We start from the raw sequence: 57368 nt of genomic DNA, 5'->3' as shown, positions 1-57368 counted from the left end.
GCTGCACGGCGGCGCGCCGGTCGGCCGCACCGTCGCGCTCGGCGCCGCGTCGGCCGGGGTCATCGCGGTCTGGTTCTGGCGGCCGACGACGATCGCGCACGGACTCGGCCAGCCGTCGGCGCTGTGGGGGCCGGTCGCGGCCGTCGCCGCCGCGACCACGGTCATCGCACCCGGGCTCGCCCCGTGGGCGCGCACCACGCTGACCGCCGCCACGTTCGCCAAGCCGCAGGCCGGGATCGCGCTGACCGTCACGCTCGTCGCGGCCCGGCGGTGGCGCGACCTGCTGTGGGCGCTCGTCGTGACCGCGGTGCTGAGCCTGGCCGTCGGCGGGTGGATCGCCGGGACCGGTGTCGCGGGCTGGGTGCTGGGCCTTCCCGCGGCCGTCGGCGGCCGGCACTCGCGCTACGACCAGAACCACACCGACGGCATCCCGTGGATCGACCTGCCGGCGACGGTGTACCGGTACGGGCTGCCCGAGCTGCTCACGCCGGTGCTCGTGGTCGTCGCGCTGGCCGGCGGGATCTGGGCCGGACGGCGGCTGCACCGCACCGGGCTGCCCGCGCTCGGTGCGTTCGCCGCGACGACCGGCGGTGTGCTCGTCGGCCCGCACTGCTCCTACGACCTGCTGTTGCTGTTCCCGGTGATGGTGCTGGCCGCGGCCGAGCAGCTGCGCACCCCCGCGGCCGGGGCGGCGCGGGTCGCCGCGATCACCGCGATGGTGACGCTGGTCGCCGCCGGTCTGCTGCCGCTCGCCGGGTCCGGAGGGTGGCGCCCGGAGGGCGGGCAGGCGGTGCTGACCGCGCTCGCGTTCGTCGCGCTGCTGGTCGCCGCGGCCGCGCACCGGCACGAGAGGTCCGCGGCATGACGCGGCTGCGTGCGCTGCTCGTCGCGGTCGTCGTGCTGGTCGCCGCGGCGGTCGCGGTGACCGCGGTCGCCGTGGCGTCACCGTCCCGGCCTCCCGGGCCCGGACCGGCCGGCCCGGACCCGGCCACCGGCACGGCCCGCGCCGCCGGGGCCCGCCCCGCCCCGCTGCAGCTCGGGGTGACCGTGCTGGCGCTGTGGCGGGACTGGGACGACCGTGAGCACCTGCTCGACACCGCCCGCGACAACGGCGCCTCCTGGATCCGGGTCGACTCCGGCTGGTGCAGCCTCGAGGAACAGGGCCCCGGACAGGTGTCGTCCTGGTACCAGGACCGGATGGACACCGTCGTACGCGACGCCCGGGCCCGCGGCCTGCAGGTGCTGATGATGGTCGGCTGCCCGCCCGCCTGGGCCGGCGGCGCGGACGCCCAGTACAACGGCTACCCCGACGACGACGCCGAGTTCACCCGCGTCATGACCTACCTGGCCGGGCGCTACCGCGGGCAGGTCGCGGCCTGGCAGATCGCCAACGAGCCGGACTGCTTCGGCGGCTGTGGCAACGGCGACCCCGAGCGCTACGTGCCGTTCCTGCAGGCCGGGTACCGCGGGGTGAAGGCCGGTTCACCGGACGCGCTGGTCGTCACCGCCGGGACCAGCGGCGTCGACGTCGACTGGTACCGGCGCCTCTACGACACCGGCGCCGCGGGCTGGTTCGACGCCGTCGCCGTGCACCCCTACCTGGACCCGGCCACCGCGCCGCCCGACGCGCCGCCCGAAGGACGCCGGTACCGGCTGACGTCGCTGCCCGACCTGCGCCGGCTCATGGTCGAGCGCGGCGACGCGGCCAAACCGATCTGGTTCACCGAGTTCGGCTGGACGACCGCGGACACCGGCGACCGCCCCGGCGTCGACCCCGGCACCCAGGCCCGCTACCTGAGCGAGGCCGTGCAGCAGGTGCAGCAGCGGTACCCGTACGTCTCGCACGCGTTCTGGTTCACCCTCGTCGACCGCGACGACTCGACGCCGTACGAGAACGAGTTCGGGCTGCTCAACCGGGACGGCTCGCCGAAACCGGCGCTGGGCGCGTTCCGGCAGAGCCAGGAGTGGCTGCGCGGCCGGTGATCACACCAGCTGGTCGCGCACCCCGGTGAGGAACCCGGCGGCGAGCACCACCGCTCCGGCGGCGGTCCCGGCCACGGCACCGAACGGGCTGGGGTCGGCGAGGGTCCACAGCAGGCTCGTCACGACCCCGGTCGCCGACGCGGCCCCGGCGACGGCGGCGATCCGCCGCACCCGGCCGAGCGCGAGCAGCAGCGTCCAGCACACGTAGGCGACGAGCATCGGCAGCGCGATCACCGCGATCATGCGGACGGCGTCGACGGCACCGGCCCAGCGGTCGCCGAACAGGCCCGTCGTCAGCGGGCCTGCCAGCGCGACCCCGGCCACCCCGACGACGACGCCGACCCCGGCGGCGCCGAGCACCAGGCGCCGGGCCTCGCGGCGGAACGCGGCCCGGTCGTCGCCGGCGGCCAGCCCGGACATGCCGGGGACCAGCCCGAACCCGGCGGTGTGCGCGACGGTGACGCCGGCGTCGAGGAAGCGGGAGGCGACGACGTAGGCGGCCAGCGCCGCGACCGGCGCGGTCGCACCGACGACGACGGTGCCCTGGCGCCACAGCAGGATGATCCCGATCCCGCCCGCGGCCAGCCACAGGCTCTGCCCCAGCAGCGCCCGGCTCCGGACGACGCCGAGGTCGCGGCGCGGGCGCACCAGCGCCACCAGCACCACCAGCAGCGCCGTCTCCTTCGCCAGCACCACCGCCAGCAGCGCGACCGCGTCCCCGCCGGAGACGACGACGGCGATCCCGGAGCCGACGAGCAGCACCGCGGACCCGACCTGCAGCACCGCCTCGGCCACGACACGCCCGGAGGCCCGCAGCAGCTCCGACCACAGGTTCACGAACCCGGCGACGACGACGAACAGCGACGTCAGCAGCAGCGCCGCAGGCGGCACCCCGGCCGGGCCGGCGAGCAGGGTCAGCGTCACGGTCACCGCGACCGCGCCGGCGATCGACACCGCCTGGGGCAGCAGCGCCGCGTACAGCGCCGGGCCGGCGGGCAGCCGTCCGGCGGCGACCTCGCGCCCGGCAATCCCGGCGACGCCGAGGTCGGTGAGCGTCGCGACGAGGGTGGCGGTGCCGAGCAGGTAGCCGTAGACCGCGACGGTCTCCGGGGCGGCCTCGCGGGCGAGCAGCACCACCAGCAGCACCCCGACCAGCCGGCCGAGCACCCGCGACACCATCGCCGCGGCCAGCCCGACCCGGGCGAGCCGTCCGGCGTCGCGCGTCTGCTCCTGGACGGTCATCGGACGGTCTCCCCCGCGTCGAGCTCGGTGTGCCGGTCGTGCTCTGCGGTCGCCGCGGCCAGCAGCACCCCGAGCACGTAGAGGGTCAGGAAGCCGGTGGTGTAGCTCGACAGCGACGAGCGGCCCACCCAGTCGACGGCGCTCGCCGCGAGCACGGTCGTCCCCGCCCAGGCCGCCGGGGCACCCCAGCGGCCGCCGGTGCGGGCGGTGCACAGCAGGAACCGGCCGGTGGCCGCGATCCACACGAGCAGCGCGACGGTGCCGGGCAGCCCGACGTCGGACTGGACCTGGGCGTAGGCGGAGTCGAGGAACGCCGAGCTGCCTGCGATCTCGGCCTCCGGCTCGACCTCCGGGTCGTACTCCGGCGGCGCGGAGATCAGCGTGGCCGCCCGGTCGGAGCCGGTCCCGACCTCGCCGACGCCGTTGCCCGCCACCGCCGACCAGGGCCCGGTGACGGCCTGGGACCAGGCCGTCGAGCGGCCGTTGAGACCGAACAGCAGCGGGGTCTCCGGAGCGCCCGGGTAGAGCGCGGTGGTCGTCGTCGCCAGCAGGTACAGCACCGCGGCGACGGCCGGGACGGCCAGCACGGCGGCCTGGCGCGCCCAGCCGCGGCGCACCATCCACACCAGCGCGGCGATCGCGACCTGCAGCGCCGCGGTGCGCACCGACGTCGCCGCCAGTACCGCGGCCGCGCTCACCAGCAGGATCACGGCCTGGGTGCGCGAGGCCAGGAACAGCGCGACGGCGGTGCCGAGCACCGCCAGCGCGGCCAGCTGGAACGGGTCCTCGAACGCGCCGGTGGTACGCAGCCCGCCGTCGGAGGTGACCCGCACCTGGGCACCCCACTGGTAGCCCCAGCTGTGCATCAGCGCGTCGGCCCCGGCGGCCTGCTGGGCCCAGGCGAGTGCGGCCTGCACGGGCAGCACGACGGTCAGCGCCCGCACGAGGTGGGCGGTGGTGCGTTCGGGCTGCGCGCACAGCAGCCCGATCATGAGCAGGAGCAGCCCCTCCAGCAGCATCCGCGACCCGAACACCCAGGACAGCCCCCACTGCCCGGCCGGGTCGAGCAGGTACAGCGCGACGAGCAGGCCCAGGGCCCCCAGCGGGAACGCGTGGGTGCGCAGCCGGGCCAGTGCACGGCCGTCGCCGAGCAGCTGCGCGGCGAGGACCACCACGAGCAGGGCGACGAGCAGGTCCTTCGCCGCACCGACCGGGCCACCGAGGCGCACACGCAGCTCGGCCGTGGTCGAGAACAGCAGGATCACGCCCCACGGCGCCAGCCACGGCCGCCGGTACAGCAGCAGTGCCGCACCCAGGGCGGCGACCAGGCCGGCCACGGCGCCGGCCGCGAGCAGCGGACCGCCCGCCGGGTCCCGCACGGTGAGCACGGCGGTGAGCAGCACCGCGACGGCCGCCACCGGCGCGACGACGAGCGCGAGCGGCACCCGTCGCGCGGGCCGAGCGGAGACCCGTCCAGGAGCGGTATCGATGCCGGGGTCGGTGCCGGGACCAGCGCCGATGTCGGGGCGGGTCACCGGCGCACGCTCACGGCTGCGCGGCCACGCACGGCAGCACGCCCGGTCACGCCGTCACGACGACCACGTCGGCGGCCCGCCACGGCCGCAGCAGCCGCAGCGCGTCGCGCAGCTGCTCCCGGCTGGTCCCGGCGGGGACGACGAGGGCGAGCGCGAGCACCGCGTTCGACAGCGGCCGCGGCCGCAGCACCGCCGCGGTCGGCTCGGGCAGCAGGACCGGGGCGGCGCTGCCGTAGCCCCGCTCGTGCACCCACTCGACGACCGCCGAAGCGTCCTTGTCGGCGGCCGGGACGATCGGCATGACGTGCAGGGCGCCGCGCCGTCCGTCGTCGACCAGGGTGCCGAGCATCCGGGCGAGCTCCTCGCCCGCGTCGACCCCGGAGCGCGCCGGGTCGAAGTCGACGCCGGGCAGCGCCCCCGCGCGCTGGGCGTCGCGCCCGGTGCCGAGGGCGGGCCGCAGCGTGGTCAGCGCCAGCACGACCAGCGCCCCCACGCCGAGTCCGACGATCGCGGCCGAGGCGGGCAGCGTGACCCCGGGCGAGGTCTGCTCCGGCACCGCGGTGCGGAACACCTCCAGCGGGCGGGTGGCCCCGATCAGCAGCTGCGACCGCAGCCGCACGTCGGCGCTGGTCGCCCCGGCCGGGGTCCGCACGAGCCCGGCCGCGGCCGCGTCGAGCTGCTCCTTGCGCAGGTCGGCGAAGGCGGCGGCGACGGCGTCGGCGCGGGCGGCGGCGGTGCGCTCGTCGGTGCCGGTGGCGGTGATCCGGACCAGGTGCGAGCTGGGTACCGGTTCGGCGGTCACGGTCGTCGTGAGCTCGTGCCAGTCCATCCCGGCGCCCAGCGTGGCCGCGGCGCGGGTCAGGACGGGCTCGGAGACCGCGACGGTCGCGGCGTCGGCCTGGTCGGCGGTGGTCAGCTCGGCGGGCTGCCCGGTGAGCAGCAGCGAGTCGGTCGACCAGGTCCGCACGAGCACGTCGGTGCCCGCCTTCCAGGACGCGGGCCGCAGCTGGTCGACGACCAGCCCGGCCAGCAGGCCGACCAGGAACAACGTGCCCATCAGGACGGCGGCACGGCGCACGGTCATCACGGGCCACCGGCGGGTGCTGCTCAACACGGTGCGGACACTCCTCGTTCGGTCGTGCGTTCGGTCGTCACGGTCTGTGGCCCTCCGCGGAGGAGGTCGGTACGGCGGCAGGCGGCGTTATCGCCCCGGGCTCGGCCCGGCGCACGTCACACCCGCCGTCCGGCGCAGCGCCGGGCGGATCACCGTGCTCCGTGCGGCCGGGAGTCCCGGCGACCGTCTGCAGCAGCGCGTCGGCGCGGGCAGCCCAGCCGTCGTACGGGAACACCGTCGCGGCACGGGCGTGCCCGGCTGCGCCCCAGCCGTCGGCGGCCGGGGACAGCGACTCGACCAGCGCGGCGGCGAGGGCGTCCGGGTCGTGCGGCGGGACGAGCCGGCCGGTGACGCCGTCGTCGACCATCTCGGGCAGGCCCGCGACGTCGGTGGAGACCACGGCGCGGGCGGCGGCCATCGCCTCCAGCACGGCGTAGGGGAAGCACTCGACGGCGTAGGAGGCCAGGACCAGGGCGCGGCTGCCTGCCAGCAGGTCCTCGACGTCGTCGCGGACGCCGAGGAACTCCACCGAGCCCGTGATCCCGAGCTCGGCGGCGCGGCGCTCCAGGTCGGCCCGGCACGGCCCGTCCCCGGCCAGGCACAGCCGGGCCTCCGGCACGGCACGCAGCACCGCGGGCCAGGCGCGCAGCACGAGGTCGTGGTCCTTGTCCGCGCGCATCGCGGCCGCCATGAGCACGGTCGTCGCCGCGTCGCCGGTGGCGGGCGCGGGAGGGGTTTCCGGGACGGGCACGGCGTTGGGCAGCACCGAGATCCGGCGCGGGTCGAGACCCAGCTCGCCGGTCAGGTAGCGGACCTGGGTGTGGCAGACCGCACCGTAGCGGGTCACCGCCCCGCCGGTGGCCTTCTCGATCATCCGCTCGCGCAGCCCGCGGTGCCCGATGTGGCCGTAGGTGTGCTTGAAGCACAGGTAGGGCACGCCGGTCCCGGCCAGCGCGGCGCGCACCGGCAGGTCGGCGCGCAGGTGCTGGGCGAGCACGACCGCGGGACGGACGGCGTCGACCTCGGCGCGGACCGCGTCCCGGGTGGCGCGCAGCCCGCGCGGTCCGCCGGGCACCGGGACGACGCGGACGCCGATCCCGGCCGCCTCCAGCTCGGCGCGCAGCGGGCCGTCGTCGAGGACGAGCACGTGCGGGGCCCAGCGGGCCCGGTCCAGGGCGGTGACCAGCCGGACGCCGTGCCGCTCCGCCCCGCCGTGCCCCAGCGACGGCATCACGAGCAGCACCGGGCGCGGAGTTCCCGGGCGCGGGCTCACCGGGGCCCCTGCAGGCCGAGCCGGCGACGGGCGACGCGCCCGGCGCCCTGCAGCGCCCCGGCGAGCTTGCCGAGGTCCTTGGTCGCCAGCGCCACCGGGACCAGCGCGGCCGCGGCGGGGCCGGCCCCGGCGCGGTACGCGCGGCGCAGCGGCAGCGACAGGTATGCCGCCGCCCCGGCGGCGAGCGCGACCCGCCCGGCCCGGTGCCGGGCCAGCAGCGGCGCCACCAGGTAGGCGCTGCCGCGCAACGCGTCGCGCACGAGCATCCCGCCGCCACCGCCGTCGGTGCTGGCCCGGCCGTAGCCGCGGTACATCCGCCAGGTGGCGGCGACGCCGTCGCGCTGGACCCAGTCGACCCGCGCACCCGGCACCTGCACCCGGTCCCCGCCCGCCGCGGCGACCGCGACGCCGAACGCGACGTCCTCGCCGGTGGGCAGGTGCTCGGGGAACCCCCCGGCGTCCTGCCAGGCCTCGCGGGTGAACGCGACGCAGCGGCCCACGCACAGCGTCGGGTCGTGGCCGGTGCCGAACACCCGGGTGTAGGCGCGCACGAACGCGTCCGGGTCGACCGCCTCGTCGGGCTGCGGGTAGCAGGCCGCGGCCTGGGCACGTTCCAGGGCGTTGCGGGCGAGCACGCCGTAGACCCCGGCGGCCAGCGCGGGCGGGACCGGGCGGTCGAACGCGGTGCGGAAGGCGTCGACGAACCCGGGATCGGGCACGCAGCCGGCGTCGGTGCAGACCAGGACGTCGTGCTTGGCGACGTCGATCGCGATGTTGCGCCCGGCCGAGATGCCGGCGCCGGGCACGACCTCCAGCCGGACCCGCGGGTCCTGGCGGGCGGCGAGCCGCTCCGGGCTGCCGTCGGTGGAGCCGCCGTCGCAGACGACGAGCTCGTCGTCCGGGCGCAGCTGGGCCAGCAGCGCATCGGCGACCCGGTCGAGTGCCTCGCCCTCGTCGAGCACGGTGAGCACGACGCTGACCTCCGGGCCCGCCCCCGGGACGGGTGCGGCAGTGGGGACGGCGTCGCGTACGACGTCGTCGAGAACGGCCTGCCAGCCGTCGAGGGTGCCGCGCAGGTCGCGCAGCCGCGTCACGCGCTCGCGGGCGGCGGCGCCGTCGCGGGCGGCGCGGGCCGGGTCGGCGAGCCGGTCGGCCAGCGCGCGGGCCAGGCCGTCGACGTCGCCGGGGCGCAGGGCCGCACCGGTCTCCCCGACCGAGTCGGCGAGCCCACCGACGTCGAAGCCGACGACGGGGCGGCCGGCGGCCATCGCCTCCAGCGAGACCAGTGAGGCGCCCTCCCACCGCGACGGGGCGGCGACGACGTCGGCGGTGGCGAGCCAGCGGGCGACGTCGGTGCGGGCGCCGAGCAGGTGCACCCCGGAGGTGCGGGCGGCCGCGAGCTCGATGTCGGCGCGCAGCGGCCCGTCGCCGACGAGCAGCAGCTGCGCGTCCGGGCCCCGGTCGAGCACCGCGGGCCAGGCGTCCAGCAGCAGGTCGTGGCCCTTCTGCTCGGCGAATCGGCCCACGCACACCACGGTCGGCCGGTCGGCGACGCCCAGCTCGGCGCGGGCGGCGGCCCGGTCGGCAGGGGCGAACCGGTCGGTGTCGACGCCGTTGGGGACCACGGTGAAGGGCCCGTCGATGCCGGCGTCGACGCCGCGGGCGCGTTCCTCCTCCGACACGCAGACGGTGCGGTCGGTCCAGCGGGCCAGCGCCCGCTCCCCCGCCAGCACCGCCGCCGCCACCGCGCCGTGCACCGCCTCGAACGACCAGGCGTGCGGGGCGAGCACGGTGGGGATACGGCCGCGCACCGCGATCCGCCCGGCGAGCCCGGCCTTGGCCGAGTGCAGCACGACGACGTCGGGATCGACGTCGCGCACGATCCGGCCGAGCCGGGCGGCCTCGTCGGCGACCCACGGCCCCGGGGCGCGGCGCGCCGCCCAGGCGTGGTGGGTCGCGCCCGCGGCGGCCGCCGTGTCGGCGAGCCCGGGGCCGGGCGGGCACGCGACGTGCACGTCGTGGCCGCGGGCACGCTCGTCGGCGGCGAGGGCCAGGACGACGCCCGGCACCCCGGTCTCGACCGGCTGGCTGACGTGCAGGACCTTCATGACGACCTTCCGGTTCGGCGGGCGCGGTGCTGCGGGGCGGGCATCAGTGCTGGCCCCGGCGCAGCAGCTCCCGGGTGGTCATGAGGACGATCCGCAGGTCGAGCCACAGCGACCAGTTCGCGATGTAGTAGTTGTCGTAGCGGGCGCGGTCGGCGATCGAGGTGTCCCCGCGCAGCCCGTTGACCTGCGCGAGCCCGGTCAACCCGGTGGGTACGCGGTGCCGGGCCCAGTAGCGGGTGTGCTCGGCGGAGAACTGCCGGACGAAGCCGGGGCGCTCGGGTCGCGGGCCGACCAGGCTCATGTCGCCGCGCAGCACGTTCCACAGCTGGGGCAGCTCGTCGAGCGAGGTCCGGCGCAGGAACCGGCCGACCGGGCCGACCCGGGGGTCGCCCGCGATGTTCCAGCGGGTCCGGGACTCGGCATCGGTCGCCGGGCGCATGCTGCGGAACTTCATGAGCTCGAACAGCCGGCCGTCGAGCCCGACGCGCTCCTGCCGGAAGAGCACCGGGAAGCCGCTCTCGGCCACCACGGCGACCCCGACGGCGAGCAGCAGCGGCGCGAGCAGCAGCAGGGCCAGCCCGGCGAGGATCTTGTCCAGCGCCAGCTTGATCCACCAGGTGGGGCGGGCGGTGGGCGTCAGTGCCAGGCGCACCAGCGGGTAGGAGCGGAGCCGCTCGACGCTGGCGACGTCGTGGTAGAGCTCGAAGAACCGCGGCACGATCAGCAGCGACACCTTCAGCCGGTGCGCGGTGATCGCGAGGTCGACCAGGTCGCTGTCGGAGGCCTCGGCGAACGCGACGACGACGCAGCCGGCGCGCGTCTCGCGCACGGCGCGCACGACGTCGTCGCCGAGGTGGGGCACCGACGGGTGGCCCGGGCCGCTCGGCTCGCGGTCGACGAAGCCGACCGGGCGCAGCCCGAACTCGGGGTGGGTCAGCATCTTGTCGGCGAGGTCGACGCCGACGCCGGTCACGCCGACGATCACCGCCCGCTCGCAGCGGCCCCAGCGCCGTCGCGCCTGCCGGCCCGCCTCGAACACCGCGGCACGCGGGAGCACGACGAGCCCGACGAACCAGGCGACGGCCTGCTCGACCTGGGCGATGTCGTCGGCACCGTGGTGCCCGGCGAGCAGCAGCACCGCGAACGCGACCGCGGTGGCGGCCGCCGCGCGCGGGAGCTCTGCGACGAAGGACAGCTGCAGCCGCTTGCGGTAGAGCCCGGCCAGGGCCCGGCACGCCACCAGCACGGCGACGGTCAGCGTCGCGCGGCCCGGGCCGAGCCCTGCGAGCAGCGACGCGGCGACGGCCGCGGCGGCGTCGACGAGCACCAGCAGCACGGGCAGGGCGCTGAGGCGCTCGGCCAGCGGGCGCCCGGGGACCCCGATCCCGGCCGTCGTCGTCAGCGCGCCGAGCCCTGCGAGCTCCCCGGTGCCGGTGCGGCCGGAACCGGACCCGGTGCGGGCGGGATCCGTCGCGGAGCGGTCGGAGCCGGACCCGGTGTTGCGGGTCGGCTGGCGCGGGCACGACGTCGGTGTCGGCGCAGCGGTGTAGGTGCGGACCCCTGATCGGTCGCGCACGTCGTCACCTTGCGTTGTCACGGGTGTGCCTCCAGCATCCTCACCCAATGCATTCAGCTGTTCAGCCGTTCGGGAAAGCCGATCGTGCAATCGTCGAAATCGTTCGACAGAGCGTGAGCTTCGTGCGAGACGATGTCACGCACCGGAACCATACCCAGTCCTCGGTGTAGGTTGATCTCGCCCACATGGGTGTTAACCGAGGTAACACCTTGCAGTCACCCAGAGAGAGCATCATCCGAACCGCATTTCACACACAGTGACTTATTGGGGGAACAACTGTGATCGACGACCTGACGGCCGGGACGACCGGACGCATCTCCGTTCCGGCGCCGGCGGCACCGGTCGAGGCGACGACGCGGACCACCGCCCACGTCGTCCTGCCGGCCTTCGACGAGGCCGGATCACTGCCGAACCTGCTCGCCCGCCTGGCCGAGACGGCCCGGACCGAGCGGCTCGTCGTCTGGGTCGTCGACGACGGTTCGTCGGACGAGACGGCGGCGATCGCGCGGGCCGGCAGGCCCGGGCTCGACGTCCGGCTGGTCCAGCACCCGCGCAACCTCGGGCTCGGCCAGGCCGTCCGGTCCGGGCTGACCGCGGTGCTCGACGCGGCGGACCCCGACGACCTCGTCGTCGTGATGGACGCCGACGACACCCACGACCCGAACCTGGTGACCGAGCTGCGCCGGGCGCTGGAGCGGGGCGCGGACGTCGCGATCTGCTCGCGGTTCGTCGCCGGCGGCGACGACAGCACCGCCCCGCCGTTCCGCCGGCTGCTGTCCCGCGGCGCGGCCGTCACGTTCCGCCGGGTCCTGCGGATGGACGGCGTGCACGACTTCACCAGCGGTTTCCGCGCCTACCGGGTCGGGCTGATCGCCCGCGCCGCGAAGCACTACGGCGAGCGGCTGATCGAGGAGCGCGGCTTCGCCTGCATGGTCGAGCTGCTGCTCAAGCTGCGGCACTGCGACCCGGTCGTCGCCGAGGTCCCGCTGGTGCTGCAGTACGACCGCAAGCTCAGCACCTCGAAACTCAAGCTGCGCCGTACCATCATGCAGTACATGAAGCTCCTCGTCCGCGACCGGCTCGCGCCGGCGCCGTACCGGTCCCTGTGACCGCCTCGACCACCGGCCCGGTCGCCGCCGGTGTCCCCGGCGACGCCGGCGGGCGCAGCGCCGTCGTGCTCGGCGGCGGCATCGCCGGGCTCGTGTCCGCGTACCGCCTCGCGCAGGCCGGGCGGGCGGTGACACTGCTGGAGAGCGCCCCGCAGCTCGGCGGGCTCGGCACGTTCTTCGACCACGACGGGCACGCGCTGGAGCGCTTCTACCACTGCGTGATGCCCTCGGACACGTTCCTGCTCCCGCTGCTCGGCGAGCTCGGCCTCGCCGACGGGGTCCGGTGGGAGCCCACGACGATGGGCATGGTCGCCGACGGGCACCGGTACCCGTTCAACACCGCGCTGGACCTGCTGCGCTTCGACGCGCTGACGCTGCCGCAGCGGATCCGGTTCGGCGCGGTGTCGGTGTCGCTGCGCCGCCTCGGCAGGGGCCGGGACCTGGACCGGGTCCGCACCGAGGACTGGCTGCGCCGCCTCTACGGCGACACCATCTGGGAGTCGATGTTCGTCCCGATGTTCGGCGGGAAGTTCGGCGACGCGTTCGGCGACGTCCCGGCGAACTACCTGTGGCAGCGCCTGGGCCGCGAGAGCAACGTCGCCACCCGCGGCTACCCGGAAGGCGGCTACGCCTCGATCGTCGACGCGCTGCACGCGGGCATCACCGCGCGCGGCGGCACGGTGCGCACCGCCACCCCGGTCGCGGGCGTCGACGCCGACGACCGCGAGGTCCGGGTGCGCTGCGCGGACGGCACCGAGGTCGTCGCCGACGACGCGGTGTCCACGCTGCCGCTGCCCGCGCTCGCCGCGCTGGCCTCGCCGGCGCTCGCGCCGCAGGTCCCGGCGCCGCAGCTGCGCTACCAGGGCGTGGTCAACGCGGTGTTCTTCCTGGATCGCCCGCTCGACGGCCACTACTGGGCTCCGGTGATGCGCTCGGGGACCGAGTTCGACGGCGTCGTCGAGATGTCCGCCCTCACCGGCACCGAACGCTACGGCGGGAAGTACGTCGTCTACGCCATGCACTACTGCGGCCGCGACGAGCCGCTGCAGTCCGAGCCCGAGGCCGACATCGCCCGACGTTGGAGCGAGCAGCTCGTCGCGCTGTACCCGGACCGGATCACCGCGGCCGACGTCGCCGGCGTGCGGGTGTTCCGGGCGCCGTTCGTGGAGCCGATCTACCCGCTGGGCTACGGCAGCACCAAGCCCGGCTCGCGGGTCGGGGACACCCGGCTGCGGCTGGCGACGACCGCGCAGGTCTACCCGGACGTGACCAGCTGGAACTCGAGCACCGGGCTGGCGGAGCAGGTCGTCTCCGAGATCCTGGCCGAGGCGCGCACGCGCTGAACCCGGAGCCGCCCGCGAACGCTCACCCGTTTCCGCGAACGCTCCCGCGATCAGGCGAGCATCGGCGGGACGGGTGAGCGTCCGCGGCTCGCCGGCGGGTACCTCACCGGAACACGTCGTCGATGACGACGGTGACCTCCAGCGCCTCCAGGTCGACGAGGCGGCAGATCCGTTCGGTCACGGTCCGGCGGACCTGTTCGGCCAGTTCCGGCAGCGACCGCCCGTAGTCCGCGGCAAGGGTGATCTCCACGGCGGCACTGGCCCCCGCGACCCCGGCGACGACCTGCGAGCCGGTGTCCTGCCCGGTGTCCTCCGCGGCCACCTCCCGGCTCAGCGCCACCCGCACCCCCGGCACCTGCTGCGCGGAGTACCGCGCGGTGACGACGACGACCCGCGCCGCGACCCGGGTGAGGCCCTGCCCGCCCTGTTCCAGCACGGCGTAGCCGGGATCGCCGAGCGCGCCGCGGATGCGGGCGAGTGCGGCCTCGACCGGCCCGTCGGGGACGGCGACGGGCTGGGCGGCGAGCTCGCGCAGCGGTGACCACAGCCGGTCGTACTCGGTGAGGAACGCCCGGCAGTGCACGCAGGACCGCTGGTGCTCGTCGCGCTCGGCCGCGCGGCCGTCGGCGACCTGGGCCATCAGCTCCTCGGCGGAGGCCCCGCAGGTCAGGGTCTCGCGTGGCCGGGGCTGCTCGTGCTGGTCGTCGGTCATGCCCACTCCCGCATGGTGTCGGCGAGCTGCTGGCGGGCCCGGAACAGCCGCCCTCGCAGAGTCGGCTCGGAGACCCCGAGCACGGAGGCCGCCTCGTCGTAGCCGAGCTGTTCGATGTCGACCAGCACGAGGGCGGCGCGTTGTTCGGGGGTCAGGTTCATGATCGCCGCCGTCACCGCCCGCAGCCGGTCCCGGGCCAGTGCCTCGGCGTCGGCGCCCGGGGTGGTCACGACGTCGGGATCGGTCAGCGGGTCGTCCTCGCGGCGGCGCCGGATCGTGCTCAGGCAGCGGTTCACCACGACGCGGTAGAGCCACGTCGTGAACAGGCTGTTGCCCGCGAACCCGGCCAGCGCCGTCCAGAGCTGGATGACGACCTCCTGGGTCAGGTCCTCGGCGTCGTGCGGGCTGCCGAGCATCCGCAGCGCGATCCGGTAGATGCGGTCGCGGTGCCGGCGGATGAGCACCTCGAACGCCTCGACCGACCCGGCCTTCGCCTTGTCGACCAGCCAGGCGTCGGCCTGGTGGTCGAGCCTGCCCCCGTGGCGGGGCGCGGCGCCCGGGCTGGTCACGGAATCTCCCCTGCCCGACTCGGCGTCGCCGCATGTCACGGCCGTCCCGACCGGATCCGGGCTCGTCCGGTCTGTCCGTGGGACGCCGTGGGGCTGCGATCCTCACGCCGGTGCGGTGTGATGTGAGTCTCGCCGCCAAGGGCGTCAAGGACGCCTTCGGCAAGAACTGACCGAGTCGCTCTCGCCGGGGCGCCGCCGGATCGCACCGGCGGAACCGCCCGCGGTGCGTCGACGAGGGGTGTCCCCCGCGCGAACTCCGTCCGCCGGCTCCCGTCCCCGGGCCCGGATCGCGTCCCCGATACTCCTGCCATGCGCATCGCGTTCTTCGCCAACGCCGAGGCCGGGCACGTCCTGCCGCTGCTCCCGCTGGCGCAGGCGGCGCAGGACCAGGGTCACGACGTCGCGCTGTTCTCGTCCGAGTCGATGAACGGGCTCGCCGCGCCGGTCCCCGTGCACGGTGTCGGGCCGGAGTGGTCCGAGATCGTCGCCGAGAACGGCCGTCGCCACCCGGACGGTTGGGGCGGTGCGCTGCCCCACGACCGGATCGGTCCCGCCGAGGCGGCCGACCTCTACGCCGGGACCCGCGTCGACATGACCTTCGACGACGCGCTCTCCGCGGTGTGCCGGTTCCGCCCGGACCTCGTCGTCGCCGAGTGGGTGGACTACGTGGGGCCGATGGCGGCTGCGTCGCTCGGCGTGCCGTGGGCCGCCCACGGGCTGGGGCCGGCGCTGCCCACGGGGTTCACCGAGGTGCTCGAGGCTCCGCTGGCGACGGCCTACACGGCCTGTGGCCTGCAGCGACACCAGCGCATCGCCTACGTCGACCCCTGTCCCGCGTTCCTGCAGGCACCGGGCTGGGTGGCCCCCGACGACCGGGTGGCGTTCCGGCCCCGCCCGCACCGGGGTGCGCTCTCGTCGTCGTGGTCGCGACCGGTGTCCTTCGGGCACGACGACCGCCCCACGGTCCTGCTCACGTTCGGCACCATGATCGACGATCCCGCGCTCTACCTGCGGGCCCTCGACGTCCTCGGCGCGCTCGACGTCGACGTCGTCGTCACCTGGTCGCCCTGCGGTGACCCCCGCACCGCGCCGGTCGACCGATCGCGGGTCCTGCCGGTCGGGTTCGTCCCGCTCGAACAGCTCCTGCGCGGGGTGTCACTGGTCATCGCGCCGGGCGGTGCCGGCACCGTCCTCGGCAGTCTGAGCGCGGGGGTGCCGATGGTGCTGCTCCCCCGGTTCGCCGACCATCGGGGCAACGCGGAGCGCGCGGCCGCGACCGGAGGGGCCGTCGTCGTCGACGAGCTGGACGACCTGCCCGCAGCGGTGCGGACGGCGCTCGACGACCCGTCGTACGCGGCCTCGGCGCGGGCGGTCGCACAGGACATGGAGACGCTGCCGGACGTGGGCGAGGCGCTCGACGAGCTGCTGGCGCGGGTGCCGGCGGATGTCGTCCGCTGACCGACCGGCGCGTCAGGAGGCAGGCTCGGAGACGACGACGGTCGGCTCGTGCTCGACCGGGAACGCCACAGAGTTCGCGATGAAGCACTGGGCATGGGCGTCGCGGTGCAGCGAAAGGGCGCGGTCGACCATCCCGTCGTCGCGCACGGTGACCCGCGGCGCCAGCGTCACGCCGGTGTACCGGCCGCCGGAGGGGCTCTCGACCATCGTGCCGCGGGCGTCGTCGACGTAGCCGGTGACCACGACGCCGGCGTCGGCACACAGGTGCAGGTACCAGAGCATGTGGCACTGCGACAGCGACGCGAGGAGCATCTGCTCGGGGTTCCAGCGCGTCGGGTCGCCGCGGAACGCGGGGTCGGCGCTGCCTCGGACGACGGGCCGGCCCTCGGCCTCGACGTCGTGCTCCCGGTCGAAGTCGCGGTAACCGCTGGTCCCGGTTCCGCGGTCACCGGTCCAGGTCACCGTCACCGTGTAGCCGTGTTCGCGTGGCACGTTCCGCCTCCTGGGCACAGCAGCACGTTCGTCCGGGGAGCAGGCTACGGCGGGAATGCGTCGCCCGGAACGGGATTTCGGGCTGCCGGTCACGCCGGCGGCGGATGCCTTGATGTGGCGGCCGACGAGGAAGCCCGGCCCGCCGGGGATCTACCGCGTGGTGTGCTCACCACCGTTGACGGCGATCATCTGTCCGGTGATCTGCCGCGCGCCGGGGCCGGCCAGGAAGGCCACCGCCGCGGCGATGTCGTGCGGCCGGCTCGGGCGCCGGGTGAGTGCCGAGTCCACGAGTGACCGGCGGCGGTCGTCGTCGAGCTTGTCCCGGAAGAACTCGGTGTCGGCGACGTAGCCCGGTGCGACCGTGTTGACCGTGACGTCGTGTGGCCCGAGCTGCCCTGCGAGATCGACGGTCCACGAAGCGAGGCCCGCCTTCGCAGCACCGTACGAGCCGGCGCCCTTGTCCGCCGCGATGGAGCCGATGTTGACCACGCTCGCGCCCGGGGCGAGACGGTCACGCAACGCCGTCGTGACGAGTACCGCCGACAGCAGGTTCGCGTCGAGATTCGCCCGCCAGGCCGCGGCGGTATCGGCGAGCGTGACCGGGGCGTCGCGGTCGAAGTCGGTGTTGCCGCCGGCGTTGTTGACCAGCACGTCGACCCGCTCCGGCAGCTCCTGCAGCGCGGCCGTGACCGCTGCGGCGTCGGCCGCGTCGAAAGTGACCGCCTTCGCGGCGCCACCGAGCTCGGATGCGGCCGTGCCGAGCAGCTCCCGACGGCGGCCGGTGAGGACCACCCGGTCCCCCGCGGCATGAAACGACTCGGCGACGGCGCGACCGATTCCGGTCGCGGCTCCGGTGACGACGACGGTGCGCATCTAGACTCTCCTCGGATCGACTTCAGACCTAAAGTTTAGACCTAAAGCCTTGGAGGGCAAGTCGTGCCGCCAGACGAGACACGTTCCGACGCCGAGGTCGACTCGATCACCGCGGCATGGGCGCGTGAGCGACCCGGCATCTCGGTCGAGGCAATGGCGGTCGTCACGCGGCTGTGGCGGCTGGCGAAGGTCTTCGGCGATCAGCGTCGCCGGGTCATCGCCGAGGGCGGCGCCGACCAGGCGACCCTCGATCTGCTCTCGGTCCTGCGCCGCTCCGGGCCTCCCTACGAGCTCGCTCCCGGTGAGATCGCGCGCCGAGCACTGGTGACGGCCGGTGCGATCTCCCAGCGGCTCGGGCGCGCCGAACAGGCGGGCCTGGTCGAACGGATCGAGGGGAGGAGTGGCCGGCAGCGGCTGGTGCGCCTGCTCCCGGCCGGGCACGAGCTCGTCGATCGACTCGTCGGCAGCATCGCCGACCTCGACGCCGATCTGCTCGCCGGCCTCGGCCCGGCCCGACGGGAGACGCTCGACGAGCTGCTGCGGTTCCTGACCGACGATGTCGAGCGCCGATTCGGAAGTACGCCGGTGTCACAGGTCGGGTCGCCGTCGCCGTCCGAACGCGACGGTTAGCTCATGAGATCGCCCGTCTCACCGCGCCCATGCCACGGCCGGCGAGCACGAGAAGTGCGCCGCCGACGCGGCCGCGATGAAACACGCGACGACGTCACGGGCGAGACGGAGGGCTCAGGGTCGGAGGCGTCCGGAACGTTCCGGAACCTGGTCACCCTTCGACGTCTCGACCAGCTTCGCAGCTGCTCGTTCGGCGTCATCGGGCCGTCCCGCGACGATCGCGTCGACCAGCGCGGCGTGGTTGCGGTCGTGCTCGACGGCGAGTGACTCCGTCCAGGGCATCGCTTCGATCGAGGCGGCCAGGGCCGTGCCGAGATGATCGTAGAGTTCGGCGAGCAGCTCGTTTCCGGCGATCGCGACGACTTCCCGATGCAGCCGGGTATCGGCAGTGGTGAAAACGCTGCGATCCGGCGCCCGGGACGCCTCTCGCTGCACTTCCAGCAGCTCGCGTAGCTGAATGGCGTCCTCCGGAGTCCGTCGGAGCGCAGCAAGCCGAGCAGCCCGGCATTCCAGCGCCGCACGCACCTCGAGGACCTCCTCGAACTCGCTGCGGGCAGCGCGGGTGATCAGCGGTTGCTCGATCTCGCTGGCACTTCGGACGTAGGTTCCGTCACCGACCCGAGCCTCCAGCAGCTGCGCGTGCACGAGCGCGCGGAGAGCCTCCCGGATGGTGTTGCGGCTGACCTCGAACTTCTCGACGAGGTCGTGCTCGGCGGGGATCTTGTACCCGACCGGCCAGTCGCCACTGGTGATCATGCTCTGAATCTGGTCGGCGACCTGCCGAGCCAGGGGGACCTTCCGCTCAGGAACCCGCAGCTCGCTCAACCGCTCCCCCTCCGACCCGTACGGATTCGTGCAGGCTAGTCCAACGACGAAATCGACGACTCTCAGCGAACGACAACAGTGCCCCGTCCGGCGAAACCCGCCACAGCGATCTGCAGGACCGCCACGACGGCGAGCGCCGTGAGTGCCGCCGCCCACGTGTTACCGACGTGGAAGGCTCCGAACCCGACAGGCCCGATCGCGGCGAGGAGATAGCCCATCGACTGGGCCATCGCCGACAACGCTCCGGCGGCTGCGGGGTCGGCGGCCCGGACGCTCAAGAACATCAGAGCCAAGACGAGACAAGCTCCGCCCCCGACGCCCAGCACCACGACCCACAGAACGGCAAGCGCCGGAGCAGTCAGGAGCCCGCTGTACCCGGCAAGACTCAGCACCGAGCCGGCAACGGCGAGAATCCGTTGGTCGGCGATCGTCCGCAGCAGGACAGGAACGACGAGACTCACCGCCACCGCGACGATCTGGAACACGAACAGCAACACGCCCGCCTGGTCCGCGGAGAACCCCGCGTCGTCCTGCACGACACTCGGCAGCCAGGTGATCACCACGTAGAACCCGAGTGACTGCAGCCCCATGAACGCCGTCACGGCCCATGCCGTGCCCGACGACCACGGCAATCGGCTCCCACCCGACCGCGGCGCCGTGCCGAGATTGCCTCGGCGGCGCCCGAGCAGACGCCATCCCCAGATGGCCGCGGCAGCAACCGCCGGCACGATCCAGACGCCGAGCGCCGACCGCCAGCCTCCGGGGAGACGCGTACTGATCGGAACGACGACCCCTGACACGACGGCCGCCACCGCACTCATCACCGTGGCGTAGGCGCTGGTCATCACACCGACCGAGTCCGGGAAGTGACGCTTGATCACGCTGGGGAGCAGCACGTTCCCGACGGCGATCCCGACTCCGATCACCGACGTGCCCACGAACAAGGCGGCGGCCGACGGCAACCACCGCACCCCGATCCCGACGATCAATACGCACAGCGCGAGCACCAGCGCGTTCTCCGCGCCCCCGAACAGCGAGGCCGCCCGCGGGACCAACGGCGAGACTGCTGCGAACGCCAGCAGGGGCAGGGCAGTCAGCGCACCAGCGGCCACCGCAGAGAGATGCACGTCGGCGGTGATGACATCGAGGAGCGGACCGACGCCGGTCAGGCTCGCTCGCAGGTTGGCCGCCACCAGCAACACCGCCGCGACGAGCAGCATCCGTCGCCGTTGAACCGCACGATGCCCGGGCTCGTCGACCGCCATAGCCCAAATGTAGGGCATTTGGCTCTCTCTGGTCAGGTCTGCCCGAGCGACCTCGGCGGAAGCCGGCCGACGCTGCAGCTGCTGCAGACCCGGGACAGCACCTGCAGGTATCCGGAGCCGAAACCGCTTCGGTCACGACGCGACCGCCCCGTACGGTCGAGCCCCATGACGCTCACGCCGGAGCAGCTCCTCGCCGGGCCGCGCGGCCGCAGGCTGTGCATGGAGTACGCGGTCCGGTCGGCGCACGCGGTGCGTTTCCAGGCGCTCGCCAGCGCCACGTTCTATGCCTCCTACCAACGGTCGGTCGCCCAGGGCCTCGGCGCTGTGCTCTACGGAAACCCCGCGCTCTACGACAACCCCGCCGAGCAGGACATCCCGAATCCCAGCGCTGCCGAGGTCGCCGACCTGATCCGGCAGGCGGATCTGAACGAACCCGACGGCACCGAGGCGTTCGAGGCCCTCCGCGAGGCTGTCGACGCGGCCACGTACTGGCAGCGGCCGAGCGGTGAGGACGTTCTCGCCGCCGAGCCCGCGCTGCGGGACGCCCTCGAGTGGCTAGCCCAGCTCGTCACCGCCTCCCCGTCGACGGGGTGGTGGGCCGAACCGATCGACCGCACCCGGCAGTACGCCGTCAGGTTCGAGCACCTCCCGCACCCCACCGCGGATCCGGCCGCGGCACTCGCCGCCGAGCATGCGGCCCTGCTCGAGGAAGAGACGCGAGCTCGGCGCGACAGTCCCAGCGACCCCACGGCGGCGTACGGCGGCTGCTGGTGGTCCCGTCCGGCAGTGGCCCTGCTCAGCACGACGCGCGAGCTCGGCTCCGCAGGACCGGCCGGGCTGACCCTCTTCGAGGACCGGATGAACTGGACCGCCGCGGACGTGGCCCCGGTGACGCTCGACGATGCGGCCCGGGTCTACGAGATCACCGGGCCCGACGACTGGGCACACCTGTGCCGCATCCGTCCGGTCGACGTCACCGCAGCACGTCGGTGCTGCTGGTTCCTGACCACCGGTGTCGACCGGACGTGGGTGCTGCCGGACTGGCGAGCGGTCGCCGAGGACTACGACGCCGTCCACCTCACCGTCGCCGGCTACCTGAGCACCGCAGGCCGCGCGATCGACGTCGGCGCCGGCCGTTCCTCGGTCCTGGCCGGATGGAACCCGGACGAGAGCCGTTGGCTGACCGGTGCCGCCGCCGTCAGCGGGCCTGCCACGCGCTGGGTCTGTGCGGAGGAACCGCACTGGTACGAACCGCGCTGGTACCCGGAGAGTGCCGTATGACCGGACAACCATCTTCGGGTCGTCCACTCCGGACGTCGTCGGCAGGCTCGACCACGTGCTGACGACATGGCCCGCGCTCATCGCCGCGGGCGTCGTCGCGGGCGTCGCCGGCACGATCACCGGCGTCGGATCCGTGTTCTCCTACCCCGTGTTGCTCTGGCTGGGCCTGCCCGCCACGGCCGCCAACGTCACGAACACCGTCGCACTCGCGTTCGGCGGGATCGGCGGCGCGTACAGCTCACGCCCCGACACCGTGGGCCACACCCGGCTGACGCTGCAGCTGTGTGCGGCCGGGATCGTGGGCACCGTCGCCGGGTCGGCGCTGCTGCTGCTCAGCCCGCCGGGGGTCTTCGAGAAGGTCGTGCCGTTCCTCGTCGCGGTCGCGGCACTACTGATCCTCGTGCCGCGACGCGATGCGTCGGCCACGAGCACCGACTCCGCACCCCGCCGTCGCGGTCTCGCGCCCGTCGCCGCACTGGCTGCGGTCTCCGTCTACAACGGATACTTCGCGGCCGGCAGCAGCGTGCTGATGATCGCTGCCCTGGTCCTGACCACGACGCTGCCGCTGCCGACGATCAACGGGATGAAGAACGTCCTCGTCCTGGTCAGCGACGTGGCAGCCGCGCTCGCCTTCGGACTGTTCGGACCGGTGGAGTGGCCGCTGGTGCCGGCGCTCGCCGTCGGCCTGTTGATCGGCACCGGCGTCGGGCCGCCGATCGCGCGGCGCCTGCCGGTCGCACGGCTCCGCGTCGTCATCGCCGTCGCGGGTGTCGGGCTGGCCGTCTGGCTCGGGTTCCAGGCGTACTGACGGCCGACCGTACGTAGGCGGCATCCCGGATGGCTGGATCCCTCCGCATCGGGGCCGATCCGGGCATGGGCGCACGGCAGGCTGTGGTGCACGGTCGGCGCCATGTCCACCGCGCTCGTCGTCCTCGACGCCCAGGAGTCGTTCCGCGCCCGCCCGGACGACTGGGCCACGATCGCTCCGGCCGAAATCACCGACCGCATCTCCACGCTCGTCGAACACGCACGATCGGCCGGCGACGAGATCGTCTGGGTCCTGCACACGGAACCCGGTACGGGCACCGTCTTCGACCCTGGCATCGGCCACGTACGCCTTCTTCCCGGCCTCATCCCCGATGCCGGTGAGATCGAGCTGAGCAAGACCAGCCACAACGCGTTCACCAGCACCGATCTGGACCAGCAGCTTCGTGAGCGCGGCGTCGACCACGTCGTCATCTGCGGGATCCGCACAGAGCAGTGCTGTGAGACGACGGCGCGGGTCGCATCCGACCTCGGCTATCGGGTCACGTTCGTCCTCGACGCCACCGCCACCATGCCGCTCCCGCGCTGGCGAGACTCCGGAGACCTCGCACCCGAGGACATCCGGGACCGTACCGCCGCGGCCCTGCAAGGCCGCTTCGCCGACGTCGTCACCTTGGACGACGTCGTGGCATCCTGACAGATCGCGCACGTCGACGAGCGGGCCGCGCTGTCACATCCGGCGTATCCACCAGGGCGCCCGCGGATCGCAGAACGGGTTGTTCACGGACTTGGCGCGGAACAACGCGTCGTAATGCCCGATCTGGCGACGCAGCGGTCGCGCCCGATGTGGCGGAAGAGCCCGGAGTGCACGTTCCAGATAGTCGCGAGGAATCGGCGCCATGAACATGATGAGGTCGTTGTTCTCCGACCGGAAGTGGGACCTGGGACGACGCACGACATCCTGGTATGTGAGTAAGTCGTCTCGGACCCGGCTCGAGGGGAATCCGAGCCGGTCGAGAAACCGGCTCGTCGACAAAGGCACGCCGTCGATCGGCGTGGGATGCCGCTGTTGCTGGTTGAGGGCCCGCACACGGGCCGGTCGCTTACGCGGCACGGGCCTTTCGGATCGAAGCCATGCCGTCACGGTGCCACATTCCGGCGCTGCACGGAACCGGTCGACGGTGCGCCTGCTCGTACGCTGGCGGAATGCTGCGCTGGGACGACCCGCTCCCCCACCGGCCCCGGCGCATCCTCGTCGCCGGGGTGTCGGGCTCGGGCAAGACGACGCTCGCCGCGCAGATCGCTCCGATCCTGGATGCACCGCACACCGAGATCGACGCGCTGTTCCACGGACCGGGCTGGGTGCCGCGTCCGTCCTTCATGGACGACGTCCGCCGGCTGGCCGACACCGACACCTGGACCACCGAATGGCAGTACCGGACCGCGCGCCCGCTGCTCGCCACCCGAGCGGACCTGCTGGTGTGGCTCGACCTGCCGTTCTGGACGGTCACGTTCCCGCAGGTTCTGCGCCGGACCTGGCGACGGAGCCGGACCCGTCAGGAGCTGTGGAACGGCAACGTCGAACCGCCGCTCCCCCGCGTGCTCGTCGACGACGACCACATCCTGCGCTGGGCGATCTCGACCCGGCACAAGTACCGGGCGTCGGTACCGGCCGTCGCCCGCGACCATCCGCGGCTGACGGTCGTCCGGCTGCGGTCGCACGCCGAGATGCGGAGCTGGGTGGACGGGCCGTTGCAGGACGCGGTCCGAGCAGCGCCGCCCTGACCGTCGGTCGACGAAACGAATCCGTCTCCGCTGCCGATCAATGATCGACCGACAGGGGGCGTTCCGTGGACGAGCCGGCTCACGCCGACGAACAGCACTCCGCCGAGGATGTCGCAGCGCGTCGGGAGCAGCGGTGGATCCGGGCTGCTGCCGCACTCCTACTCGGTACCGCAGTTCTGTTCGTGTCGTTCTGGGTTCTTGTCGATGACGGGGCCGGCCGCCTTGAACCGGGTCAGGCAGCGCTGTTCATCTCACTCACGACGGCGCCCATCGTGGTCGCGCTCCTGTTGGCCTCCGTCATCACCCGATGGCGGCGACGGCGCGGGCACGCACCGTCGCCGCTGAACGAGCTGCCGACCATGCGACAGCGGAGCCGGTTGCTGACGAGGCTCCGTCGCGGCGATCCGATTCCGCCTGAGCAGCACGACCTCGCGATACGGGTCGCTCGTGACCTCAGTCGCCGGCCCCGTAAGGCCTGGTTGTTCTTCTTCCTCGCGGCGTCTCAGGTACTGCAGCTCCTGGTCAGCCTCAGTGAGGCCGCCCACTTCTTCACGGCCCTCTTCTGTCTCTCAACGGTGTTGCTCCTCGTCGTCGGTCTTGCCTGGTCACGGACCGTCACGCGAGTGCGTGAGCGGCTGCCGCAGCTCGAGGCTGAACGTCCGTGACGTAGCCGAGCACACCGTTTCGCCTGAACGGTCGACCGGGAACTCCCTGCGCATGTCCCGGTCGCATGTCGTCACCGGCGCCGGTCGCGGAGTCGGACGCGCCATCGCCGAGAAACTGCTCGCCGCCGGCGACTCAGTCGTCGTCCTCGAGTACGACGCCGACGCCACCGGCTGGGTCGGGCGGCACCCCACGGGCACGCGCGTCGCGACCGTGATCGGCAGTGCGGACGACCAAGCCGCCGCGGACCGAGCTGCCGACCGGGCTCAGGAGCTCGGCACCTTCTCGGGCTGGGTCAACAACGCCGCGATCTTCCGCGACGCCGACCTGATCTCCGCGACGCCGGACGAGGTCCTGCACCTGATCAACGCGAACCTCGCGCCTGCACTCGTCGGGACCGGCGTGGCGGTCCGCCGGTTCCAGGAGGCGCAGACGCCCGGCTCGGTCGTCAACGTCTCCAGTCACCAGGCACAGCGCGCCGTCCGCGGAGCACTTCCCTACGCCGTCGCCAAGGCCGCGGTCGAGGGACTCACGCGGGCTGCCGCCGTGGATCACGGGCCGGACGGCATCCGCGTCAACGCCGTCGCGCTGGGCTCGATCACGACCGACCGCTACGAGGCTCTGCTCGACGATCAGGGCACCGTGGCGGCCGACCACACCCGCCGGGAGATGGCGGCGATCCACCCGCTGGGCCGCGTCGGCTGGCCGGACGACGTCGCCGATGCCGTGGCCTATCTGCTCTCCGACGCGGCGAGCTTCATCAACGGTGTCGTGCTGCCCGTCGACGGTGGACGTGCCGCCCGGGGCCAGGATCCGGAGTCCAGGTGAGCACCTCGACCGCCGCGTGTGGCTCGTCGGAGTTGCCTTCCCACCCCGGTCAGGACGCGTCTGAACCGGGGAGACGCACGACACCGCTCACACCGGGAACGAAGTGCCTGATCGACGCGATGCACCACGTGGAAGCACAGTTCGCACCAACCCGTTGAGAAGGATGCAATGACCGCCCCGCAGTTCTCCGTCCCGGCCACCGCGACCACGCCCGTCCGCACGAACCGCCTCATGAACCTCGCCGCCGGGTTCCTGGTGTCGGTGAGCGGACTCGTCCCGACGGCGTACGTGCTGCTCGGTATGTGATCCATGGCGGCCGCTCCGGCGGCTGCCTGCATCGCCTCAGGTAGTGAGACGACAGGGCCGGTCCCGATGACCCTCGGACACCGGCCCTTCTGCCGGGGCGGTCCGGTCACCGCACCGACGGGGACGGCGAATCGGCGTTCGGTACGTCCTGCGGGCACAGCCATACCTTCCGGTCCGCTCTCGACACCGCGTCGAACGCCGCCCCTGCCCGATCGGTCTCCCGGGGCTCCGGCTCCATCAACCCGGTCAGGGCGTCGACGACCACCGGCAGGTCCGCGATCGCCGCGGCGAAGTCCTGCGGGTGGTCGTAGATCAACGACCCGACGATCGTCACCTGCCGCTGCACGAGGTCGTGGGTGTTGATCGACGACGGCCCGTCGTGCTGACCGATGAGCACCAGCGTCCCGGCTCGATCCACCGCCTCGACCGCGGTGCTCCAGGCGGCCGGAGCGCCGGAGGTCTCGAACACCGTCGCGAACGTCTCCCCCGGCACGAACGGGCGGGCTCCCAGGTCCTCGGCGCGGCGACGTCGTCCCGGATGCGGTTCGGCGACGACCGGCACGAACCCGGCTGCGAGCAGGGTCAGACACAGCAGCGTGCCCTGACTGCCCGCTCCGACGACCACACAGCGCGAGCCCGGGGACGGGGCGGCCCGGCGCAGTGCAGCGCGGGTGACCACCCACGGCTCCACGCAGGCGACGACGCGTCGCCAGCCACCGCTACCTGCGGTGGGCTGCCGAGGTCGTCGGGATCGAGCGGATCATGCTTGCGACCGACTATCCCTTCAACGGCCCCTGTGACTTCGACGCCCGCGGATTCCTGGCCGCCGCTCGCCTGTCCGACGAGGATCGCACCCGCGTCGGTTCCAGCACGCGGGACCGGCTCCGCGCAGGCATCCGACGGTGAACAACTCGACGGCTTCGATCTACTCGCGGACTTGGTCCATCCGCGGTGGGGTGGCGGAGGGGAACTCGGGCCAGTCGCGCTCCAGCCCGGCGAGGATGAACTCGATCTTCACGTCCATCGCGGTCCGCTCGGTCCAGGAGTCGTCCGGGTTGAACATCGCGTCCGCGTCGCGGGTGGAGTCACCTACGACGTCCCGAACGGCTTCCAGGCCGCTGCGGCCGCGCTCGTCGACCGACCGCATCGACTCCACGCCCCAGTGCGAGGCGAACACGGTGTCGCCGATGAAGTCGATCGCGAACATCGCCTGGCCGGGGGTCCGGCCCTGGGCGGCGAGGTTGGTCGCGTAGGCCCGGAACACGTACTGGATGCGGGTGGGTGCCGTCGGGTAGGTGTAGACGAGCCGGCTGAGTCCGGGGAAGTCCTCGCAGATGCGCCAGCACTCGTCGGCCCACAGCCGCAGCGCCGCACGCCAGTGCATGTCCACACCGGGGAGCGTGATCGTCGCGCCGGCGGCGTCCAGGCAGGCGACCACGAGGTCGTCCCGTGCCGGGAAGACCCGGTAGAGCGCCGTGGTGACCACCCCGAGGCGTTCGGCGACGGCCGCGAGCGTGAACCGGTCGATCCCCTCCGCGAGGGCGGCGGCGACGACGTCCTCCGCGGTGAACGCCGGCTTGCGCCCGACCTTGCGCCCTCCGGGGACGGGTCCACGGTGGGTGCCCGGCGACCGCTCAGCCATCGGCCCGCGATCCCGCGTCCGCGCCGGCGAGCTGCCAGCCCTGCGCCTCGTGGAGCCGCGCCCAGAACTGGGCGTAGGTGCCGCCCGCCGCGAGGAGCTGCGCGTGGGTTCCCTGTGCCTCGACCCGGCCGTCGCCGTCGAGCGAGACGATCAGGTCGGCGGCGACGACGGTGTCGAGCCGGTGCGCGATGATCAGGACGGTCGCCTGGGTCCGCAGCTGCTCGACAGCCGCGACGACGTTCGCCTCGTTCTCGACGTCGAGCGCGGACGTGGCCTCGTCGAGCAGCACGATCGGGGACCGTTTGAGCAGCGCGCGGGCGATTGCGACGCGTTGCCGTTCGCCGCCGGACAGCGCGCGACCGCCCTCCCCCACCCGGGAGCGCCAGCCGTCGGGCAGCCGCTCGGCGATCTCGGTGACTCCGGCCAGGTCGGCCGCCGCCCGAACCTCCGCCGGGACAGCGTCCTCGCGGCCGACCGCCACGTTCGCCTCCAACGTGTCGTCGAACAGGTAGACGTCCTGGAAGACCATCGACAGCTGCCCCATGAGCTGGGTGGTGGTCTGCTCGGTGACCGGCAGCCCGCCGACCCGCACGGTGCCGGAGTCGGCATCGTAGAAGCGGCTGACCAGCCGGGCGATCGTCGTCTTTCCGCTGCCCGACGGTCCGACGAGCGCGACCATCGATCCGGCGGGGGCCGAGAGCGAGACGTCCCGCAGCACCGGCTCGGCGCCCGGCGCGTACGCGAAGGTGACCCGTTCCAGCTCGACGGTTCCCGGCGCGGGCAGCTCGGCCGGCGCCGACGTCGCGGACGGCTCCGGAAGAGGTTCGGCGGTGAGTACCTCGTCGATCGCGTCGAGCAGCGGGCGCCGGGTCTCCAGCGCCATCGCGCTGTCGGTGATCGTCGAGAGGGTGGAGGTGAACCGCAGCGCCAGCCCGATGAACACCAGCGCCGGGATGGGCGCGAGCGTGCCGGTCACGGCGAGCGAGCCGGTCAGTCCGACCACCGCGACGATCACGACCTGGGTTCCGGCCCCGCTGATCAGCAGGCCGGTGCTCTCCAGCCACAACGCGCGGGTCTTCGACGCACGGGTGTCCTCGAGCGCGGTGGTGAGCGGGACGAACTCGTCGCTGCGGCCGCACGACCGGAGCGCTCCCTGGCACTGCGCGTACTCGACGATCCGGTGGGCGAGGTTCACCTCGTCCGGCTCGTGCAGGGCGCCGCCACGCCTCATCAGGTGCGCGGAGACGAGCGTGAGGAGCAAGAACACCGGCACGGCGACCGTCAGCACCAGGCCGAGCAGCGGGTTCCAGAACCAGGCGGCGATCACGACCGTCACGGCGGCGACGATCCGGCCGACCAGCGGGCCGATCATGTGCGCGAAGATCTCCCCCGCGCTCATCAGCTCGGTGGACACCATTCGGGACAGGCGTCCCGCACGGGGCCGGGCGAACCAGCCGAGCGGCTGCTTGGCGACCTGGTCGCCGACCAGCCGGTGGATGCTGTCGAGGAAGTCGAGCGCGACCCCGTAGGTGCGGCGTTCCTGCAGGTAGTGCAGGCCGAAGCAGGTGACCGCGAGTACCGCGAACACCACCAGCCAGCCGCCGACGCCCAGTCCCCAGACGGGCTGACCGGCGGCGAGCGAGCTGATCGCGGGCAGCAGCGACGTCAGCGCGAGCCCCTCGGCCAGCCCGCTCAGCCCGGCGACGACCAGTGCCGGGTGCAGCGCGTCCGGGTCGGAGACCATGCGCTTCATGCGCGGGACGATGTCGATGAGCGCGAGGTTCACTCGTCCGCTCCCCGGTCGGACGGGTGGGTTCCGGTCTCCCGGAGGTGGGCGTAGCCGGGGTGGTCGACCAGTTCGTCGTGCGTGCCGACGGCGGCGACCCGGCCGCCGTCGACGAGCACGATCTGGTCGACACCCTTGATCACCTCGGGGCGGTGCGCGATCAGCAGCACCGTCTTGCCGCGCACCAGATCGGACAGCGCCTGCTGGATCTGGTGCTGCGCCTCGGGGTCGGTGAGCGCGGTGGCCTCGTCGAGGATCAGCACGGGCGCGTCGACCAGGATCGCGCGGGCGATCGCGATGCGTTGTGCCTGACCACCGGACAGCCCGGTATCGACGCCGTACACGGTGTCGAAGCCGTCCGGCAGCGCCTCGATCTCGTCGAGGACGCGGGCGGCGCGGGCGGCGTCCCGGACCTGCTCGTCGGTGGCGTCGGGCCGGCCGAGCGCGATGTTGTCCCGCAGGCTGACCGACGGCAGCTGGGGGTCCTGGAGGACGAAGCCCACCCGGGCGTAGAGATCGTCGATGCCATCGATCGGCGCACCGCCCAGGCTGATCGTGCCGGAACGGGGGGCGTCGAACCGGGCGAGCAGGGTCGCGATCGTCGACTTGCCGGAACCGGACGGCCCGACCAGCGCGGTGACCGTTCCCTCCCGCAGGGTGAGCGACACGTCGTCCAGGGCGAGGTCGGCGTCCGGGCCGTCGCCGTAGGAGTAGCTGACGTGGTCGAAGACGACGTCGTGCCCGCTGGGCATCACGCGGTCGGCGTCGTCGGCGAGGACCGGAGTCCGGAGCAGATCGGTGAGCCGCCGCGCCGAGGCGCCGGCCAGCTGCTGGGACCACATCGAGTGCATCAGGACCTCGAGGCCGTACGGGATGAGCAGCGCGATCAATGCAGTCGCGAGGACGTCGGCCGCGGTGACCACGCCCTGGCTCACCAGCCATGCCCCGCCCCCCACGTTGACCAGCAGGACCAGCGGCACGGCGAGCAGCGAGCTCCCCAGCGCGCTCACCGTGATCAGCGGGCGTACCCAGGCGTAGTAGAACTGCCCGAACTCGCGCGCCGCGTCCTGGTAGGCACGGTGGGCACGGCCGACCCGGCCGAACGCCTTCACGACGGTGATGCCGGTGACGAACTCGACCATCCGCGCCGAGACGGCGCCGAGCTTGCGGTCCATCTCGACGGTCTTCTCGTTCATGCCCCGCATCGGGATCGTCATCGCCGCCGCGTAGAGCGGCAGCGTGGCGATCGCCAGCAGCCCGAGCCGCCAGTCGATGACGAACGCGTAGACCATCAGCGTGAGCGGCATGACGACGGCGTTCGTGGCCTCGACCGGCCGGTGGGCGATCAGGTTGTGGATCGTCCCGATGTCGTCCTGCAACGCCTTGCGGACCCGGCCGGAGTTGGTGGATGTGAACCAGACCAGCGGCACCCGGGAGAACCGCCGCACCATCCGCTGCCGGATCAGATGCCCGAGCCTGATGTCGGCGACGTGGGTGATGACCAGTGCCATGAAGTAGACGGCGAGCCGCAACGCGAACCCGATCAGCAGGATCCGCAACCACCGGTCGACCTCGGCGCCTCCGACCGCGGTGCCGGTTCCGGCGGCGTCCAGCAGCACGGCACCGAGCTGGACCAGGGCGATGTACGGGACGACGGCCAGCACTCCCGACACCACGGCGAGTGCCCGGCCGGCAGTGAGACTCCCGGCAACCGGCCGGAGCAGATCCTTCAGGGCTCGTATGTCGAGCCGCTGCTGGTCCTTCGGATCGGCGGCCCGCTCCGTGGACCCGGCTGCCGGTGCGCGCGTCGGCGCGTCCGTCGCTGTCATGGCGCTCCTCGAGCAGCCCCTCCGCGGGCTGACTAAGGCGCACCATACCTAATTCTGAACGACATTCAAGATGTTTGCGGCACCCGCCGCGGGACGGCCGATCGCGTCCACCCCGGGCCTGCGGTCTACCGGTTCTGCCTGCCGCCGATCGCGGTGAGAACGGCTTCGGCCACCGGCGGAGAGGCGACCAGCAGATCGGGTATCGCAAGCTCCGCGACGTTGTATCGCAGCGGTGCCCCGTCGAGCCGGCTCGCGTGCAGGCCGGCCGCCTGCGCGACCGCGACCGGCGCAGCGGAGTCCCACTGGAGCTGCCCGCCCGAGTGCAGGTAGGCGTCGGCCTCCCCGAGCAGGACGGCGGCGATCTTGTAGCCGGCCGAGCCGAGCGGGACCAGCTGGGCGTCGAGCCGGGAGGCGACCTGCCGGGCCACCTCGGGTGGCCGCGTCCGGCTCACCGCGATCCGCAATCGCCGCTGGGCCACCGGGGCGACCGGCGGCGCGGCGGTGTCGAGCACGAGGCCGCGGCCCGGCAGTCCGACCGCGGCGACCGTCAGTCCGGCACCGCGTTCCCAGAGCGCCACGTGCACCGCCCACTGCACGGTGTCGGTGTCGGCGAACTCGCGGGTCCCGTCCAACGGGTCGATGATCCAGACCCGGTCCGCGGCCAGGCGTGCCGGGTCGTCGGCCGCCTCCTCGCTCAGCACCACGTCGGAGGGCCGCTCGGCGGCCAGCAACCCGACGATGACCTCGTGCGCGATCCGGTCACCTCGATCGCCCAGTCCGGGACCGGGCCGGGCGCGTTCGGCGAGCAGGGCTGCCCCCGCGAGCTCGGCGCAGCGGCGGGCCAGCAGAACATCGGCCTCGGTCGTCGGGCTCACCGCACGACACCTCTCCTCCGTCGTCGGTCGCGCGTCATCAGTCACAGACTGCCGAGTTTGCCGGTCCGGCAACAATGATTGCCGACAGGCGGGGTTCCGCTGACGATGCGCCCGCGGACGTCGGGATGCAGCTGATGCAGTCGTTCGAGTAAATGCGCGCTGGGGGTGCGTTACCTGCAACACTCATCCGGTGAACGGAACGAAGGACGGGTATGCGCGGGTCTCCACCGCCGCGCAGGACGTCGCAGCGCAGCCCGGAAGCAAACCGGAAGGATTCCGTTCATGATCGCTCCGCGTCCGCTTGACGATCGCATCAGCGCCGCACGGCGACGACTCAGCGATACCCACCAGCTCTGGCTCGCGTCCGGAGGAAGCGGTGGGCCGCACATGATCCCCGTCGCGTTCGTGTACGACGACGGACAGATCGTCACCGCGACAGCGGAACGGAGCCGGACAGTCGCGAATCTCCGTGAGTCACAACGAGCTCGGCTCGCCCTCGGCACGACTGATGACGTGGTCATGGTGGACGCGAGCCTGGAACGGTTCGAGACCGTGTCGGAGATTTCGCAGCCTGTCGCGGACAGGTTCGCAGCCGTCTCCCACGACCCACGCCACATGCCTGGATACCTCTACATCAGGTTGTGTCCCACACGAATCCAGGTCTGGAACGGCTACCACGAGTTCGCCGGTCGTACAGTGATGCTCGCCGGCAACTGGCTAACCTCGCCTGTCGATTAGTGAGCAACTTCGGAACCAGCGTTCCGCGAAAGGCATCGCTTTTCACCGTGACCCCACCGAGGTCGGCCACATTTGCTCAACGCCGCGGTTCAACCGGCACTCAGGATGACGGAGCCACCGCGGGCGGAGTGGTGGCCGGGTTGCCGTCGAGCACGGCGTCGAGCTGCGGCGGCAGCGCGTCGAGCAGCCGCGGCAGGCTGAGCACAGTGATGTAGCCGGTCATCGGATCCAGGTTGTTGCGGCCCTCGGAGGAGATGTAGAGCGCACGCCCCTGCTTGACCACCGGCCCCTGGGCATAGCCGGGGCTGGACTTGATCGCCGCCTCCTCACCGTCGGCGAACGTGACCCAGACGATGCCGTCGACGTCGAGCAGGTCCGCCCGCTCCAGGCTGATGTAGGAGCCGAACTTGTCCCCGGCGAGACGGTCGAACTCCGCCGGCACGGTCATCCCGAGCTCGGTCAGCAGCTCTCCCCGCGGATCCTTCGACGAGTAGACATACCACTGCTCCTTGAACCAGCCGGCGGTGATCACCTTCTTACCGGCCCACTGCGGGTGCGCCGCCTTCGTCCGGTCGATCTTCGCCCGGACGTCGCCGATCATCTGCTCGGCCTGCTCCGAGCGGCCGAGCGCCTTCCCGACGATCCGGGTCTGCTCGTCCCACGGGATCCCGTAGTCCTGCACACCCTGCGGCTGGTCCACGGTCGGAGCGATCCGGGAGAGCAGGTCGTAGTCGGCCTGCGTCAGACCGCCGTACAGACTCAGGATCAGATCCGGCTTCAACGCCGCGACCTGCTCGATCGGAACGGTGTCCGCGGTGGGCAGGACGGTCGGCAGCGGGGCGGAACCCAGCTTCTCCTTCGCCCAGGGCCACAACGCACCGGGATACTCGCCGTACCACTCGGTGGTACCGACCGGGACGACACCGAGCGCCATGACCGGGTCCTGATCGGTATACCCGAGCGTCACCACACGCTTCGGCTCGGCCGGGATCTCGGTGGAGCCGAACTTGTGCGCAATGGTCACCGGAAACGCGCCCCCGGCCCCGGACGACGCCCCGCCCGACGACGCACCGGACCCGCACGCCGCGAGCACCCCCGCCAACACCACCGCCGCGAACGCCGCGCCGGTCATCCGTAGCCGGTGTCGCACCGACCCGGTCCCCATCCGTCTCATCGACTTCCGCCCTCGTCACTCGTTCGTATGACGTTCGCCTACCCTAATCTGAAGAAAGGCGTTCCGGACCAATCCGGCATCAGTCCGAGATCGCGATGGCTCGCAGCGCCCGCGTCCAGGTGTCGGCGACCGCCCGCACCTCCACCTCGTCGAGCACCGCGTCCAGCCCACACCCACGCCGCGGGCAGCTCGAGCCAGGCGCCGATCGCGGCAGACACCCGGGACGCAGGGACCCCGCGACATCCGGGCCCGCCGGCCGCGGGGCACTCAAGAGCCCGGTTTCGCACCACGAACGGCACCACGGACTGTCGGAGCAGTCCCTCCGAAGATCAACTACATGATCAACATAGACGATCATGCAGCCTGACGTCTTCCCTGGTCAGAGCATGAAAAAGGGCGGCTCTCCCAGTGGAGAACCGCCCGTTTCCGGCCTGTCGGGACGACAGGATTTGAACCTGCGACCCCTTGACCCCCAGTCAAGTGCGCTACCAAGCTGCGCCACGTCCCGGCCACCCCTTGCGGGGCACGTCAAGACTACCGCACGCCCCGCCCGCGTCCGCCGGGGGTGTCCCCGCGCCCGGGAGCCCCGCGGACCTGCGCGGACACACCTGATGAAGATCAGCTGTCCGGACGCGTCGACCTCGCTTCGACGAGCCGCCGGCGCGCGACGAGGATGCTCAGCCAGGCGAACACGCGCCGGTCCGGCTCACCGTCGGCCCCGTCCCACGGGAAGAGCAGGTCGGCGTACCAGGACGCCTCGGTGGCGGCGTCGTCGGCGAGGCCGGTGCCGCCGCGGCGCACGAGTGCGAGCTCGCACGCCGCGCGCACGCGCCACACCCAGAGCCGCTCCAGCGCCGTCACACCGACGGTCTCGCCGCCGGGGGCCGGTCGGTTACTTCTTGCGGGGCCGCTTCTCCCGGACCCGCACCGACAGCCGGATCGGCGAACCGGCGAAGCCGAACTCCTCACGCAGCTTGCGCTCGACGAACCGGCGGTAGCCCGCCTCGAGGAAACCGCTGGTGAACAGCACGAACGTCGGCGGACGGGTCGCCGCCTGCGTCGCGAACATGATCTTGGGCTGCTTGCCGCCGCGCACCGGCGGCGGGGTTGCGGCGACCAGGTCGGACAGCCACTGGTTGAGCCGCCCGGTCGGGATTCGGGTGTCCCAGGACTCCAGCGCCCGCTCCAGAGCCGGCCCGACCCGCTGCACCGAGCGCCCGGTCAGCGCCGAGACGTTGACCCGCTCGGCCCAGCGGACGCTGATCAGGTCCCGCTCGAGCTCGCGGGTCATCTGGTAGCGGCGCTCCTCGTCGACCAGGTCCCACTTGTTGAACAGGATGACCAGGGCGCGGCCGGACTCGGCGACCATCGACAGCACCCGCTGGTCCTGCTCGGCGATCGGCTCGGACGCGTCGATCAGCACCAGCGCGACCTCGGCGGCGTCGATCGCGGCGCTGGTGCGCAGCGACGCGTAGTACTCCATGCCCGAGGCCATCTTGACCCGCTTGCGCAGGCCCGCGGTATCGACGAACCGGTAGGTGTGCCCGTCGAGCTCGACCAGGGAGTCGACCGGGTCGACGGTGGTGCCGGCGACGTCGTGCACGACCGAGCGCTGCTCACCGGAGAGCTTGTTGAGCAGGCTGGACTTGCCGACGTTCGGCTTGCCGACCAGCGCGACGCGGCGCGGGCCCTCCCCACCGGGACCGAACGTCTCACGCGGGGTCTCGGGCAGGACGTCGAGGATCGCGTCGAGCAGGTCGCCCGAGCCGCGTCCGTGCAGGCCCGACACCGGGATCGGCTCGCCGAGACCGAGCTTCCAGAGCTCGGCGGTGTCGGCGGTGAGCCGGTCGTCGTCGACCTTGGTGGCGCACAGCAGCACGGGGATGTCCGCGCGGCGCAGCACGCGGGCGACTGCCTGGTCGGTCGTCGTGGCGCCCACCGAGGCGTCGACGACGAGCAGCACCGCGTCGGCGCTGCGCATCGCGGTCTCGGCCTGCTGGGCGACGAAGCCCTGCAGGCCGGCCGCGTCGGGCTCCCAGCCGCCGGTGTCCATCAGCTTGAAGCGGCGGCCGTTCCACAGCCCGTCGTAGACGACGCGGTCCCGGGTGACGCCCGGGACGTCCTGCACGACCGCCTCGCGGCGGCCCAGCATCCGGTTGACCAGCGTCGACTTGCCGACGTTCGGCCGTCCGACGACGGCCAGGGTCGGTACCGCCAGCACCTCGTCCGGGTCGATCCCGGACGCGACGCGCCCCTCCTCGTCGACGGCGACGAACTCGCCGGGGTCCAGCCCGAGCCGGTCCATCTCCGCCCGGTCGTCGTCACCGACGACGTAGGGGGTCTCGTTCTCGCTCACCTGTCACTCACGTCCCGGCCGGTTCGATCCGGCCTCGCTGTCGTTCACGAGCGACCCTCCCGGGTCACCCGTCCAGTCCCCGCTCGACGACCAGCTCGCGGAGCCGGTCGAGCACGGCGTCCGCGGAGAGCAGGTCGGTGTCGAGCACCAGGGCATCGGCCGCCGCGTAGAGCGGGGAGACGCGCCGCGACGAGTCGAGGCGGTCCCGCCGCTCGACGTCGGCCAGCGTCGCGTGCATGTCGCTGCCGCGCCCCGCCTTGGCGTCCTGCCGGCCGCGTCGTGCGGCCCGGACCTCGGGCGACGCCGTCAGGTACACCTTGAGCGGCGCGTCCGGCACCACCACGGTACCGATGTCGCGGCCCTCGACGACGATCCCGCCGCCGGCCCCCGTCGCGGCCCCGATCAGCGCGTGCTGCCGGTCGACCATCGCCGCCCGCACCTCGGGCACCGCCGAGACCGCCGAGACGAACCCGGTGACCTCCGGGCCGCGGATCTCGGCCGAGACGTCGTCACCGTCGAGCGTGATCGTCGGCGACGACGGGTCGGTGCCCGACTCCATCGGCGCCCCGGTCGCGACGCGGGCGATCTCCTCGGCCGGCGTCTGCTCGGTCAGCCCGGCACGCAGCGCGGCGAGCGTCGCCGCCCGGTACATCGCCCCGGTGTCCAGGTACGCAGCCCCGCAAGCCTGCGCCAACCGTCGCGAGACGGTCGACTTGCCCGTCCCGGACGGGCCGTCCATCGCCACGACCCCGCGCAAGGCCACCTGTCCCCCAGCTCGTTCCGCCGACATCTCGCCCGGCATTCTCGCCGGTCGGCGCCCGCGGACGCGGGGCGGGGTGCCTACTGCGGGAGATCGGTGCGCAGCGCGCGGGCCCCGTGCAGGTACACGTGCCGCATCTCCGCGCGCCCCTTGGGCGTCTCGACGTGCGCGAGCAGCCGCAGCACCCGCGGCAGCGCACCCGGCACCGCCATCTCGGTGGCGCACATCAGCGGGACGTCGCTGAGCCCGACCAGCCGGGCGGCGTAGGCGGGGAACTCGGCGGTGACGTCGGGTGTCGCGGTGAACCAGATGGAGATGATGTCGTCGGAGGCCAGCTCGTTGCGCTCCAGGACGGCGGTCACGAGCTCCGCGGAGCGGTCCAGGATCTGCTCGCGGTCGTCGGCGTCGACCTGGGTCGCACCGCGCAGTGCACGTACGGGCATGGATCTACAGTCCCACGGCCTTGTACAGCGACCCGACCTCGACCCGGTCCAGCGGGCGCAGCTTGCCCGGCTTCTGGTTGCCGAGGCGGACCTCGCCGACGGCGGTGCGCACCAGCCGCAGCACCGGGTGCCCGACCTCGGCCAGCATCCGCCGGACGATGTGCTTGCGGCCCTCGTGCAGCACCAGCTGCACCGTCGAGCGGCCGGGAACGACGTCGACGAGCTTGAACGCGTCGATGCTCGCGACGCCGTCGTCGAGCTCGACGCCGTCGCGCAGCCGCTTGCCCAGGTCACGGGCGATCCGGCCCTCGACCTCGGCCAGGTAGGTCTTGGGCACCTCGTAGGACGGGTGCATGAGCCGGTGGCCCAGCTCGCCGTCGTTGGTGAGCAGCAGCAGGCCCTCGGTGTCGGCGTCGAGCCGGCCGACGTGGAACAGCCGCTGTGCCTCGTTCATCAGCTCGACGCGGTCGGCGAGCAGGTCCCCGACGCAGGGGCGGCCGAGGTCGTCGGACATCGTCGAGTGCAGGCCGACCGGCTTGTTCAGCGCCAGGTAGACCTGGTCGTCGCGCAGGGTGACGCGCGCGCCGTCGACGTGGACGACGGAGGTGTCCGGGTCGATCCGGCGGCCCATCTCGCGGACGGTCTGGCCGTCGACCTGGACGCGGCCCTGCGCGATCAGCTCCTCGGCGGCACGCCGGGAGGCGACCCCGGCACGGGCCAGCACCTTCTGCAGCCGTACGCCGTCGGGGTCGTGTGGGGTACTCATGGTTCTAGCTTCCGTCCAGGTCGTCGATCGCGTCGATGTCGGGCAGCAGCGGCGCCAGCGGCGGCAGCTCCTGTACCGAGGAGAGCCCGAGCCGTTCCAGGAACAGCTCGGTCGTCCGGAACAGTGTCCCCCCTGTCTGTTCCTCGGTTCCGGCCTCCTCCACCAACCCGCGGGTGAGCAGGGTGCGCAGGACGCCGTCGCAGTTCACGCCGCGTACCGCCGCGACCCGCGACCGGGTCACCGGCTGGCGGTACGCGACGACGGCGAGGGTCTCCAGCGCGGCCCGGGTGAGCCGGGCACGCTGGCCGTCGAGCAGGAACTTCTCGACGTAGGGGGCGTAGCAGTCGCGGGTGTAGAACCGCCAGCCCTCACCCGCGCGGCGCAGGTCGATGCCACTCGCCCGCTCGGTGTAGGCGATCGCCATCCGGTTGAGCGTCTGCCGGACCCGCCCCGGGGTCTGGCCGAGCGCGGTGCCGAGGGAAGCCTCGTCGATCGGGGAGTCGACGACGAGCAGCAACGCCTCGAGCGCGTGCTCCAGGTTCGTGTCGTCGTCGAGGTCGTCGGCGGGGGCGTCGATCTCGACGGGCTCGGGTTCGGTGTCGAGGGCGGGCGTCGGCTCCGGTTCGGGGGCCGGTTCCTCGGGGGCCGATTCCTCGGGGGCCGATTCCTCGGGGGCCGCGGGCGGTGCGTTCGGGTCCTCCGCCGGGGTCTCCGTGCTGTTGATCAGCACGCTGCTGTCGTCGGTGGTGCCGAACGGTGCTGATCGACCGGGCTGAGGAGGCTCGGTGCCGGGGAGCTCGTCGGCAACGGGCTCGTCGGCGGGGGGCTCGTCGGCGGGGGGCTCGTGCGGTGTCTCCACCGGCGGCGGCGCCGTACGGCGCTCGTCGGCGTGCGGGCTGCGCGGCACGGTGCGGCCGATCAGGCGCAGCAGCTCGGACGGGTCCTCCGGGTCGTCGGAGCCCGGCCGGTCGTCCGGATCAGTCACCGCGGGGCCCGCTCCCGTCGTGCTCGATGTCCACGGGGTCGTTCACCGGGACAGTGTCCGTGGTGTCGGCGTGGGCTATGCCGTCCGGGGTGGCGCCGTCCGGGGTGGCGCCGTCCGGGGTGGCGCCGTCCGGGGTGGCGGTGCCGACGGTGTCGTCGTCGGTGTCGTCGTCGAGGTCGTCTGCCTCGGAGTCGGCGTCGTCGGGCCCGGACAGCTCGGCATCGGGTTCCGAGTCGTCCTCCGCCGAACTCGGCTCGTCCGACGTGGCCACGTCCTGCTCCGGGACCCGGTTCTTCTTGCGCCGCCTGCGGTTCCGCGCCCGAACGGCCTCCTCGGCGGCGGCCGCCTCGTCCTCCAGGGCGGCGGCGTAGGCGACGGGGTCGTCGGCGCGATCGGCGGTCCAGCTCACGGTCAGCTCACCGAACGGCTCGTCCTGCTCCAGCGCGACGGACCGCTCCCGGTAGAGCTCCAGCAGCGCCATGAACCGGGCGATGACCTCCATCGTCGCCACGCAGTCCGCGGTGAGCTGGGCGAACGTCGCCTCCCGCTCGACGGCGAGCCGCTCGCGCAGCAGCTGCGCGTGCTCGGCGACCGAGACGTGGACCGCGTGCAGGTGGTCGACGCCCACCTCCTCGGGCGGGCGCGGGCGGAACACCGCGGCGGCGAGCTCGGCGAAGGCCTGCGCGTCGACGCCGAGCAGCACCTCCGGCAGCAGCTCGGCGTACCGGTCCTCGATCGACACCGAGCGCGGGAACCGGCGCAGCGCCCCGTTCTCCAGCTCGACGAACAGCTGCGCCGCCTCCTTGTACGCCCGGTACTGCAGGAGCCGGGCGAACAGCAGGTCACGGGCCTCGAGCAGTGCGAGGTCCTCCTCGTCGTCGACCTCCGCGCCGGGCACGAGCCGGGCCGCCTTGAGGTCGAGCAGCGTCGCGGCGACGACGAGGAACTCGGTCGTCTCGTCGAGGTCGGCATCGTCACCGAGGTCGGTGAGGTGGGCGATGAAGTCGTCGGTGACCTTGTGCAACGCCATCTCGGTGACGTCGAGCTCGTGCTTGCCGATCAGCTGCAGCAGCAGGTCGAACGGGCCCTCGAAGTTCGCCAGCCGGACCGTGAATCGGCGGCTGCGCGGCGACGCGACGTCGGTGTCGTCGAGGTTCTCCGGTCCGCCCGGTCCCGCGCCGGGACCGTCGGCGAGCAGGGTCACCGGGCGATGACCTCGCGGGCCAGCAGCCGGTACGCCGCGGCGGCGCCGGAGTTCGGGGCCCAGGTCGTGATCGGCTCACCGGCGACGGTCGTCTCCGGGAACTTGATCGTCCGGTTGATGACGGCCTCGAACACCTTGTCCCCGAACGCCTCCACCACCCGCTCGTGCACCTGCTTGGTGTGCAGGGTGCGGGTGTCGAACATGGTGGCGAGCACGCCGAGCAGCTGCAGGTCCGGGTTGAGCCGGTCGGTGACCTTGTCGATCGTGTCCATCAGCAGCGCGACGCCGCGCAGCGAGAAGAACTCGCAGGCCAGCGGGATGAGGACCTCGTCGGCACAGGACAGGGCGTTGATCGTGAGCAGGCCGAGCGACGGCTGGCAGTCGATCAGGATGACGTCGTAGTCGGACAGGAAGCGCTTGAGCGCCCGGCCGAGCGCCTGCTCGCGGCCGACCTCGGTGACCAGCTGGACCTCGGCGGCGGACAGGTCGATGTTCGACGGGACCAGGTGCATGTTCTCGACGCCGGACTCCAGCACGATGTCGTCCGGGTCGGCGTCGCGCTCCATGAGCAGGTTGTAGACCGTCGACTCGAGCTGGTGCGGCTGCACGCCGAGGCCGACCGAGAGCGCGCCCTGCGGGTCGAAGTCGACGAGCAGCACCTTGCGGCCGTACTCGGCGAGCGCAGCGCCCAGGTTGATCGTCGAGGTGGTCTTGCCGACGCCGCCCTTCTGGTTCGCGACGGCGATGATCCGCGCGGGCCCGTGGCTGGTCAGCGGCTCGGGCTCGGGGACGGCGGCGCGGTGCCGGCCGCCGGGGAGTGCACCGGTCTCGACCACCGAGCTCTCGACGGCCGCGGCCTCGGCCTCGTCGATGGCGTCGGCGTCGTGCTCATGGCCGTCATGGCCGTCAGCGGTGGCGACGTCGTCGTTCTGTCCCGCGGCGTTCTGTCCCGCGGCGTCGGCGGCGTCGGTGCGGACCGCCTGCGCGACATCGGCCTCGGCGGCGTCGAGCCGGTCCGGCGTGCTCTGCTGCCGGGCGCCCGTCTGCTCGGTGTTCGGCTGCCCGGCGCTCGGCTGCCCGAGGTTCGGCCGCCCGGCACCTGTCTGATCGGTGTTCGGCTGCCCGAAGTTCGGCCGCCCGATGTTCGGCTGCCCGGTGCCCGGCTGCCCCGGATTCGGCTGCCCGGAGTTCTGCTGCCCCGCATGCGGGTGCCCGGGGGACACCTGCCCGGCGTTCGGGTGCGCGGGGTTCGCGTGGCCGGGGTTCGAGTGCCCGGTGGTGCTCGACTGTCCGGTGGTCGACTCGGCAGCACCGTTGTCGACGGCGGGTGTCTGACGGTGGTCGGTGTCCGGCCGCGTCGGGTCCATGCGGTCTCCGGTCTCGTCGAGGGCTGTACCGGGCCGGACGCTCGGAGGGTCGCCGGACCGGGGCCGGCCCACGTCGTCCGCTGCGCACCGGACGTGTCGACGCCCGTCGTGCGGCGCCCACGACGACACCACGACTGCGAGGCGTCACGCCGCGAACCGGTTCCACGTCACCTTACCGGCGGGGCGTGACGGATCTCCGGCCACCTGCCCGGCGTGTCGCGGCAGGTCTGCGCCGCAGCTCAGCCGCGGGCGCGGGGGTGCGCGGTCGCGTAGACCTCACGCAGCGTGTCCACGGTGACGTGGGTGTAGATCTGGGTGGTCGCGACACTGGCGTGCCCGAGCAGCTCCTGCACGACGCGGACGTCGGCACCGCCGGAGAGCAGGTGCGTCGCGAAGCAGTGCCGCAGGGTGTGTGGCGAGACCGACGCGACCACCTCGGGGCCCAGGCCGGACGCCTCCGCCGCGCCGCGCAGCACGTGCCAGGCGCTCTGCCGGGAAAGCCGGGCGCCGCGCGCGTTGAGCAGCAGCGCAGGCGACCCGTTCCCCTTGGCCGCCAGCTCCGGGCGGGCCCGGACCCGGTAGGCCTCGACGGCCTCGAGCGCCGGACGCCCGACCGGGACGATCCGCTGCTTGTCCCCCTTGCCGTGCAACAGGATCGTCCGGGCCTCGACGTCCAGGTCGTCGGCGTCGGCCCCGATGACCTCCGAGATCCGCGCGCCGGTGGAGTACAGGAGCTCGAGCAGCGCGCGGTCCCGCAGGCCGAACGGGCCGTCGGCGACGCAGCCGGCGAGCAGCTGCTCGACCTGGTCGACCGACAGCGTGTTCGGCAGCGTGGAGGGCTGCGCGGGCGGGGCGACCGCCGCACTGACGTCGGCGGCGACCAGCCCCTCGCGCACCGCGAACCGGTGCAGCCCGCGCACCGCGGCCAGCGCCCGGGCCGTCGACGACGCCGCGAGGGGCCGCTCCCCCGTCCGCAGCGCCGCGACGAACCCGGACACGTCGCTCTCGGTGACCGCGGCCAGGTCGTCGCGGCCGGACGCGGCCAGGTGCGCGAGGTAGCGGTCGAGGTCGAGGCGGTACGAGCGCAGCGTGTTCTGCGCCCGCCCGCGCTCGACGGCGAGGTGGCCCAGGTAGTCCTGGACCACGCGTTCGGGACTGGGCACGGCGCCGGGGCTCAGTCGCGCAGCGCCGGGACGACCTCGCGCTCGAAGAGCTCGATGCCGGAGCGGTCGTAGGCGGCCTCGGGGAAGTAGAAGATCCCGTAGGTCATGCCGACGGCGCGCATGGCCGAGAGCTTCTCCACGATCTGCTCCGGCGTCCCGACCGCCGGGAGCCCGCGGAACCCGCCCAGCTGGGCCTCGGCCTTCTCGGCGCCGACGATCGGGGTGAGCCGGTCGACCATCTGCTGCAGCCGGTCCTCGACCTCGGCCTCGGTGCGCCCGATCGCGACGTTGTAGTTGGCGGAGCGGACGATCGCGTCGTAGTCGGTGCCGAGCTCGCTGCAGTGGTCGGCCAGGATCGCCGACTTGTGCCGGAAGCCGTCGAAGCTGCCGTCGAAGTTGGTGTACTGCGCGTACTTCGCGGCGATCTTCAGGGTGACCTTCTCACCGCCACCGGCGATCCACAGCGGGATACCGCCGTCCTGCAGCGGGCGGGGCGCGACGATGGCGTCGTCGACCTGGTAGTACTTCCCGTCCAGCGTGGCCCGGCCCTCGGTCCAGGCCTGGCGGAAGATCTGCACGCCCTCGTCGAGCATGCCCAGGCGCACGCCGGGGCGGGGGAAGCCGTAGCCGTAGGCGCGCCACTCGTGCTCGTACCAGCCGGCGCCGATGCCCATCTCGACGCGGCCCTTGGAGATCACGTCGGTGGTGGCGGCGACCTTCGCCAGGTAGGCGGGGTTGCGGTAGGCCATGCAGGTGCACATCTGGCCGAGGCGCACGCGCTCGGTGGTCGCGCCGAGGGCGGCCATCAGTGTCCAGGCCTCGTGACAGGCCTCGTCGGTGGGGGCGGGGACGGTGTGGAAGTGGTCGTAGACCCAGACCGACTCCCACACGTCGCCGCGGTCGGCGTGCTCGGCGATGCCGCGCATGACATCCCACTGGGCAGCCGGGTCGATGCCGACGAGGTCGAGTCGCCAGCCCTGGGGAACGAACAGTCCGAAGCGCATGGGGCCCAGCCTAGGCCCGCCGGGCGCGTGATCCGCCGTGCAACACCGCACGGTTCGGTTCTCCGGACGATCGTCGCCGGGCCTGCTGACCGCTAGCGTTGCGGGATGGAGGAACGGGTCGGGCACGAGCAGCGCACGCAGGCCGAACGGGCGCTGTCCGCCCACCACGAAGCGGGGCGACTGGACGCCGTCGAGTTCGAGGAGCGGGCCGGGCGGATCCGCGCGGCGACGACGGCGAGCGAGCTGTGGGCAGAGTTCACCGACCTGCCCGAGCCGCATCCCCGACCGGATGTGCCGCCACCGGCGCAGGCGCCGTGGGCGTGGCCGCCGTCCGGTGCGCCGACCCGGCCGTACCCAGGAGCGCAGTACCCGGGTCCCCAGTATCCGGGAGCGCAGTATCCGAACCAACCGCAGTACCCGGCCCAGCAGTACCCGCCGCCGTACCAGCACCAGTATCCAGGGGCCGGCGCCTACGGGGGTCCGCCCGGTGTCCACCCGTCGCACCCGGGCCCGGCCGCGTACGGGCCGCAGGGCTACGACCCGTCGGCGCCCTACGGGCGCGAACCCGGGTCCGGGATGCCGTACTCGGACAAGCAGAAGATCGTCGCCGGGCTGCTGCAGATCCTCATCCCGTTCGGGATCGGCCGGTTCTACACCGGCCAGGCCGGACTCGGGGTCGCGCAGCTGCTGGTCACGCTGCTGACCTTCGGGTTCGGCGCGATCTGGCCGTTCGTCGACGGCATCGTCATCCTCGCCGGCCGCCCGACCGACCAGCGCGGGCTCCCGCTGCGGCCCTGAGCCCGGGGCCGCTCAGTCGCCGTCGCGGCGGCGGGCGAAGCGGACCGGGCGGTCCTCCCACGGCGTCGTGACCGGGCGGGGCTCGGCGTCCCCGTCGAGCACGGCGCGGGCCGCGAGCAGCCCGGCGGCGGAGACGGCGTTGACGATCTCCCCGGAGAGCACCATGCCGACGGCGTCGTCGAGGTCGATCCAGCGCAGCTCGATGTCCGCCTCCTCGTCGTCGCCCAGGTCCGGGCGCGGCTTCTCGACGAGGTCACGCGCCAGGAAGACCCGGACGGACTCGTCGGAGAACCCCGGCGAGGGCACGACGTCGAGCAGCAGCGACCAGGTCGACGCGCTGAGCCCGGACTCCTCGGTGAGCTCGCGGTCGGCGGTGACGACGGGGTCCTCCCCCGCGACGTCGAGCAGGCCGGCGGGCAGCTCCCACAGCCGGCGGCGGACGGCGTGGCGGTACTGGTGCAGCATCCGCACCCGCCGGTGCTCGTCGAGAGCGACGACGGCCACCGCGCCCGGGTGCTCCAGGATCTCCCGGGTCGCGACGCGCCCGCCGGGCATGACGACGCGGTCGGACCGCAGCGCCATCACCCGGCCCGAGTAGACGTCGGTGGCCGAGCGGACCGGGAAGTCGTGCTCGCCGGGTCGGGTCACCGGGACGAGCCCTCGGTGGCCTCGACCGCGTCGGTCCCGCCTGCCGGTGCGTCGGCGTCGTCGGCGGCCGGGCCGTCCTCGGTGCGGGTGCCGTTGCGGCCCGGCAGCTCCACCGGGAGCCGGTCCTCGGCGCGGTAGCGCAGCGCCGCCTTCACGAACGCCGCGAACAGCGGGTGCGGACGGGTCGGGCGGCTCTTGAGCTCCGGGTGCGCCTGGGTCCCGACGAAGAACGGGTGCTCCGACGCGGGCAGCTCCACGAACTCGACGAGCGTCCCGTCCGGCGAGGTTCCGAACACCAGACCGGCCTCGGAGAGCTGCTTGCGGTAGGCGTTGTTGACCTCGAAGCGGTGCCGGTGCCGCTCGGAGATCTCCTTGGCGCCGTAGGCCCGCGCGGCGACCGAGCCGGGCTCAAGCACCGCCGGGTACGCGCCGAGGCGCATGGTGCCGCCCATGTCGCGCTCGCCGGCGACGACGTCGCGCTGCTCGGCCATCGTCGAGATGACCGGGAACTCGGTGTCCGGGTCGAACTCGGTGGAGCTCGCGCCGGGCAGCCCGGCGACGTCGCGCGCCACCTCGATCACCATGCACTGCAGGCCGAGGCAGATGCCCAGGGTGGGGATGCCGCGGGTGCGGGCGTGCCGGATCGCGCCGAGCTTGCCCTCGATGCCGCGGATGCCGAACCCGCCGGGGATCAGGACGCCGTCGACGCCGTCGAGCACCTCGGCGGCACCGGCCGGGGTCTCGCAGTCGTCGGAGGGGACCCAGCGGATCGCGACCTTCGCGTGGTGGGCGAACCCGCCGGCGCGCAGCGCCTCGGTGACCGAGAGGTAGGCGTCGGGCAGGTCGACGTACTTGCCGACGAGCGCGATCGTCGCGGTCTCCTGGGGGTGGTGCACCCGCTCGAGCAGGTCGCCCCACACCGTCCAGTCGACGTCGCGGAACGGCAGGCCCAGCCTGCGGACCACGTAGGCGTCGAGGCCCTCGCGGTGCAGCACCTTCGGGATGTCGTAGATCGACGGCGCGTCCGGGGCGGCGGCGACGCCGTCGAGCTCGATGTCGCACATCAGCGAGATCTTGCGCTTCATCGCCTCGGGGATCTCGCGGTCCGCGCGCAGCACCAGGGCGTCGGGCTGGATACCGATGTTGCGCAGCGCCGCGACCGAGTGCTGGGTGGGCTTCGTCTTCAGCTCACCCGACGGTGCCAGGTAGGGCACCAGCGAGACGTGCAGGAAGAAGCAGTTGTCCCGGCCGACCTCGTGGCGGACCTGGCGGGCGGCCTCGACGAACGGCAGCGACTCGATGTCGCCGATGGTGCCGCCGACCTCGGTGATGACGACGTCGGGGGCGATGCCCTCGGCGTCGGGCTCGGCCATCGCGAGGACCCGGTCCTTGATCTCGTTCGTGATGTGCGGGATGACCTGCACGGTGTCACCCAGGTACTCGCCGCGGCGCTCCTTGGCGATCACCTCGGAGTAGACCTGGCCGGTCGTGACGTTGGCCGGGGCACGGAGGTCGCGGTCGAGGAAGCGCTCGTAGTGACCGACGTCGAGGTCGGTCTCGGCCCCGTCCTCGGTCACGAAGACCTCGCCGTGCTGGAACGGGTTCATCGTCCCGGGGTCGACGTTGAGGTACGGGTCGAGCTTCTGCATCGTGACCCGGAGCCCGCGCGCCGTGAGCAGCTGGCCCAGGCTCGACGCGGTCAGACCCTTACCCAGCGAGGAAGCGACCCCGCCGGTGACGAACAGGTGACGGGTAACGCGTGTCTGCACGGGGTCTCAGCCTATCGGTGTCTCATCCGAGGGCGGGAACCGGCCCTGCCGCACCGGGTCCGGACCCGTAGCGGCCGGAGCGCCCGTCCTTCTGCTCGCCCAGCGCGAGCACGGTCGCGATCCGCCCGGAGGCGGTGTCGACGTCGTCGACGGTGGACAGTCCTGCGCTGTTCGCGTCGTCGGTGCGGGCGGCTCCGACGGGGCCGTCCGGGACGGCGGAGCCGGAGCGTCCGGCGAGGACGGTGCCGCCGTGCCGGTCCAGCTCGGTGGCCATCCGGGCGAGCGACGCCGCGGACGCGCCCGCGTCGACACCCTGGGCCGCTCCCCCGGTGACGACGACGGCCAGGCGGCCCGGCGCAGGCGGCGCGGCGGGCGCCTCGGCGAACCCTGCGCCGGCGAGCCCGGCGAGCACGGCCTGGGCCTGCCCCGGATCGGGCGCGGGCCCCTCGGCCGGGGTGAGCAGGACGGATCCGAGCAACCCCCCGGCGAGGGTCCCGGACTCCGACGTGGCGGGCAGCTGCGCCCCGGCGGGCAGCAGCCGCGCGGACAGGTCGCGGAGCTGGTCGGCCTTGGCGGGGTCGGTGACGGCGTCGGTGAGCCGGACCCGGCCGGCGACGCTGCCGCCCGCGGCGGTCACGAGGTCGGCGACGGCGGTGGTGTCGGCGTCGGTCCCGGCGGGGTCGCCGCCGACGGTGACCAGGGTGACCGGGACCCCGGTCAGCTTCCCGCGGACCACCCCGGGCCCGACACCCGCGGCGAACCGGTCGCCGGCGTCGGCTCGGGCGGCGAGGCCGTCGCGCTCGGCGGTGAGCTCCCGGATCTGGGCGGTCTGTGCGTCGTCGGCGCCCGCGGCGGCGTCGGCGACCCGGTCGGGCAGCCCGAACGTCGCGGCCAGGACCCCGGCGACCAGCGCCAGGATGCCGATCGCGACCAGCGAGATGCGGTGCCGCGCCCGCGAGATCACGCGAACAGCCCCCGGACGCGCTCGATCATCGCCTGCGCCCAGCCGAGGACGTCGCCCCCGGCGCCGGTGACCAGCAGGACCGCGACGACGACGGCGAGGACCGCCGCCGCGACGAGCAGCAGCAGCGGCAGCAGCGAGGAGCGGCTGCGGTACAGCTGGGCGATCATGGCGCCGTCGACGACGGTGCCGCCTGCCTGCAGGCGGGTCAGGAACGTGGAGGCGTTGGAGCCGGAGCGGCCGCGGTCGAGGAACTCCGCCATCGACGCCGACAACCCGACGGTGACGATCATCGTGGCGCCGTTGTGGTGCGCCAGCAGCAGCGCGAGGTCCTCGGGGTTGGCCATCGACGGGAACGTCACCGCGCTCGCGCCGAGGTCCTGGACGCGGTGCAGCCCGGGAGCGTGCCCGTCCGGGAAGGCCGGGACGACGACGTCGGCTCCGCTGGTCAGCGCCTGGTTCGACACCTCGGAGGGGTCGGCGACGACGAGGTCGGGCTTGTATCCGGCGTCGATGAGCGCGTCCGCGCCCGCTCCGACGCCGACGAGCACCGGGCGGTACTCCTTGAGGTAGGTCCGCAGCTGCTTGAGCACGGCCACGTGGTCGTACCCGGCGGCGACGACGAGTACCTGCCGGCCCTCGAGGTCGACGTCGACCTCGGGGACGCCGTAGCCGTCGAGCAGCAGCGACCGCTCGCGGCGCATGAACTCGGTGGTGTTCGCGGCGAACGCCTCGAGCTGGTGCGACAGACCGGACTTGGCCTCGGCGAGCGCGTCGGCGACCGTGTCCTCGGTCTGCTCACGACCCTCACCGAGCGGCTGCTCACCGGTGTAGAGGACGCCGTCGCAGAGCCGGACGCGCACGCCGTCCTTGACCGCGCGCATGATCTCGGGGCCGCAGTCGTCGACCAGCGGGACACCGGCCTCGACGAGCACCTGGGGACCGAGGTTCGGGAACCGTCCGGAGACCGAGGGCGCGGCGTTGACCACGGCGGCCACCCGGGCGGAGACGAGTGCGTCGGCCGTCGCCCGATCCAGGTCCACCTGGTCGAGGACGGCGATGTCCCCGGGGCGCAGCCGGCGCAGCAGCGACTCGGTACGGCGGTCGGTGCGCGCGGTCCCCGCGAGCCCGGGCAGCTCGGGACGCGAGCGGTGCAGCAGGCCGGAGAGCTTCATGGGCGCACCATGACACCAGCGGGGCCCGCGGCGCCGGAGGCACGCCGGACCGTCACCACACCTTCACCGGCCGGGGTCACCCCGCCTTCACCCGCGGTGTGCGACGGCTCCGACCGCTTCCCTCGCCCGCGTGGCCGGTCCGAGCGGCCCGGGCGCGGCCCGCGCCACCGGCGCGCCGGGAGCGGGCCTCGGCCAGGTCGGCGGGGGCGGCGCCGGGCCGACGGTCGGCCTCGCGGTGCGTGGTCGCCGCGGCGAGCAGCTCCTCGGCGTGCGCGCGGCCGGTATCGGTGTCGTCCATCCCGGCGAGCATCCGGGCGAGCTCGGCGGTGCGTTCGGTGTCGTCGAGCCGGCGGACCGCGGAGCGGGTGCTGCCCTCCGCGGACGCCTTCTGCACGACGAGGTGCCGGTCGGCATAGGCGGCGACCTGCGGCAGGTGGGTCACCACGATCACCTGGTGCGACGCGGCCAGCTTCGCCAGCCTGCGCCCGATCTCGACCGCCGCGCGGCCACCGACCCCGGCGTCGACCTCGTCGAACACCATGGTCGGTACCGGGTCGGAGCCGGCGAGGGCGACCTCGAGGGCGAGCATCACCCGGGACAGCTCACCGCCGGAGGCGCCCTTGTGCAGCGGCTGCGGCGACGCCCCGGCGTGCGGGACCAGCCGCAGCTCCACCTCGTCCACGCCACCGGAGCCGGCGTGACACTCCCGCCCGTCGACGACCAGCGAGGGGCCGGCGTCCGACGCCGGGCGCGGTGCGACACCGACCTCGAGACGGGCGTCGCGCATGGCGAGCCCGGCGAGCTCGGCGGTGGTGGCCTCGGCGAGCCGGCCGGCTGCCTCGGTCCGCGCCGCGGACACCCGGGCGGCGTGCCCGGCCAGCTCGGTGGCCAGCTCGTCGCGGCGCGCGGCGAGCTCGGCGAGCGCCTCGTCGGAGGTGTCGAGCCCGGCCAGGCGCTCGCGGGCCTGCGCGGCCCACTCCAGGACCCCGTCGGTGTCGGCGGCGTACTTGCGGGTGAGCGCCTTGAGCTCGGCCTGCCGGGCGAGTACCTCACCGAGCCGGTCGGGGTCGACATCGAGGCCGTCGAGGTAGCCGGTCAGCTCCGCGGCGGCGTCGGCGAGGACCGCGGAGGCCTCGGCGAGCCGTGGGCCGAGCTCGGCGAGTGCGGTGTCGCCGCTGTTCTCGGCGAGGGCGCGGGCGCGGCCGGCGAGCCCGAGCGCGCCGGGTGTCTCACCGTCCTCGGAGCCGGACAGTGCGAGCCGGGCGCCCTCGGCTGCGGTGCGCAGGTCGTCGGCCTCGGTCATCCGGCGGGCCTGCGCGACGAGGTCGCGGTCCTCCCCCGGCTGCGGATCCGCGGCGTCGATCTCGGCGAGGCCGTGGCGCAGCATGTCGGCCTCCTGGGCGAGACGCCGCGCGTTGTCGCGGCGCTCGGCCAGCTCGGCGATCACCCCCAGCCACGTCTCGCGGACGGTGCGGTACTGCGCCAGCGGACCGGCCACGGCGTCTCCGGCGAACCGGTCGAGCAGGGCCCGCTGGTCGGTGCCACGCAGCAACCGGAGCTGCTCGTTCTGCCCGTGCACGGCGAGCTGGGTCTCGGCGAGGCGCCCCAGCACCCCGACCGGGACGGAGCGCCCGCCGAGGTGGGCGCGGGAGCGGCCGTCGGCCGACACGGTGCGGGCCGCGATGAGGGTGCCGTCCTCGTCGGTGTCGGCGGCGACCTCCTCGGCCAGCTCACGCGCACCCGGCGACGCCACGAACCGCCCCTCGACGACCGCCCGGCGCGCCCCCGCGGACACCCGCGAGGACTCGGCCCGGCCGCCGCCGAGCAGGGTCAGCCCGGTCACGACCATGGTCTTCCCGGCACCCGTCTCACCTGTGAGGACGGTCAGGCCCGGGTCGAGTTCCAGGGTCGCGTCGTCGATCACGCCGAGCCCCTGGATCCGCATCTCGGACAACATGGGGCGACCATACGTTCGACCACCGACAGGAACCAGGCCCGGCGCACCGCAAACCCCGAACGGGTGTTCGTACGGTCGGTTCCGTGCGCCGAACGGTAGTTCGATCGCGGTCAGGGCGCCTCGCGCGTACCCCCGGCGTCGAGCGGCCCGGTATCGGCGTGCCCGGTATCGGAGTGCCCGGTGTCGAGTGGCCCGGTCTCGATGGTCCCCGCGGCGGGCGGCCGTGTGTCGCGGGCCCCGGTCTCGGGCGGATCGGCGGCGAGCGGATCGGCGGGGACGCGCGTGTCCGGGGTGTGCCCGTTGCGTGCCGCCCGCTCCTGCTCACGCCGCTGCTGCGCCCCGCGCCAGCCCCGCACCGGCAGGTCGAACTTGCGGACGAGCCGGTCGGCGAACGGCTGCGCGGCCAGGCGCACCATCCGCACCGGCTCGTCGGCCCGGAAGAGCTCCACCCGCGCCCCGGGCGGCACGGACACGGTGCGGCGCCCGTCGCAGTCGAGCACCGCGGACGGCCCGCCTGCGGAGACCTCGATCGCGACCACGCTGTCCGGCGCGATCACCATGGGGCGGGCGAACAGCGCGTGCGCGTTGCTGGGCACCACGAGCAGGGCCTGCACCTGCGGCCACACCAGCGGCCCGCCTGCGGAGAACGCGTAGGCGGTGGAGCCGGTCGGTGTCGAGCAGATGACGCCGTCGCAGCCGAACGAGGACACCGGGCGCCCGTCGACCTCCAGCACGACCTCGAGGATCCGGCCTCGGGTGGTCTTCTCGACGACGGCTTCGTTCAGCGCCCAGGTGCGGCCGAGCACGTGCCCGTTGGACCGGACGACGGCCTCCAGGGTGGTGCGCTCCTCGACCGAGTACCGGCCGCTGACCAGGGCGGCGAGCGCGTCGTCGAGGGTGTCCTCCTCGGCCTCGGCGAGGAACCCGACGTGGCCGAGGTTCACCCCGAGCAGCGGGACACCGGCCGGGCGGGCGAGGTCGGCGGCACGCAGCAGGGTGCCGTCACCGCCGAGGACCAGTACGGCGTCGGCGCCGCGGCCGCAGTCCGGGGTCCCGGCGACGGGCACCGGGGCCAGCTCCGCTGGCAGGTCGGGCTTCTCGGGCAGCTCCGCCCACTCGTCGGCCAGCACGCGCGTGCGGATGCCGTAGCTGCCGAGCACGGTCATGGCGTGCAGCGCCGTGCGCCGGTTGGTGGGACGGCCGGTGTGCAGGACGAGCAGGATCTCCCTCATGCCGGCCCGTCCGCGACGGCGGCGGTGAGCATCCGCTCCAGGTCCTCGCCGCCGGCGGGCTCGCCGCCGCGACGCAGGTGCAGGAAGTACTCGACGTTGCCGGAGGGGCCGGGCAGCGGGCTGGCGGCGGCGCCGAGGACGGCCAGGCCGAGTCCCTGGGCGGCCGTCGCGACGTCGCGCAGCGCCTCGGTCCGCAGTCCGTGGTCGCGTACGACGCCACCCGAGCCGAGGCGGGCCTTCCCCACCTCGAACTGCGGTTTCACCATCGGCAGCAGGTCGCCGCCGTCGGCGGTGCAGGCGGCGAGGGCGGGCAGCACGGTGCGCAGCGAGATGAACGACAGGTCGCCGACCGTCAGGTCGACCGGGCCGCCGATCTGCTCCGGCTCGAGAGCGCGGACGTTGGTGCGGTCGTGCACGTGGACGCGGTCGTCGGACTGCAGCCGCCAGACGAGCTGGCCGTAGCCGACGTCGACGGCGACGACCTCGCGGGCCCCGCGGGTGAGCAGGACGTCGGTGAACCCGCCGGTGGAGGCACCGGCGTCGAGGCAGCGCCGCCCGGCCGGGTCGACCGCCGGGAACGCCTCGAGCGCGCCGAGCAGCTTCTTCGCCCCGCGCGACGCCCAGTCGGGCTCCGTGTCGTCGGCCGCGACGACGACGGGTGCGTCCCGGTCGACGACGGTCGCGGCCTTCCCCGCCGGCATCCCGTTCACCGTGACCCGGCCGGCGGCGATCAGCTCCGCGGCCTGCCCGCGGGACCGGGCGAGCTTGCGCCGCACCAGTTCCGCGTCGAGACGTGCACGTACCGGCGCCACCTCAGCCGCGCTCCGACCCGGCGGTGAGCGCACGGCCCAGCGCCGCGTGCACCGCTTCGAACACCTCGGGGTGCTCGGCGACCGGCTTGTCGGCCAGGTCCTCGAGTGCGGCGACGGCAGCCTCGACGTCGGCACGCAGCGCCGCGACGGGCTGCTGCGCGGGCGGACGCGGGTCGCCGGGAGTGGGCCCGGGTGTGGGCACGGTCATCAGGTGATCTCCGGGGAACGGGGCTCTCGCCGTCACGGTAGCCGAACGCACCGACACGGGTCGGTGCGCTCGGCTCCGCGCGGTCAGCCTGCGGTCAGCCCGAGCTCGGCGAGTGCGGCCTCGGCGGCCGCACCGTCGGCGCGGACCCCGGAGGGAGCGGCACCGCCGTCCCAGGCGACGGCGACGAGCACCCGCAGGGCGTCCAGGGCCGGCTCCGGTGACCCGGCACCGTCCCCGGACAGCACGAGGCCGTCAGCGGAGCGCTCGGCCCGCCAGCCCGCGCGCGGGCCGGGCAGCAGCTCGTCGGGGTGGCGGAACAGCGCGGACATGTCGGCACCGATGTAGGTCGGGCGCTGCTCCACCGGTGCGCCGAGCAGCTCGGCCGCGTCGGCCACGCCGGTCAGAACCAGCAGCGACGGCGCGCCGAGCGAGTGCCCACCCTCGATGTCGGTGTCGAGCCGGTCGCCGACGACCAGCGGGTGCGTCGCGGAGCCCTGGGCCTCGCGCAGCAGCCGGGCCGCGGGCTTGCCCGCGACCTGCGGCGCCCCACCAGCGGCGTTCTGCACGGCCTGCACCATCGAACCGTTGCCGGGCAGCGCCCCGCGCTCGGTGGGCAGCGTGCGGTCGATGTTCGACGCCACCCACAGCGCGCCGCCGCGGATCGCGACGACGGCCTCGGCCAGCTGCCGCCACCCGGTCTCGGGCGAGTGGCCCTGGACGACGGCGTCGGCGCCCTCGGCGTCGCTCAGGACCTGCAGGCCCTGAGCACGCACCTCGTCGACGAGGGCGGACGTGCCCACGACCAGCACCGAGGCCCCCGACGGCAGCTGCTCACCGAGCAGCGACGCGGCGGCCTGCGCGCTGGTGCGGACGTCGTCCACGCCGGCCGGGAAACCGAGCTCGGCGAGGTGGTGGGCGACGTCGGCAGCACTGCGCGAGGCGTTGTTGGTGACGTAGGCGGTGCCGACACCACGCTCGGCCGCTGCCACGACGGCGTCCGCCGCACCGGGGACCGGATCGGGTCCGCGGTAGAGCGTGCCGTCGAGATCGGCGAGCAGGACGTCGTGTCGGGACAGCAGGTCGTCGCTCATCGGGCCTCCGGGTCCGTGCGGGTACCGGCCTCCGTCGGGCCGGTGTCCGTGGCCGGGCGCGCCCCGGCGGAGGTCGGCTCCGTCGCCGCCTCGGTGTCCGACTTCGTGTCCGACCCGGTGTCCGACTCCATGTCCGACTCCGTGGCCGGCTCGACGACCGGGGCGGGGCCCTCGTCGTCGGTGTCGGTCAGGTACGCCTCGTCAACCTGCAGATCGTCGTCGACGCGGTCGGGGTCGTCGGTACCGGCGTCCGCAGCGTCGGTCCCGCCGGGCCCGGTGTCCGCGGCGCGGGCGGAGTCCGCATCCGAGTCGGTCTCGGTGTCGGTCTCCGCGGGCGTGGCGTGAGCAGCCGTGTCGGCGTCGTCCTCACCGTCGGACTCGTCGGGGTCCTCGGCCCCATGGGCCTGGTCGACCGCGCCGGCCGGGACCGGTCCCGGGACGTCCTCGATGCCGACCAGCACGTCGTCGTCGGGTGAGCCGGGCAGCTCCTCACCGGTGATCTCGGCGATCCGGGCGCCGGCGTCGGTCTGTCCGTCGGCGTCGGCGTCGTGCGCGTGCACGAACCACTCGAGGGCCTCGGACTCCCGGCCGACGGCGAGCAGGTTGTCGGCGTAGGCGTAGAAGAGCCGCGCGCTCCACGGCTCCCGGCGCTTGGCGTCGAGCTCGGGCACCTGCAGCCCGACGACGGCGGCGTCGAACTCGCCCAGGTCACGGCGCGCGCCGGCGGCGACGATGAGCAGCTCGACACGCTCCTCGGCACTCAGCTCACGGGCTTCCGGGCTGCGGGCGAGGTCGAGGGCCCGCTCGGGACGGCCGAGGGCACGTTCGATGTCGGCCATGACCGGCACGTGGCCGGGGCCACCGCCCATGCGGCGGGCGGCACGGAACTCGCCGAGCGCCTCGTTCCACTCACCGGCGTGGTAGGCGACGATCCCCGACGCCTCCCGGACGACGGCGATCCGCGACGCCCGCTTACGCGCGTACCGGGCGTGCTCGAGGGCCTGCTCGGGCTCCTCGTCGACGAGCATCCCGGCGGCGACGAGGTGGCGGGCGACGGACTCGGCGGTCTCCTTCTGGAGGCCGCGCAGGTCGCGGCGGACGTCCGCGTCGAGCTCGGACGCCGAGACCGTGTCCGGCAGCTCCGGCTCCTGGACGAAGCTGCGCTCCGCCGACTCGGGCACCGCCCGGCGCGGACGCCGCTCGTCGCGGTCACCACGGTCCGGGCGGCCGCCGTCGCGGTAGCCGCCGCCCTGGCGGGCGGGACGGTCGTCGCGGGAGCGGCGGTCGTCACGCGGACCACGGTCGTCCCGGCGGGGGGCACGGTCGTCGCGACGAGGTCCACGGTCCTGCCGCGGCCCCCGGTCCTCACGCGGACCCCGATCGTCCCGCGGGGCGCGGTCGTTTCGCGGACCGCGGTCGTCCCGTGGGGCACGGTCGTCCCGGCGGTCGCGGGTGTCGGGGCGGCGGTCGTCGCCCCGCGAGCCGCGCTGCTCCGGACGACGGTCCCCGGAACGACGCGTGCGGTCCTCGTCGCGGACGAAGCCCGGACGGTCGCCGTCGTGGCGGTCACGGCCGGGGCCCGAGCTCCGGTTGCCGTGCGAGTCGCGGTCGAAGCCGCGGCCGCCCCGGTCGTCACGCGGGCCACGGTCGTTCCGGAAGCCCCGGTCCTCACGGGGGCCACGGTCACTGCGCGGACCACGGTCACTGCGCGGGGTGCGGTCGTCGCGCCCACCCCGGTCCTCACGGACACCGCGGGGCCCGCGATCGTTCCGGTACCCACGGTCCTCACGCGGCGCACGGTCGCTCCGGAACCCACGATCGTCCCGGCCACCCCGGTCGTCCCGCGGCCCGCGGTCGCCCCGGTAACCACCCCGCTCCTCGCGGGCACCCCGGTCGTTGCGCGGTCCGCGGTCGTCCCGGAAGCCGCCGGCGCGACGGTCGCCGTCGGGACGTCCGCCGCGGTCGTCGCGCCGGTCGTTCCGATACCCGCGGTCGTCCCGGGAGCTGCTGCGGGGGCCCCGGTCGTCCCGGACGGGGCGGTCGCCACGACCACCCCGGTCGTTCCAGTCGTTGCGGAAACCGCCACGGTCCGGTCGGCCGCTCCGGTTGCCGCCCCGCGGCCCGCGATCGTCGCCGCCGCGGCGCTCACCGTCCTCGCGGCGGTACGACGGGCGCCCGTCGCGGTCACCGGATCCGCGGTCGTCACGACGCGGACCACGGTCACCGCCGGAACGGGAGTCGTCACGCCCCGGACGGCCCCCGCCACGCCGGTCGTCGCCCCGCCGGTCGTCGCGGCCACCGCCGTCACGACGGTCGCGGAAGCTGTAGCCTCCGCGGTCACCCGGTCGCCCGTCACGGGAACCGCCGCCACGCGAGCCGCCGCGGCCGTCCTCGCGGGCGGAGCCGCGGTCGCCACCGCGCCGATCGTCGCCACGAGGGCGGTCATCGCGCGCCGGCCGGCCGGTGTCGCCACGGCCGCGGTCGCCGCCGGACCAGCCCGAGCCCGTACGCCCCCCGGCACCGCGTGCCCGGTCCGAGCGGTCGCCGCGCCGCCGGTCGTCGCTGTCCGCCCGGCCGCTGCCGGGACGCTCCCCGTCCGTCACGTGCTCAGGGTACAAACGAACACCGTCACTTTCGCGGTCGTCGACCGCACCGGGCGACCCGTCCACGGCCGGCCCGGCCGGAAGGATCGCGAGAACACACGAACAAGAAAAAGGGGGAGCCCGAACGGTGATGACACCGGAACGGACTCCCCCTTCAGAGGTTGAATGTCGGCGGCGACCTACTCTCCCACACCCTGACGAGTGCAGTACCATCGGCGCAGGAAGGCTTAGCTACCGGGTTCGGAATGGGACCGGGCGTTCCCCTACCGCTATGACCACCGACAACA

The 57368-nt window shown here is 73.7% G+C and carries 52 protein-coding genes, 1 tRNA gene, 1 rRNA gene and 1 pseudogene (1 of these 55 running past the window's edge); 15 read left to right on the top strand and 40 right to left on the bottom strand.

Features of this window, described 5'->3' with window-relative positions; translation table 11 throughout:
- Positions 1–865 carry the 3' portion of a glycosyltransferase family 87 protein gene (locus ACLE50_RS12375; protein ID WP_410943634.1) on the top strand. It extends 413 nt beyond the left edge of the window, so the window shows 865 of its 1278 coding nt (coding positions 414–1278); the start codon falls outside the window, past its left edge; its stop codon occupies positions 863–865.
- Positions 862–1983: a cellulase family glycosylhydrolase gene (locus tag ACLE50_RS12370; RefSeq protein WP_410943633.1), complete on the top strand. Its 1122-nt coding sequence runs from the start codon at positions 862–864 to the stop codon at positions 1981–1983. Before ACLE50_RS12375 ends, ACLE50_RS12370 begins: the two co-directional genes overlap by 4 nt.
- Here ACLE50_RS12370 and ACLE50_RS12365 read toward each other — a convergent pair whose 3' ends face one another.
- The 6 genes from ACLE50_RS12365 to ACLE50_RS12340 are packed head-to-tail and all read right to left on the bottom strand — an operon-like array spanning position 1984 to position 10831.
- The gene (locus ACLE50_RS12365) at positions 1984–3225 is read right to left on the bottom strand and encodes a lipopolysaccharide biosynthesis protein (protein ID WP_410943632.1); all 1242 of its coding nucleotides are present in this window, start codon (positions 3223–3225) and stop codon (positions 1984–1986) included. It abuts the gene before it with no gap.
- Complete coding sequence (locus tag ACLE50_RS12360; RefSeq protein ID WP_410943631.1) at positions 3222–4760, bottom strand: hypothetical protein; 1539 nt, start codon at positions 4758–4760, stop codon at positions 3222–3224. The genes ACLE50_RS12365 and ACLE50_RS12360 overlap by 4 nt, the downstream gene beginning before the upstream one ends.
- Before the next feature lie 46 nt (positions 4761–4806).
- Positions 4807–5874, bottom strand: coding sequence for a YveK family protein (locus tag ACLE50_RS12355; RefSeq protein ID WP_410943630.1), 1068 nt, complete (start codon positions 5872–5874; stop codon positions 4807–4809).
- A gap of 37 nt (positions 5875–5911) precedes the next feature.
- Positions 5912–7147, bottom strand: a complete 1236-nt coding sequence (locus tag ACLE50_RS12350) for a glycosyltransferase (RefSeq protein ID WP_410943629.1) — start codon at positions 7145–7147, stop codon at positions 5912–5914.
- Positions 7144–9255 (bottom strand): glycosyltransferase, encoded by a 2112-nt coding sequence (locus ACLE50_RS12345; protein WP_410943628.1) that lies wholly within the window; start codon positions 9253–9255, stop codon positions 7144–7146. Before ACLE50_RS12345 ends, ACLE50_RS12350 begins: the two co-directional genes overlap by 4 nt.
- A gap of 43 nt (positions 9256–9298) precedes the next feature.
- Complete coding sequence (locus ACLE50_RS12340; protein ID WP_410943627.1) at positions 9299–10831, bottom strand: sugar transferase; 1533 nt, start codon at positions 10829–10831, stop codon at positions 9299–9301.
- A 278-nt stretch (positions 10832–11109) separates the two neighbouring features.
- Between ACLE50_RS12340 and ACLE50_RS12335 the strand changes: the two genes are divergently transcribed.
- Together ACLE50_RS12335 and ACLE50_RS12330 are read left to right on the top strand one after the other, a co-directional pair.
- Positions 11110–11940, top strand: coding sequence for a glycosyltransferase (locus ACLE50_RS12335; RefSeq protein WP_410943626.1), 831 nt, complete (start codon positions 11110–11112; stop codon positions 11938–11940).
- Entirely contained in the window at positions 11937–13283 is a 1347-nt protein-coding gene (locus tag ACLE50_RS12330) for an FAD-dependent oxidoreductase (protein WP_410943625.1), read from the top strand. The genes ACLE50_RS12335 and ACLE50_RS12330 overlap by 4 nt, the downstream gene beginning before the upstream one ends.
- A gap of 103 nt (positions 13284–13386) precedes the next feature.
- Here ACLE50_RS12330 and ACLE50_RS12325 read toward each other — a convergent pair whose 3' ends face one another.
- Together ACLE50_RS12325 and ACLE50_RS12320 are read right to left on the bottom strand one after the other, a co-directional pair.
- Positions 13387–13995 carry an Asp23/Gls24 family envelope stress response protein gene (locus ACLE50_RS12325; RefSeq protein WP_410943624.1) on the bottom strand — a complete coding sequence of 203 codons (609 nt, stop codon included), beginning with the start codon at positions 13993–13995 and terminating at the stop codon, positions 13387–13389.
- Positions 13992–14564, bottom strand: coding sequence for an RNA polymerase sigma factor (locus tag ACLE50_RS12320; RefSeq protein WP_410943623.1), 573 nt, complete (start codon positions 14562–14564; stop codon positions 13992–13994). Before ACLE50_RS12320 ends, ACLE50_RS12325 begins: the two co-directional genes overlap by 4 nt.
- A 309-nt stretch (positions 14565–14873) precedes the next feature.
- On the opposite strand from ACLE50_RS12320, the gene ACLE50_RS12315 reads away from it, so the two are divergent.
- Entirely contained in the window at positions 14874–16022 is a 1149-nt protein-coding gene (locus ACLE50_RS12315; protein WP_410943622.1) for a glycosyltransferase, read from the top strand.
- A gap of 12 nt (positions 16023–16034) precedes the next feature.
- Here ACLE50_RS12315 and ACLE50_RS12310 read toward each other — a convergent pair whose 3' ends face one another.
- Together ACLE50_RS12310 and ACLE50_RS12305 are read right to left on the bottom strand one after the other, a co-directional pair.
- Positions 16035–16514 carry an OsmC family protein gene (locus ACLE50_RS12310; RefSeq protein ID WP_410943621.1) on the bottom strand — a complete coding sequence of 160 codons (480 nt, stop codon included), beginning with the start codon at positions 16512–16514 and terminating at the stop codon, positions 16035–16037.
- 150 nt (positions 16515–16664) lie between these two features.
- Positions 16665–17387, bottom strand: a complete 723-nt coding sequence (locus tag ACLE50_RS12305; RefSeq protein WP_410943620.1) for an SDR family NAD(P)-dependent oxidoreductase — start codon at positions 17385–17387, stop codon at positions 16665–16667.
- 63 nt (positions 17388–17450) lie between these two features.
- On the opposite strand from ACLE50_RS12305, the gene ACLE50_RS12300 reads away from it, so the two are divergent.
- Positions 17451–18017, top strand: coding sequence for a MarR family winged helix-turn-helix transcriptional regulator (locus ACLE50_RS12300; protein WP_410943619.1), 567 nt, complete (start codon positions 17451–17453; stop codon positions 18015–18017).
- A gap of 114 nt (positions 18018–18131) precedes the next feature.
- Here ACLE50_RS12300 and ACLE50_RS12295 read toward each other — a convergent pair whose 3' ends face one another.
- Entirely contained in the window at positions 18132–18842 is a 711-nt protein-coding gene (locus ACLE50_RS12295; RefSeq protein ID WP_410943618.1) for a FadR/GntR family transcriptional regulator, read from the bottom strand.
- A 62-nt stretch (positions 18843–18904) separates the two neighbouring features.
- Entirely contained in the window at positions 18905–20107 is a 1203-nt protein-coding gene (locus ACLE50_RS12290) for an MFS transporter (RefSeq protein WP_410943617.1), read from the bottom strand.
- Between the two features lie 165 nt (positions 20108–20272).
- Between ACLE50_RS12290 and ACLE50_RS12285 the strand changes: the two genes are divergently transcribed.
- The 7 genes from ACLE50_RS12285 to ACLE50_RS12255 all read left to right on the top strand — a co-directional run bounded on the left by ACLE50_RS12285 (position 20273) and on the right by ACLE50_RS12255 (position 25735).
- On the top strand, positions 20273–21388 hold the full coding sequence (locus ACLE50_RS12285; RefSeq protein WP_410943616.1) for a hypothetical protein: 1116 nt from the start codon (positions 20273–20275) through the stop codon (positions 21386–21388).
- 55 nt (positions 21389–21443) lie between these two features.
- The gene (locus tag ACLE50_RS12280) at positions 21444–22196 is read left to right on the top strand and encodes a sulfite exporter TauE/SafE family protein (protein ID WP_410943615.1); all 753 of its coding nucleotides are present in this window, start codon (positions 21444–21446) and stop codon (positions 22194–22196) included.
- A 102-nt stretch (positions 22197–22298) separates the two neighbouring features.
- Positions 22299–22850, top strand: a complete 552-nt coding sequence (locus ACLE50_RS12275; protein ID WP_410943614.1) for a cysteine hydrolase family protein — start codon at positions 22299–22301, stop codon at positions 22848–22850.
- A gap of 509 nt (positions 22851–23359) precedes the next feature.
- On the top strand, positions 23360–23938 hold the full coding sequence (locus ACLE50_RS12270; protein ID WP_410943613.1) for a P-loop NTPase family protein: 579 nt from the start codon (positions 23360–23362) through the stop codon (positions 23936–23938).
- Between the two features lie 65 nt (positions 23939–24003).
- Positions 24004–24603, top strand: coding sequence for a hypothetical protein (locus ACLE50_RS12265; RefSeq protein ID WP_410943612.1), 600 nt, complete (start codon positions 24004–24006; stop codon positions 24601–24603).
- Between the two features lie 52 nt (positions 24604–24655).
- On the top strand, positions 24656–25429 hold the full coding sequence (locus ACLE50_RS12260) for an SDR family NAD(P)-dependent oxidoreductase (protein ID WP_410943611.1): 774 nt from the start codon (positions 24656–24658) through the stop codon (positions 25427–25429).
- A 168-nt stretch (positions 25430–25597) separates the two neighbouring features.
- Entirely contained in the window at positions 25598–25735 is a 138-nt protein-coding gene (locus tag ACLE50_RS12255; RefSeq protein WP_410943610.1) for a hypothetical protein, read from the top strand.
- Between the two features lie 106 nt (positions 25736–25841).
- Here ACLE50_RS12255 and ACLE50_RS12250 read toward each other — a convergent pair whose 3' ends face one another.
- From ACLE50_RS12250 to ACLE50_RS12230, 5 genes are all read right to left on the bottom strand, one after another.
- On the bottom strand, positions 25842–26414 hold the full coding sequence (locus tag ACLE50_RS12250) for a zinc-binding dehydrogenase (RefSeq protein ID WP_410943609.1): 573 nt from the start codon (positions 26412–26414) through the stop codon (positions 25842–25844).
- A 246-nt stretch (positions 26415–26660) separates the two neighbouring features.
- Positions 26661–27377: a TetR/AcrR family transcriptional regulator gene (locus tag ACLE50_RS12245; protein ID WP_410943608.1), complete on the bottom strand. Its 717-nt coding sequence runs from the start codon at positions 27375–27377 to the stop codon at positions 26661–26663.
- Positions 27370–29163, bottom strand: a complete 1794-nt coding sequence (locus ACLE50_RS12240; RefSeq protein ID WP_410943607.1) for an ABC transporter ATP-binding protein — start codon at positions 29161–29163, stop codon at positions 27370–27372. Before ACLE50_RS12240 ends, ACLE50_RS12245 begins: the two co-directional genes overlap by 8 nt.
- Positions 29160–30992, bottom strand: a complete 1833-nt coding sequence (locus tag ACLE50_RS12235; protein ID WP_410943606.1) for an ABC transporter ATP-binding protein — start codon at positions 30990–30992, stop codon at positions 29160–29162. The genes ACLE50_RS12240 and ACLE50_RS12235 overlap by 4 nt, the downstream gene beginning before the upstream one ends.
- 125 nt (positions 30993–31117) lie before the next feature.
- Positions 31118–31867, bottom strand: coding sequence for an inositol monophosphatase family protein (locus ACLE50_RS12230; RefSeq protein ID WP_410943605.1), 750 nt, complete (start codon positions 31865–31867; stop codon positions 31118–31120).
- A gap of 282 nt (positions 31868–32149) precedes the next feature.
- Between ACLE50_RS12230 and ACLE50_RS12225 the strand changes: the two genes are divergently transcribed.
- Positions 32150–32605, top strand: coding sequence for a pyridoxamine 5'-phosphate oxidase family protein (locus tag ACLE50_RS12225; protein WP_410943604.1), 456 nt, complete (start codon positions 32150–32152; stop codon positions 32603–32605).
- 100 nt (positions 32606–32705) lie between these two features.
- On the opposite strand, the gene ACLE50_RS12220 is transcribed toward ACLE50_RS12225, so the two are convergent.
- The 12 genes and pseudogenes from ACLE50_RS12220 to ACLE50_RS12165 form a co-directional block, all read right to left on the bottom strand.
- Positions 32706–33737 (bottom strand): iron-siderophore ABC transporter substrate-binding protein, encoded by a 1032-nt coding sequence (locus ACLE50_RS12220; RefSeq protein WP_410943603.1) that lies wholly within the window; start codon positions 33735–33737, stop codon positions 32706–32708.
- Positions 33738–34213: 476 nt separating this feature from the next.
- Positions 34214–34287, bottom strand: a tRNA-Pro gene (locus ACLE50_RS12215).
- 110 nt (positions 34288–34397) lie between these two features.
- On the bottom strand, positions 34398–34640 hold the full coding sequence (locus ACLE50_RS12210) for a hypothetical protein (RefSeq protein WP_410943602.1): 243 nt from the start codon (positions 34638–34640) through the stop codon (positions 34398–34400).
- Positions 34641–34671: 31 nt separating this feature from the next.
- Entirely contained in the window at positions 34672–36084 is a 1413-nt protein-coding gene (gene der / locus ACLE50_RS12205) for a ribosome biogenesis GTPase Der (RefSeq protein WP_410943893.1), read from the bottom strand.
- Between the two features lie 115 nt (positions 36085–36199).
- The gene (gene cmk, locus ACLE50_RS12200) at positions 36200–36925 is read right to left on the bottom strand and encodes a (d)CMP kinase (protein ID WP_410943601.1); all 726 of its coding nucleotides are present in this window, start codon (positions 36923–36925) and stop codon (positions 36200–36202) included.
- A gap of 50 nt (positions 36926–36975) precedes the next feature.
- Positions 36976–37338: a chorismate mutase gene (gene aroH / locus ACLE50_RS12195; protein ID WP_410943600.1), complete on the bottom strand. Its 363-nt coding sequence runs from the start codon at positions 37336–37338 to the stop codon at positions 36976–36978.
- A 4-nt stretch (positions 37339–37342) separates the two neighbouring features.
- Positions 37343–38104, bottom strand: a complete 762-nt coding sequence (locus tag ACLE50_RS12190; RefSeq protein ID WP_410943599.1) for a pseudouridine synthase — start codon at positions 38102–38104, stop codon at positions 37343–37345.
- Positions 38105–38108: 4 nt separating this feature from the next.
- Positions 38109–39089, bottom strand: a complete 981-nt coding sequence (gene scpB / locus ACLE50_RS12185) for an SMC-Scp complex subunit ScpB (protein WP_410943598.1) — start codon at positions 39087–39089, stop codon at positions 38109–38111.
- 346 nt (positions 39090–39435) lie between these two features.
- Positions 39436–40287, bottom strand: a pseudogene (locus ACLE50_RS12180) (segregation and condensation protein A); the annotation flags it as partial.
- Between the two features lie 2 nt (positions 40288–40289).
- The gene (locus ACLE50_RS12175) at positions 40290–41129 is read right to left on the bottom strand and encodes a ParA family protein (RefSeq protein WP_410943892.1); all 840 of its coding nucleotides are present in this window, start codon (positions 41127–41129) and stop codon (positions 40290–40292) included.
- Positions 41130–41899: 770 nt separating this feature from the next.
- A complete protein-coding gene (locus ACLE50_RS12170) occupies positions 41900–42823 on the bottom strand; it encodes a site-specific tyrosine recombinase XerD (RefSeq protein ID WP_410943597.1) in 924 nt (307 codons plus the stop codon).
- An 11-nt stretch (positions 42824–42834) separates the two neighbouring features.
- Positions 42835–43827: an LLM class F420-dependent oxidoreductase gene (locus tag ACLE50_RS12165; protein WP_410943596.1), complete on the bottom strand. Its 993-nt coding sequence runs from the start codon at positions 43825–43827 to the stop codon at positions 42835–42837.
- A gap of 105 nt (positions 43828–43932) precedes the next feature.
- On the opposite strand from ACLE50_RS12165, the gene ACLE50_RS12160 reads away from it, so the two are divergent.
- Complete coding sequence (locus tag ACLE50_RS12160; protein WP_410943595.1) at positions 43933–44625, top strand: DUF1707 domain-containing protein; 693 nt, start codon at positions 43933–43935, stop codon at positions 44623–44625.
- Between the two features lie 12 nt (positions 44626–44637).
- Here the strand turns inward: ACLE50_RS12160 and ACLE50_RS12155 are convergent, their stop codons facing one another.
- From ACLE50_RS12155 to rrf, 11 genes are all read right to left on the bottom strand, one after another.
- Positions 44638–45273, bottom strand: a complete 636-nt coding sequence (locus ACLE50_RS12155; protein ID WP_410943594.1) for an NUDIX domain-containing protein — start codon at positions 45271–45273, stop codon at positions 44638–44640.
- Complete coding sequence (locus ACLE50_RS12150; RefSeq protein ID WP_410943593.1) at positions 45270–47042, bottom strand: CTP synthase; 1773 nt, start codon at positions 47040–47042, stop codon at positions 45270–45272. Before ACLE50_RS12150 ends, ACLE50_RS12155 begins: the two co-directional genes overlap by 4 nt.
- A gap of 22 nt (positions 47043–47064) precedes the next feature.
- Positions 47065–48006, bottom strand: a complete 942-nt coding sequence (locus ACLE50_RS12145; protein WP_410943592.1) for a copper transporter — start codon at positions 48004–48006, stop codon at positions 47065–47067.
- A complete protein-coding gene (gene steA / locus ACLE50_RS12140; protein WP_410943591.1) occupies positions 48003–49178 on the bottom strand; it encodes a putative cytokinetic ring protein SteA in 1176 nt (391 codons plus the stop codon). The genes ACLE50_RS12145 and steA overlap by 4 nt, the downstream gene beginning before the upstream one ends.
- A gap of 76 nt (positions 49179–49254) precedes the next feature.
- Positions 49255–51135 carry a DNA repair protein RecN gene (recN, locus tag ACLE50_RS12135; RefSeq protein ID WP_410943590.1) on the bottom strand — a complete coding sequence of 627 codons (1881 nt, stop codon included), beginning with the start codon at positions 51133–51135 and terminating at the stop codon, positions 49255–49257.
- Positions 51136–51245: 110 nt separating this feature from the next.
- Positions 51246–52367, bottom strand: a complete 1122-nt coding sequence (locus tag ACLE50_RS12130) for an NAD kinase (RefSeq protein WP_410943589.1) — start codon at positions 52365–52367, stop codon at positions 51246–51248.
- Complete coding sequence (locus ACLE50_RS12125) at positions 52364–53179, bottom strand: TlyA family RNA methyltransferase (RefSeq protein WP_410943588.1); 816 nt, start codon at positions 53177–53179, stop codon at positions 52364–52366. The genes ACLE50_RS12130 and ACLE50_RS12125 overlap by 4 nt, the downstream gene beginning before the upstream one ends.
- 1 nt (position 53180) lies before the next feature.
- On the bottom strand, positions 53181–53387 hold the full coding sequence (locus ACLE50_RS12120) for a hypothetical protein (RefSeq protein ID WP_410943587.1): 207 nt from the start codon (positions 53385–53387) through the stop codon (positions 53181–53183).
- A gap of 83 nt (positions 53388–53470) precedes the next feature.
- On the bottom strand, positions 53471–54478 hold the full coding sequence (locus ACLE50_RS12115) for an HAD-IIA family hydrolase (protein WP_410943586.1): 1008 nt from the start codon (positions 54476–54478) through the stop codon (positions 53471–53473).
- Positions 54475–55659 carry a tetratricopeptide repeat protein gene (locus ACLE50_RS12110; protein ID WP_410943585.1) on the bottom strand — a complete coding sequence of 395 codons (1185 nt, stop codon included), beginning with the start codon at positions 55657–55659 and terminating at the stop codon, positions 54475–54477. The genes ACLE50_RS12115 and ACLE50_RS12110 overlap by 4 nt, the downstream gene beginning before the upstream one ends.
- Before the next feature lie 1588 nt (positions 55660–57247).
- Positions 57248–57364, bottom strand: a 5S ribosomal RNA gene (rrf, locus tag ACLE50_RS12105).
- Between the last annotated feature and the right edge of the window lie 4 nt (positions 57365–57368).

Source organism: Pseudonocardia phyllosphaerae (assembly GCF_046546475.1).
Lineage (GTDB): Bacteria > Actinomycetota > Actinomycetes > Mycobacteriales > Pseudonocardiaceae > Pseudonocardia > Pseudonocardia phyllosphaerae.
Note: the sequence above shows the minus strand (reverse complement) of the source record. Positions and strands in the feature narration are given on the sequence as shown.

Excerpts from the sequence above, each read along its gene's own strand:
- ACLE50_RS12220 (WP_410943603.1), bottom strand. The coding sequence starts at position 33,737 with ATGACCGGCGCGGCGTTCGCGGCGGTGGTGTTGGCGGGGGTGCTCGCG.
- ACLE50_RS12370 (WP_410943633.1), top strand. The coding sequence starts at position 862 with ATGACGCGGCTGCGTGCGCTGCTCGTCGCGGTCGTCGTGCTGGTCGCC.
- ACLE50_RS12365 (WP_410943632.1), bottom strand. The coding sequence starts at position 3,225 with ATGACCGTCCAGGAGCAGACGCGCGACGCCGGACGGCTCGCCCGGGTC.
- ACLE50_RS12245 (WP_410943608.1), bottom strand. The coding sequence starts at position 27,377 with ATGGCTGAGCGGTCGCCGGGCACCCACCGTGGACCCGTCCCCGGAGGG.
- aroH (WP_410943600.1), bottom strand. The coding sequence starts at position 37,338 with ATGCCCGTACGTGCACTGCGCGGTGCGACCCAGGTCGACGCCGACGAC.
- ACLE50_RS12160 (WP_410943595.1), top strand. The coding sequence starts at position 43,933 with ATGGAGGAACGGGTCGGGCACGAGCAGCGCACGCAGGCCGAACGGGCG.
- der (WP_410943893.1), bottom strand. The coding sequence starts at position 36,084 with ATGGACCGGCTCGGGCTGGACCCCGGCGAGTTCGTCGCCGTCGACGAG.
- ACLE50_RS12345 (WP_410943628.1), bottom strand. The coding sequence starts at position 9,255 with ATGAAGGTCCTGCACGTCAGCCAGCCGGTCGAGACCGGGGTGCCGGGC.
- ACLE50_RS12275 (WP_410943614.1), top strand. The coding sequence starts at position 22,299 with ATGTCCACCGCGCTCGTCGTCCTCGACGCCCAGGAGTCGTTCCGCGCC.
- ACLE50_RS12120 (WP_410943587.1), bottom strand. The coding sequence starts at position 53,387 with ATGACCGTGCCCACACCCGGGCCCACTCCCGGCGACCCGCGTCCGCCC.
- cmk (WP_410943601.1), bottom strand. The coding sequence starts at position 36,925 with ATGTCGGCGGAACGAGCTGGGGGACAGGTGGCCTTGCGCGGGGTCGTG.
- ACLE50_RS12325 (WP_410943624.1), bottom strand. The coding sequence starts at position 13,995 with ATGACCGACGACCAGCACGAGCAGCCCCGGCCACGCGAGACCCTGACC.
- ACLE50_RS12235 (WP_410943606.1), bottom strand. The coding sequence starts at position 30,992 with ATGACAGCGACGGACGCGCCGACGCGCGCACCGGCAGCCGGGTCCACG.
- recN (WP_410943590.1), bottom strand. The coding sequence starts at position 51,135 with ATGTTGTCCGAGATGCGGATCCAGGGGCTCGGCGTGATCGACGACGCG.
- ACLE50_RS12190 (WP_410943599.1), bottom strand. The coding sequence starts at position 38,104 with ATGAGTACCCCACACGACCCCGACGGCGTACGGCTGCAGAAGGTGCTG.
- ACLE50_RS12285 (WP_410943616.1), top strand. The coding sequence starts at position 20,273 with ATGACGCTCACGCCGGAGCAGCTCCTCGCCGGGCCGCGCGGCCGCAGG.
- ACLE50_RS12165 (WP_410943596.1), bottom strand. The coding sequence starts at position 43,827 with ATGCGCTTCGGACTGTTCGTTCCCCAGGGCTGGCGACTCGACCTCGTC.
- ACLE50_RS12225 (WP_410943604.1), top strand. The coding sequence starts at position 32,150 with ATGATCGCTCCGCGTCCGCTTGACGATCGCATCAGCGCCGCACGGCGA.
- ACLE50_RS12260 (WP_410943611.1), top strand. The coding sequence starts at position 24,656 with ATGTCCCGGTCGCATGTCGTCACCGGCGCCGGTCGCGGAGTCGGACGC.
- ACLE50_RS12270 (WP_410943613.1), top strand. The coding sequence starts at position 23,360 with ATGCTGCGCTGGGACGACCCGCTCCCCCACCGGCCCCGGCGCATCCTC.
- ACLE50_RS12255 (WP_410943610.1), top strand. The coding sequence starts at position 25,598 with ATGACCGCCCCGCAGTTCTCCGTCCCGGCCACCGCGACCACGCCCGTC.
- ACLE50_RS12130 (WP_410943589.1), bottom strand. The coding sequence starts at position 52,367 with ATGAGGGAGATCCTGCTCGTCCTGCACACCGGCCGTCCCACCAACCGG.
- ACLE50_RS12115 (WP_410943586.1), bottom strand. The coding sequence starts at position 54,478 with ATGAGCGACGACCTGCTGTCCCGACACGACGTCCTGCTCGCCGATCTC.
- ACLE50_RS12305 (WP_410943620.1), bottom strand. The coding sequence starts at position 17,387 with ATGCGCACCGTCGTCGTCACCGGAGCCGCGACCGGAATCGGTCGCGCC.
- ACLE50_RS12290 (WP_410943617.1), bottom strand. The coding sequence starts at position 20,107 with ATGGCGGTCGACGAGCCCGGGCATCGTGCGGTTCAACGGCGACGGATG.
- ACLE50_RS12315 (WP_410943622.1), top strand. The coding sequence starts at position 14,874 with ATGCGCATCGCGTTCTTCGCCAACGCCGAGGCCGGGCACGTCCTGCCG.
- steA (WP_410943591.1), bottom strand. The coding sequence starts at position 49,178 with ATGAAGCTCTCCGGCCTGCTGCACCGCTCGCGTCCCGAGCTGCCCGGG.